General features: G+C 68.3%; 58 protein-coding genes and 1 other RNA gene (1 of these 59 only partly in view). 19 read left to right on the forward strand and 40 right to left on the reverse strand.

Annotation, left to right across the window (positions count from 1 at the left end; translation table 11 throughout):
• Positions 1–268: integrase core domain-containing protein (locus tag D571_RS0110795; RefSeq protein WP_018936703.1), on the forward strand; the 268-nt coding region annotated here is incomplete at its 5' end.
• Positions 269–427: 159 nt separating this feature from the next.
• On the opposite strand, the gene D571_RS14320 is transcribed toward D571_RS0110795, so the two are convergent.
• The 3 genes from D571_RS14320 to D571_RS0110805 all read right to left on the reverse strand — a co-directional run bounded on the left by D571_RS14320 (position 428) and on the right by D571_RS0110805 (position 4,843).
• Complete coding sequence (locus D571_RS14320; RefSeq protein ID WP_156815783.1) at positions 428–595, reverse strand: hypothetical protein; 168 nt, start codon at positions 593–595, stop codon at positions 428–430.
• Between the two features lie 45 nt (positions 596–640).
• Positions 641–1,879 (reverse strand): ribonucleotide-diphosphate reductase subunit beta, encoded by a 1,239-nt coding sequence (locus D571_RS0110800; RefSeq protein ID WP_018936704.1) that lies wholly within the window; start codon positions 1,877–1,879, stop codon positions 641–643.
• Positions 1,880–1,942: 63 nt separating this feature from the next.
• Positions 1,943–4,843, reverse strand: a complete 2,901-nt coding sequence (locus D571_RS0110805) for a ribonucleoside-diphosphate reductase subunit alpha (protein ID WP_026287795.1) — start codon at positions 4,841–4,843, stop codon at positions 1,943–1,945.
• Positions 4,844–5,202: 359 nt separating this feature from the next.
• Between D571_RS0110805 and trxB the strand changes: the two genes are divergently transcribed.
• The 6 genes from trxB (at position 5,203) to D571_RS0110835 (ending at position 12,870) form a co-directional block, all read left to right on the forward strand.
• On the forward strand, positions 5,203–6,240 hold the full coding sequence (trxB, locus tag D571_RS0110810; RefSeq protein WP_018936705.1) for a thioredoxin-disulfide reductase: 1,038 nt from the start codon (positions 5,203–5,205) through the stop codon (positions 6,238–6,240).
• 7 nt (positions 6,241–6,247) lie between these two features.
• A complete protein-coding gene (locus D571_RS0110815) occupies positions 6,248–7,495 on the forward strand; it encodes a GNAT family N-acetyltransferase (protein ID WP_018936706.1) in 1,248 nt (415 codons plus the stop codon).
• 27 nt (positions 7,496–7,522) lie between these two features.
• Positions 7,523–8,272: a leucyl/phenylalanyl-tRNA--protein transferase gene (gene aat / locus D571_RS0110820; RefSeq protein ID WP_018936707.1), complete on the forward strand. Its 750-nt coding sequence runs from the start codon at positions 7,523–7,525 to the stop codon at positions 8,270–8,272.
• 79 nt (positions 8,273–8,351) lie between these two features.
• A complete protein-coding gene (locus tag D571_RS0110825; protein ID WP_051076181.1) occupies positions 8,352–8,978 on the forward strand; it encodes a lysozyme-like domain containing protein in 627 nt (208 codons plus the stop codon).
• Between the two features lie 87 nt (positions 8,979–9,065).
• Entirely contained in the window at positions 9,066–9,566 is a 501-nt protein-coding gene (gloA, locus tag D571_RS0110830) for a lactoylglutathione lyase (RefSeq protein WP_018936709.1), read from the forward strand.
• 97 nt (positions 9,567–9,663) lie between these two features.
• Positions 9,664–12,870, forward strand: a complete 3,207-nt coding sequence (locus tag D571_RS0110835) for an error-prone DNA polymerase (protein ID WP_018936710.1) — start codon at positions 9,664–9,666, stop codon at positions 12,868–12,870.
• Here the strand turns inward: D571_RS0110835 and D571_RS0110840 are convergent.
• From D571_RS0110840 to rpoE, 16 genes are all read right to left on the reverse strand, one after another.
• Positions 12,867–13,286 carry a DUF86 domain-containing protein gene (locus D571_RS0110840; RefSeq protein ID WP_018936711.1) on the reverse strand — a complete coding sequence of 140 codons (420 nt, stop codon included), beginning with the start codon at positions 13,284–13,286 and terminating at the stop codon, positions 12,867–12,869. The genes D571_RS0110835 and D571_RS0110840 overlap by 4 nt on opposite strands.
• The gene (locus tag D571_RS0110845; protein WP_018936712.1) at positions 13,286–13,693 is read right to left on the reverse strand and encodes a nucleotidyltransferase domain-containing protein; all 408 of its coding nucleotides are present in this window, start codon (positions 13,691–13,693) and stop codon (positions 13,286–13,288) included. The genes D571_RS0110840 and D571_RS0110845 overlap by 1 nt, the downstream gene beginning before the upstream one ends.
• 47 nt (positions 13,694–13,740) lie before the next feature.
• Entirely contained in the window at positions 13,741–14,118 is a 378-nt protein-coding gene (gene acpS, locus D571_RS0110850; protein WP_018936713.1) for a holo-ACP synthase, read from the reverse strand.
• Positions 14,119–14,137: 19 nt separating this feature from the next.
• Positions 14,138–14,914: a pyridoxine 5'-phosphate synthase gene (locus D571_RS0110855; protein WP_018936714.1), complete on the reverse strand. Its 777-nt coding sequence runs from the start codon at positions 14,912–14,914 to the stop codon at positions 14,138–14,140.
• A 16-nt stretch (positions 14,915–14,930) separates the two neighbouring features.
• On the reverse strand, positions 14,931–15,590 hold the full coding sequence (locus D571_RS0110860) for a DNA repair protein RecO (RefSeq protein WP_018936715.1): 660 nt from the start codon (positions 15,588–15,590) through the stop codon (positions 14,931–14,933).
• Between the two features lie 16 nt (positions 15,591–15,606).
• Entirely contained in the window at positions 15,607–16,527 is a 921-nt protein-coding gene (gene era / locus D571_RS0110865; RefSeq protein WP_018936716.1) for a GTPase Era, read from the reverse strand.
• Positions 16,524–17,204 carry a ribonuclease III gene (gene rnc, locus D571_RS0110870; protein WP_018936717.1) on the reverse strand — a complete coding sequence of 227 codons (681 nt, stop codon included), beginning with the start codon at positions 17,202–17,204 and terminating at the stop codon, positions 16,524–16,526. The genes era and rnc overlap by 4 nt, the downstream gene beginning before the upstream one ends.
• 19 nt (positions 17,205–17,223) lie before the next feature.
• Positions 17,224–17,580 (reverse strand): DUF4845 domain-containing protein, encoded by a 357-nt coding sequence (locus D571_RS0110875; protein WP_018936718.1) that lies wholly within the window; start codon positions 17,578–17,580, stop codon positions 17,224–17,226.
• A 42-nt stretch (positions 17,581–17,622) separates the two neighbouring features.
• Positions 17,623–18,393 carry a signal peptidase I gene (gene lepB / locus D571_RS0110880; RefSeq protein ID WP_018936719.1) on the reverse strand — a complete coding sequence of 257 codons (771 nt, stop codon included), beginning with the start codon at positions 18,391–18,393 and terminating at the stop codon, positions 17,623–17,625.
• A 52-nt stretch (positions 18,394–18,445) separates the two neighbouring features.
• On the reverse strand, positions 18,446–20,248 hold the full coding sequence (lepA, locus tag D571_RS0110885; RefSeq protein WP_018936720.1) for a translation elongation factor 4: 1,803 nt from the start codon (positions 20,246–20,248) through the stop codon (positions 18,446–18,448).
• The gene (locus D571_RS0110890) at positions 20,245–20,484 is read right to left on the reverse strand and encodes a glutaredoxin family protein (RefSeq protein WP_026287797.1); all 240 of its coding nucleotides are present in this window, start codon (positions 20,482–20,484) and stop codon (positions 20,245–20,247) included. The genes lepA and D571_RS0110890 overlap by 4 nt, the downstream gene beginning before the upstream one ends.
• Positions 20,485–20,541: 57 nt before the next feature.
• A complete protein-coding gene (locus D571_RS0110895) occupies positions 20,542–21,969 on the reverse strand; it encodes a DegQ family serine endoprotease (RefSeq protein WP_018936722.1) in 1,428 nt (475 codons plus the stop codon).
• Between the two features lie 91 nt (positions 21,970–22,060).
• Positions 22,061–22,540, reverse strand: a complete 480-nt coding sequence (locus D571_RS0110900; protein WP_018936723.1) for a SoxR reducing system RseC family protein — start codon at positions 22,538–22,540, stop codon at positions 22,061–22,063.
• Positions 22,541–22,570: 30 nt separating this feature from the next.
• Positions 22,571–23,536 (reverse strand): MucB/RseB C-terminal domain-containing protein, encoded by a 966-nt coding sequence (locus D571_RS0110905; protein ID WP_018936724.1) that lies wholly within the window; start codon positions 23,534–23,536, stop codon positions 22,571–22,573.
• 3 nt (positions 23,537–23,539) lie between these two features.
• Complete coding sequence (locus tag D571_RS0110910; protein WP_018936725.1) at positions 23,540–24,145, reverse strand: sigma-E factor negative regulatory protein; 606 nt, start codon at positions 24,143–24,145, stop codon at positions 23,540–23,542.
• A gap of 14 nt (positions 24,146–24,159) precedes the next feature.
• Positions 24,160–24,738: an RNA polymerase sigma factor RpoE gene (gene rpoE, locus D571_RS0110915; protein WP_018936726.1), complete on the reverse strand. Its 579-nt coding sequence runs from the start codon at positions 24,736–24,738 to the stop codon at positions 24,160–24,162.
• 144 nt (positions 24,739–24,882) lie between these two features.
• On the opposite strand from rpoE, the gene nadB reads away from it, so the two are divergent.
• Complete coding sequence (gene nadB, locus D571_RS0110920; RefSeq protein ID WP_018936727.1) at positions 24,883–26,532, forward strand: L-aspartate oxidase; 1,650 nt, start codon at positions 24,883–24,885, stop codon at positions 26,530–26,532.
• Here nadB and orn read toward each other — a convergent pair.
• A complete protein-coding gene (gene orn, locus D571_RS0110925) occupies positions 26,499–27,068 on the reverse strand; it encodes an oligoribonuclease (protein WP_018936728.1) in 570 nt (189 codons plus the stop codon). The genes nadB and orn overlap by 34 nt on opposite strands.
• A gap of 134 nt (positions 27,069–27,202) precedes the next feature.
• On the opposite strand from orn, the gene D571_RS0110930 reads away from it, so the two are divergent.
• Genes D571_RS0110930 through rsgA form a run of 3 tightly spaced genes read left to right on the forward strand, consistent with a single transcriptional unit; the run spans position 27,203 to position 28,805 of the window.
• Positions 27,203–27,508, forward strand: a complete 306-nt coding sequence (locus D571_RS0110930) for a cytochrome c (protein WP_018936729.1) — start codon at positions 27,203–27,205, stop codon at positions 27,506–27,508.
• Between the two features lie 9 nt (positions 27,509–27,517).
• Positions 27,518–27,853, forward strand: a complete 336-nt coding sequence (locus D571_RS0110935; RefSeq protein WP_018936730.1) for a 4a-hydroxytetrahydrobiopterin dehydratase — start codon at positions 27,518–27,520, stop codon at positions 27,851–27,853.
• Positions 27,854–27,872: 19 nt separating this feature from the next.
• Complete coding sequence (gene rsgA / locus D571_RS0110940) at positions 27,873–28,805, forward strand: ribosome small subunit-dependent GTPase A (protein WP_026287799.1); 933 nt, start codon at positions 27,873–27,875, stop codon at positions 28,803–28,805.
• 39 nt (positions 28,806–28,844) lie between these two features.
• On the opposite strand, the gene D571_RS0110945 is transcribed toward rsgA, so the two are convergent.
• From D571_RS0110945 to ffs, 6 genes are all read right to left on the reverse strand, one after another.
• The gene (locus tag D571_RS0110945) at positions 28,845–29,612 is read right to left on the reverse strand and encodes a hypothetical protein (RefSeq protein WP_018936732.1); all 768 of its coding nucleotides are present in this window, start codon (positions 29,610–29,612) and stop codon (positions 28,845–28,847) included.
• A 103-nt stretch (positions 29,613–29,715) separates the two neighbouring features.
• The gene (locus D571_RS0110950) at positions 29,716–30,060 is read right to left on the reverse strand and encodes a histidine triad nucleotide-binding protein (protein WP_018936733.1); all 345 of its coding nucleotides are present in this window, start codon (positions 30,058–30,060) and stop codon (positions 29,716–29,718) included.
• Between the two features lie 35 nt (positions 30,061–30,095).
• Positions 30,096–30,686, reverse strand: a complete 591-nt coding sequence (gene recR / locus D571_RS0110955; protein WP_018936734.1) for a recombination mediator RecR — start codon at positions 30,684–30,686, stop codon at positions 30,096–30,098.
• An 11-nt stretch (positions 30,687–30,697) separates the two neighbouring features.
• Positions 30,698–31,024, reverse strand: coding sequence for a YbaB/EbfC family nucleoid-associated protein (locus tag D571_RS0110960; RefSeq protein WP_018936735.1), 327 nt, complete (start codon positions 31,022–31,024; stop codon positions 30,698–30,700).
• A complete protein-coding gene (dnaX, locus tag D571_RS0110965) occupies positions 31,021–32,889 on the reverse strand; it encodes a DNA polymerase III subunit gamma/tau (RefSeq protein ID WP_018936736.1) in 1,869 nt (622 codons plus the stop codon). The genes D571_RS0110960 and dnaX overlap by 4 nt, the downstream gene beginning before the upstream one ends.
• A gap of 65 nt (positions 32,890–32,954) precedes the next feature.
• An RNA gene (ffs, locus tag D571_RS14150) (signal recognition particle sRNA small type) lies at positions 32,955–33,051 on the reverse strand.
• 201 nt (positions 33,052–33,252) lie between these two features.
• On the opposite strand from ffs, the gene D571_RS0110970 reads away from it, so the two are divergent.
• The 4 genes from D571_RS0110970 (at position 33,253) to D571_RS0110985 (ending at position 37,932) form a co-directional block, all read left to right on the forward strand.
• A complete protein-coding gene (locus tag D571_RS0110970; protein ID WP_018936737.1) occupies positions 33,253–34,512 on the forward strand; it encodes a diguanylate cyclase in 1,260 nt (419 codons plus the stop codon).
• A 169-nt stretch (positions 34,513–34,681) separates the two neighbouring features.
• Positions 34,682–35,431, forward strand: coding sequence for a glutathione peroxidase (locus D571_RS0110975; protein ID WP_018936738.1), 750 nt, complete (start codon positions 34,682–34,684; stop codon positions 35,429–35,431).
• 169 nt (positions 35,432–35,600) lie between these two features.
• Positions 35,601–36,995: a glutathione-disulfide reductase gene (gorA, locus tag D571_RS0110980; protein WP_018936739.1), complete on the forward strand. Its 1,395-nt coding sequence runs from the start codon at positions 35,601–35,603 to the stop codon at positions 36,993–36,995.
• 85 nt (positions 36,996–37,080) lie between these two features.
• Positions 37,081–37,932: an HDOD domain-containing protein gene (locus D571_RS0110985; RefSeq protein ID WP_018936740.1), complete on the forward strand. Its 852-nt coding sequence runs from the start codon at positions 37,081–37,083 to the stop codon at positions 37,930–37,932.
• A 30-nt stretch (positions 37,933–37,962) separates the two neighbouring features.
• On the opposite strand, the gene guaA is transcribed toward D571_RS0110985, so the two are convergent.
• Together guaA and guaB are read right to left on the reverse strand one after the other, a co-directional pair.
• Positions 37,963–39,540 (reverse strand): glutamine-hydrolyzing GMP synthase, encoded by a 1,578-nt coding sequence (gene guaA / locus D571_RS0110990; protein ID WP_018936741.1) that lies wholly within the window; start codon positions 39,538–39,540, stop codon positions 37,963–37,965.
• A gap of 65 nt (positions 39,541–39,605) precedes the next feature.
• On the reverse strand, positions 39,606–41,066 hold the full coding sequence (gene guaB, locus D571_RS0110995; protein ID WP_018936742.1) for an IMP dehydrogenase: 1,461 nt from the start codon (positions 41,064–41,066) through the stop codon (positions 39,606–39,608).
• Positions 41,067–41,218: 152 nt separating this feature from the next.
• On the opposite strand from guaB, the gene D571_RS0111000 reads away from it, so the two are divergent.
• The 3 genes from D571_RS0111000 to nadC are packed head-to-tail and all read left to right on the forward strand — an operon-like array spanning position 41,219 to position 44,300.
• Entirely contained in the window at positions 41,219–41,983 is a 765-nt protein-coding gene (locus tag D571_RS0111000; protein WP_018936743.1) for a DUF4197 domain-containing protein, read from the forward strand.
• Positions 41,980–43,404 carry an exodeoxyribonuclease VII large subunit gene (gene xseA / locus D571_RS0111005; RefSeq protein ID WP_018936744.1) on the forward strand — a complete coding sequence of 475 codons (1,425 nt, stop codon included), beginning with the start codon at positions 41,980–41,982 and terminating at the stop codon, positions 43,402–43,404. The genes D571_RS0111000 and xseA overlap by 4 nt, the downstream gene beginning before the upstream one ends.
• Positions 43,401–44,300 (forward strand): carboxylating nicotinate-nucleotide diphosphorylase, encoded by a 900-nt coding sequence (gene nadC / locus D571_RS0111010; RefSeq protein WP_018936745.1) that lies wholly within the window; start codon positions 43,401–43,403, stop codon positions 44,298–44,300. Before xseA ends, nadC begins: the two co-directional genes overlap by 4 nt.
• A 4-nt stretch (positions 44,301–44,304) precedes the next feature.
• Here nadC and D571_RS0111015 read toward each other — a convergent pair whose 3' ends face one another.
• The 4 genes from D571_RS0111015 to D571_RS0111030 form a co-directional block, all read right to left on the reverse strand.
• On the reverse strand, positions 44,305–45,036 hold the full coding sequence (locus D571_RS0111015; RefSeq protein ID WP_018936746.1) for a ferredoxin--NADP reductase: 732 nt from the start codon (positions 45,034–45,036) through the stop codon (positions 44,305–44,307).
• A 36-nt stretch (positions 45,037–45,072) separates the two neighbouring features.
• Positions 45,073–45,912 (reverse strand): nucleoside triphosphate pyrophosphohydrolase, encoded by an 840-nt coding sequence (mazG, locus tag D571_RS0111020; RefSeq protein WP_018936747.1) that lies wholly within the window; start codon positions 45,910–45,912, stop codon positions 45,073–45,075.
• 85 nt (positions 45,913–45,997) lie between these two features.
• A complete protein-coding gene (locus D571_RS0111025) occupies positions 45,998–47,308 on the reverse strand; it encodes an MFS transporter (RefSeq protein ID WP_018936748.1) in 1,311 nt (436 codons plus the stop codon).
• Positions 47,309–47,360: 52 nt separating this feature from the next.
• Positions 47,361–48,029, reverse strand: coding sequence for a metalloregulator ArsR/SmtB family transcription factor (locus D571_RS0111030; protein WP_018936749.1), 669 nt, complete (start codon positions 48,027–48,029; stop codon positions 47,361–47,363).
• 217 nt (positions 48,030–48,246) lie between these two features.
• Here D571_RS0111030 and D571_RS0111035 point away from each other — a divergent pair, with 217 nt between their 5' ends.
• Positions 48,247–48,696 (forward strand): hypothetical protein, encoded by a 450-nt coding sequence (locus tag D571_RS0111035; RefSeq protein WP_018936750.1) that lies wholly within the window; start codon positions 48,247–48,249, stop codon positions 48,694–48,696.
• A 147-nt stretch (positions 48,697–48,843) separates the two neighbouring features.
• On the opposite strand, the gene mnhG is transcribed toward D571_RS0111035, so the two are convergent.
• The 8 genes from mnhG to D571_RS0111075 form a co-directional block, all read right to left on the reverse strand.
• Positions 48,844–49,245 carry a monovalent cation/H(+) antiporter subunit G gene (gene mnhG, locus D571_RS0111040; protein WP_018936751.1) on the reverse strand — a complete coding sequence of 134 codons (402 nt, stop codon included), beginning with the start codon at positions 49,243–49,245 and terminating at the stop codon, positions 48,844–48,846.
• On the reverse strand, positions 49,238–49,519 hold the full coding sequence (locus D571_RS0111045) for a monovalent cation/H+ antiporter complex subunit F (RefSeq protein ID WP_018936752.1): 282 nt from the start codon (positions 49,517–49,519) through the stop codon (positions 49,238–49,240). Before D571_RS0111045 ends, mnhG begins: the two co-directional genes overlap by 8 nt.
• Entirely contained in the window at positions 49,519–49,992 is a 474-nt protein-coding gene (locus tag D571_RS0111050) for a Na+/H+ antiporter subunit E (protein ID WP_018936753.1), read from the reverse strand. Before D571_RS0111050 ends, D571_RS0111045 begins: the two co-directional genes overlap by 1 nt.
• Positions 49,989–51,503, reverse strand: coding sequence for a Na+/H+ antiporter subunit D (locus tag D571_RS0111055; RefSeq protein WP_018936754.1), 1,515 nt, complete (start codon positions 51,501–51,503; stop codon positions 49,989–49,991). The genes D571_RS0111050 and D571_RS0111055 overlap by 4 nt, the downstream gene beginning before the upstream one ends.
• A complete protein-coding gene (locus tag D571_RS0111060) occupies positions 51,500–51,853 on the reverse strand; it encodes a Na+/H+ antiporter subunit C (RefSeq protein WP_018936755.1) in 354 nt (117 codons plus the stop codon). Before D571_RS0111060 ends, D571_RS0111055 begins: the two co-directional genes overlap by 4 nt.
• Positions 51,850–52,275: a Na+/H+ antiporter subunit B gene (locus tag D571_RS0111065; RefSeq protein WP_018936756.1), complete on the reverse strand. Its 426-nt coding sequence runs from the start codon at positions 52,273–52,275 to the stop codon at positions 51,850–51,852. Before D571_RS0111065 ends, D571_RS0111060 begins: the two co-directional genes overlap by 4 nt.
• Positions 52,272–54,575, reverse strand: a complete 2,304-nt coding sequence (locus D571_RS0111070) for a putative monovalent cation/H+ antiporter subunit A (protein WP_018936757.1) — start codon at positions 54,573–54,575, stop codon at positions 52,272–52,274. Before D571_RS0111070 ends, D571_RS0111065 begins: the two co-directional genes overlap by 4 nt.
• 116 nt (positions 54,576–54,691) lie before the next feature.
• Positions 54,692–54,999: the final stretch of a TIGR04211 family SH3 domain-containing protein gene (locus tag D571_RS0111075; RefSeq protein WP_018936758.1), read on the reverse strand. It continues 358 nt past the right edge of the window; the window shows 308 of its 666 coding nt (coding positions 359–666); its start codon lies off the right edge, out of view; the stop codon is at positions 54,692–54,694.

Below are 54,999 nucleotides of genomic sequence, written 5' to 3' on the forward strand. Positions count from 1 at the left end.
GGAGGAGAACGCGATGTTCATTCAGTACATCCAGCCCGGCAAGCCGAACCAGAACGCCTTCATCGAGCGTTTCAACCGCACCTACCGCAACGAGGTCCTGGATCTCTACCTGTTCAACGATCTCGAGGAGGTCCGCGAGATCACCCACTGGTGGGTGATCGACTACAACGAGGAGCGGGCGCATGACGCCCTCGGCGACCTGCCGCCGGTCATCTACGCCCAGCTCCACTCAACCGCCGAGGACTCTAAAAATGAATGGTCCTCTTGACGGGGAAGCTTACGGCAGAGTTGGCACGAGCTGCTGGTGCGCCTGCGGGACCACCAGGGCCTGCATGAAGTGACCCCCTCGACGGCTGCACAGGTTATTGTGGGGCCAACAGGAGGGCATGATGAGCGAAGAAGCACCGGTGACCACCAAAACCGGCGGTTACAGGACACCAAAACGGCCGTCCCGGCCCAATGTCCTTCCAACAACGCGTTCGCGGGCCACGGGGCCGGATGCAGAGCTATTAATCAGCGTTTTCCTATCGGCATATAGAAATTTTTGTTCATAAAAAAGGGCGCCGTCCTGCGGCGCCCTCTTCTGTTGCTGCATGGCCATTTCCCTGGCTCGGCTTCGTTGGGTCTAGGCCTCGCCGGGTCAGTCCCAGCTCAGCGCGCCCCCGGTCTGGTATTCCGTTACCCGGGTCTCGAAGAAGTTCTTCTCCTTCTTCAGGTCGAGCACTTCGCTCATCCAGGGGAACGGGTTCTCGGCGCCGGGGTACAGTTCGGCCAGGCCGATCTGGGCGCAGCGGCGGTTGGCGATAAAGTGCAGGTATTCCTCGAACATGGGCGCGTTCATGCCGAGCACGCCGCGGGGCATGGTGTCGCGGGCGTACTGGGCTTCCAGTTCCACCGCCTCGGCAATCATGTTGCGCATCTCGTTCTTGAAGTCTTCGGTCCACAGGTGCGGGTTCTCGACCTTGATCTGGTTGATCACGTCGATGCCGAAGTTCATGTGCATGGATTCGTCGCGCAGGATGTACTGGAACTGCTCGGCGACGCCGGTCATCTTGTTGCGCCGGCCCATGGAGAGGATCTGCACGAAGCCCACGTAGAAGAAGATGCCCTCGAAGATCACGTAGAAGGCGATCAGTTCGCGCAGCAGCTTCTGGTCCGCGTCGGGCGTGCCGGTGCGGAAGTTCGGGTCGGCCAGGTGCTTGGTGAACGGCAGGGCCCACTCCGCCTTGGTGGCCACCGAGGGGACCTCGCGGTACATGTTGAAGATCTCGCCTTCATCCAGGCCCAGGCTTTCCACGCAGTACTGGTAGGCGTGGGTGTGCAGGGCCTCCTCGAAGGCCTGGCGCAGCAGGTACTGGCGGCACTCGGGGTTGGTGATGTGACGGTACACGGCCAGCACGAGGTTGTTGGCCACCAGCGAGTCGGCGGTGGAGAAGAAGCCGAGGTTGCGCTTGACGATGGTGCGCTCGTCCTCGGTGAGCCCGTTCGGGTCCTTCCACAGGGCGATGTCCGCGTTCATGTTGATTTCCTGCGGCATCCAGTGGTTGGCGCAGCCGTCCAGGTACTTCTGCCACGCCCACTGGTACTTGAACGGCACCAGCTGGTTGAGGTCGGCGTTGCAGTTGATGATCTGCTTGTCATCCACGCGGATGCGGTCGGCACCCATCTCGATGTCTTCGAGGCCGGTGCCGGTCAGGGCTTCTTCATCGTAGTCGGGCGCGGGGCCGCCGGCGTTCTCCGGGTCGGGCGAGACGCTGGGGGCGGCGCCGGCGGTGGTCATCAGGTCTTCGTTTTCCTGAAAGCCCATGCCCGGACGGACCTTGGGTTCCTGCTGGTTTTCGCCCTTGATCGCGGCGATCGGATCGTCCCAGGACAGCATGTGCGTTCTCCTTGTCGATTCGGTGTTACGTGTTCGGTATTCGGTTGAGGTCGGAGGCCTGCCTTACTGGCAGGCCTCGCAGTCGGGGTCGAGTACGGAGCAGGCGGCCGGGACCTCGGAGCCCGCGGCGCTGTCACCGGGGCCGCCGCTCACGGCGTTGAGCTTGTTGGCGCGCGAGGAGTCGGCGACGGTGCTCTTCTCCACGTGGGTCGCGCCCATGGAGCGCAGGTAGTAGGTGGTCTTGAGACCGCGCACCCAGGCCAGCTTGTACAGGGCGTCCAGCTTGGGCCCGGAGGGCTCGGCCATGTACAGGTTGAGGCTCTGCGCCTGGTCGATCCACTTCTGCCGGCGCGAGGCGGCCTCGACCAGCCAGCGGGTGTCCAGCTCGAAGGCGGTGGCGTACAGCGCCTTGAGGTCCTCGGGCACGCGGTCCAGCGGCTGCACCGAGCCGTCGTAGTACTTGAGGTCGTTGACCATCACCTCGTCCCACAGGCCGCGGTCCTTCAGGTCGTGGACCAGGTAGGGGTTGATGACGGTGAACTCGCCCGACAGGTTCGATTTGACGAACAGGTTCTGGTATGTCGGCTCGATCGACTGGCTGACCCCGCAGATGTTGGAGATGGTCGCGGTGGGCGCGATGGCCATGGTGTTGGAGTTGCGCATCCCCGTGGTCTTCACGCGCTCGCGCAGGCTCTCCCAGTCCATGCGCTGGGTGCGGTCCATCTGCAGGTAGTCACCGCGCGACTCGGCCAGCTTGTCGATCGAGTCGATCGGCAGGATGCCCTGGCTCCACAGACTGCCGGGGAAGCTCTCATAGCGGCCGCGTTCCTCGGCCAGGTCGGTGGAGGCCTTGATGGAGTACCAGGAGATGGCCTCCATGGACGTGTCGGCGAACTCCACGGCTTCTTCCGAGGCGTACGGGATGCGCTGCTTGTACAGGGCGTCCTGGAAGCCCATCACGCCCAGGCCCACCGGGCGATGGCGCAGGTTGGAGCGCCGCGCCTGGGGCACGGAGTAGTAGTTGTAGTCGATCACGTTGTCGAGCATGCGCATGGCCGTGTTCACGGTCTTCTCGAGCTTGGCGTGATCGAACTCGCCGTTCTCGTCCACGTGCGCGGCCAGGTTGACCGAGCCCAGGTTGCACACCGCGATCTCATCGTCCGAGGTGTTGAGGGTGATCTCGGTGCACAGGTTGGAGCTGTGGACCACGCCGGCGTGCTGCTGCGGGCTGCGCAGGTTGCACGGGTCCTTGAAGGTCATCCACGGATGGCCGGTCTCGAACAGCATGCCGAGCATCTTGCGCCACAGATCGACCGCGTTGAGGGTCTTGTACACCTTGATCTCGCCGCGCGCGGCCTTCTCTTCGTACTCGCAGTAGCGCTTCTCGAACTCCTCGCCCACCAGGTCGTGCAGGTCGGGGGTCTCGTTGGGCGAGAACAGGGTCCACTGGCCCTCTTCGGCCACGCGCTTCATGAACAGGTCCGGGATCCAGTTGGCGCTGTTCATGTCGTGGGTGCGGCGGCGGTCGTCGCCGGTGTTCTTGCGCAGCTCGATGAACTCCTCGACATCGATGTGCCAGGTCTCGAGGTAGGCGCACACCGCGCCCTTGCGTTTGCCGCCCTGGTTCACGGCCACGGCGGTGTCGTTGGCCACCTTGAGGAACGGGACCACGCCCTGCGACTTGCCGTTGGTGCCCTTGATGTGGGCGCCCATGCCGCGCACGCGGGTCCAGTCGTTGCCCAGACCGCCGGCAAACTTGGACAGCAGCGCGTTGTCGCGGATGGCGCTGTAGATGCCGTCGAGGTCGTCCGGGACGCTGGTCAGGTAGCAGCTGGAGAGCTGCGGGCGCAGGGTGCCGGAGTTGAACAGCGTCGGCGTGGAGCTCATGAAGTCGAACGAGCTCAACAGGTCGTAGAACTCGATCGCACGCGCCTCGCGGTCGATCTCGTTGATCGCCAGGCCCATGGCCACGCGCATGAAGAACGCCTGCGGCAGCTCGAAGCGGGTGCCTTCCGAGTGGATGAAGTAGCGGTCGTACAGGGTCTGCAGGCCCAGGTAGGTGAACTGCAGGTCGCGCTCGGGCTTGAGCGCGGCGCCCAGCTTGTCGAGGTCGTAGCGGGTCAGCTCGTCGTCCACCAGCTCCAGCTCGGCGGCACGGCGGATGTAGGCGCCGAAGTACTCGCCGTAACGCTCGGCCAGCTGGGCCTGGGTGGCCTCTTCCGGGCGACCGTGCACGAAGCTCAGGGCCTCGCGGCGCAGGTTGTCCATCAGCAGGCGCGCGGTGACCTGGGAGTAGTTGGGCTCCTGCTCGATCATCACGCGGGCGGCCATCACCAGCGCGGTGCCCACGTCCTTCTCGGCCACGCCGTCGAACAGGTTGCGGCGCGCTTCGGTCAGGATGCGCTCGCCGTCGACCAGCTCGATGCCGTCGCAGGCCTCGTCCACCACGGCCTTCAGGCGCACCTCGTCCAGCGGGGCGCGGGTGCCGTCTTCGCGGGTCACGTGGATGACCGCGGCCTCGGCGGCCTCGGCGGGGCCCTGCTCGGCGGCCTCGGCGGCGCGCTTCTGCGCCTGCTGCTCGCGGTAGAGCACGTAGGCGCGAGCCACCTTGTGATGGCCGCCGCGCATCAGCGCCAGCTCCACCTGGTCCTGGATGTCCTCGATGTGGACGGTGGTGCCCTGGGTGCCGGCGCGGCGGAACAGGTTGTCGCTCACCTGCGCGGAGAGCTCCTTGACGATGTCGTGGATCCGCCGGCTGGCCGCGGCGTTTCCGCCTTCCACCGCGAGGAAGGCCTTGGTGATGGCGACCTCGATCTTGGCCGGGTCGAAGCTGGTGACCTTGCCGTTACGGCGTATCACCTGGTGCTGGCCGGGGGTGGTGGCCATCACTTCCGCCGAGGGCTCGGACTGCGGCGGATGGATCGTGTCCTGTGCGGATTCGGCAGTCTGGGTGTCGCTGTACATGGGGGCAGGCCTCGCGCTCAACGGTCTTCTGGAAAAGTCTCGGGTCATCGCCCTGCGATGACGTGGACTACTATAGATCGGGGATGGAGATCATGCCAGACACTACATGTTGGGTGTGACGAAATAACAAGCGGGGAACAACCTGTGGACAAAACCGACGATTCGGCGTCCTGCCGCGACTTCCGGCGGCCGCTGGTTTATCCACCGGGGTGCCCATGTAGTGACGCCCCGGGCCCGCGCCGGGGACAAAAGGGTTCACGATTTTGCGCCGACGTCACGCATGCCGCCGCGGGTGTTGGACAAGCCTGCCACGCGCCCCAATAATCCCGCCCATACAACCGAGTTCAAGGAGAGCGTGAATGAGCGACGAGAAGCAGCCCGCAGGCATCATGGCCGCCACCGGTGCGGTGCAGGTTTCCACCGATGACGCCGCCAGCAAGTCCGGCGGCGAGGAGCGCCATTGCCCGCTGCTGATCCTGGGCTCCGGCCCGGCCGGCTGGACGGCCGCGGTGTACGCCGCCCGCGCGAACCTCAATCCCGTGGTGGTGACCGGCCTGGAACAGGGTGGCCAGCTGATGACCACCACCGACGTGGACAACTGGCCGGGCGACGACCAGGGCGTGCAGGGCCCCGAGCTGATGGAGCGCATGAAGCGCCACGCCGAGCGCTTCGACACCATGGTGATCAACGACCACGTGCATACCGTGGACCTTAACCAGCGCCCGTTCCGCCTGACCGGCGACCAGGCCACCTACACCGCGGATGCGCTGATCATCTCCACCGGCGCCTCGGCGCAGTACCTGGGGCTGGAGTCGGAGTCCACCTTCGCCGGCAAGGGCGTGTCCGCCTGCGCGACCTGCGACGGCTTCTTCTACCGCAACCAGAAGGTGGCGGTGATCGGCGGCGGCAACACCGCCGTGGAAGAAGCACTGTACCTGTCCAACATCGCCTCCGAGGTGACCCTGGTCCACCGGCGCGATGCCCTGCGCGCGGAGAAGATCCTGCAGGACAAGCTGTTCGAGAAGGAAAAGAACGGCAACGTGAACATCGAGTGGAACCACCACCTCGACGAGATCCTGGGCGACGAGACCGGCGTGACCGGCGCGCGCCTGAAACACGCCCACAGCGGCGACACCAAGGAGCTCGACGTGATGGGCGTGTTCATCGCGATCGGCCACAAGCCCAACACCGACATCTTCCAGGGCCAGCTGGACATGGAGAACGGCTACATCAAGGTCCACGGCGGGCAGGACGGCAACGCCACTGCCACCAGCGTGCCGGGCGTGTTCGCCGCGGGCGACGTGATGGACCACATCTACCGCCAGGCCGTGACCTCCGCTGGCACCGGCTGCATGGCCGCGCTGGACGCGGAGAAGTACCTCGACGAACAGGCGTGAGGCGCCGGTGAGTAACGAGGCGGCGTCCAGCGAAAACGATGCCCCGCCCGCCGGGGTGGACGAGCGCATCGAGCTGCGCGACGGGCTGGGCGAGCTCGACCCCGCCGCGTGGGATGCCCTCACCGGCGGGCGCGAGCCGTTCCTGCGCCATGCCTTCCTCGAGGGGCTGGAGCGCCACGAGTGCCTGGGGCGGGCCTATGGCTGGTTCCCCCAGCACGTGCTGATCTTCCACGACGACGCGCTGGTGGCCGCCGCCCCCGCCTACGCCAAGACCAACAACTACGGCGAGTTCGTCTTCGACTTCGCCTGGGAAGGCGCCTGGCAGCGCCAGGGCCTGCAGTATTACCCCAAGCTGGTGGTCGCGGTGCCCTACACCCCGGCCACCGGTCCCCGCCTGCTGGTGCACCCCGAGGCCCCCGACGCGGACCGCCTGCGCCGTCAGCTGCTGCGCGCGCTGGTGACCCGCGGGCGCGAACTGGAGGCCTCCGGGGTCCACGTGCTGTTCCCCGAATCCGCCGACCGCGAGGCGCTGGCGCCGCTGGGGCTGCCCGAACGCATGGGCTGCCAGTACCACTGGACCAACGCCGCGGACGGCGGCTACGCGGATTTCGATGCGTTTCTCGCTGCGCTGTCGTCGAAAAAGCGCAAGAACATCAAGCGCGAACGCCGGCGCGTGGCGGAAGCCGGGATCACCTTCCGCACCCTGACCGGGGCCACCGGCTCGCCGGAGGACTGGGCGCGCTTCCATCGCTTCTACGTCGACACCTTCGAGAAGCACATGGGCATCCCCACGCTCACGGAGGCGTTCTTCGTGGAGACGGCCGCCGCACTGGGCGATCAGGTGGTGCTGTTCGAGGCCCGCCGCCCGGAGAATGGCGATGGTGAGGATGGCGACGGCGAGACCATCGCCGCCGCGCTGTGCTACCGCAGCGACGACACCCTGTACGGGCGCTTCTGGGGCGCCACCGAGGAGCTGGACGCCCTGCACTTCGAGACCTGCTACTACCAGGGCATCGAGTTCTGCATCCGCGAGGGGCTCACGCGCTTCGAGCCCGGCGCCCAGGGCGAGCACAAGATCCCGCGCGGCTTCCTGCCCACGCCCACCTGGTCGGTCCACGCGGTCCTGACCCCGGGCTTCGACGGGCCGGTGCGCGATTTCTGCGCACGCGAGGCGGACATGATGCGCAGCCACTGCGAGCGCCTGCACGAGCATTCGCCCTATCGCCAGGGAGAATCCGGCAATGCCCGCGATTGATCCCCCAATTCATCCCGCTGGTCCGGCATGAGCCCGCGCAGCCCGATCACCCTCCCCTGGCTGGACCCGGATCATCCGGAGGCACCGTTCCCACCGCCCGAGACCGCGCTGGACGAGCCCAACGGCCTGCTCGCCGCCGGCGGCGATCTCTCCGTGCCGCGCCTGATCAACGCCTACCGCAGCGGGATCTTCCCCTGGTTCGAGGCCGGCCAGCCGATCCTGTGGTGGAGCCCCGACCCCCGGGCGGTGCTGGAACCACGCGCCTTCCGCATCCGCCGCTCGCTGCGCAAGACCCTGCGCAACGCCGGCTACGAGATCACGTTCGACCGCGCCTTCGAGCGCGTGATCGCCGCCTGCGCCGCGCCACGCGCCCGTTCCGCCGGGACCTGGATCACCCAGAGCATGCAGGAGGCCTACACCGCCCTGCACCGCTCGGGGCACGCGCATTCGGTGGAAGTGTGGGACGGGCCGCGGCTGATCGGCGGGCTGTACGGCGTGGCAGCGGGCCGGCTGTTCTGCGGCGAGTCGATGTTCAGCCACGAGCGTGACGCGTCCAAGGTCGCCCTGGCCTGGCTGGCGCGCCACATGGCCGCCTGGGAATGGCCGCTGATCGACACCCAGATGGCCACCGAGCACCTGCTGAGTCTGGGCACCGTGGAGCTGGCGCGCAGCGATTTCCTGCGCCTGATCGGCCCGCTGGTGAACGATCCCGCCGTGCCGCCCCCCGGACAGTGGCAGCACGACCCGGCCCTGCACCCGCTGGACCCGCACTGGTAACCGGGCACGGCCAACTGTCCTATACTGCCGGCGTTGCGTACATGACCGGGGGAGACCGGGGGTGAAGAAACGACTGGCACTGCGGGCCCTGACGCTACTGGCCCTGATCCTGACCACCAGCGGCTGCGCCATGCTGTCGCCGTCACCGCCCGAGGACCAGAGCAACATCTGCGAGATCTTCCGCGAAGAGCCCCGCTGGTACGACTACGCGCGCGACTCCGAACAGGAATGGGGCACGCCCATCGCCACCCAGATGGCGATCATCCAGCAGGAATCCTCGTTCCGTTCCCACGTGCGCCCGCCGCGCGAGCGCCTGCTGGGGATCATCCCCTGGCGCCGGCCCTCCTCGGCCTACGGCTACGCCCAGGCCCAGGACCCGGTATGGGGCGAATACCGCGAGGACGCTGGCAGCCGCTTCGCCCGGCGGACCCACATGAAACACGCGACCGACTTCATCGGCTGGTACAACGACCGCACGCGGCGCATGACCGGGGTGTCGCTGGACAACCCGGAGCACCTGTATCTGGCCTACCACGAGGGCCAGGGCGGCTATAACCGGGGCAGCTACCGCGGCAAGCCCGGCGTGCAGCAGGCCGCGCGCCAGGTTCGCGAGCGCGCCGGGCGCTATGCCACCCAGCTGGAGGGCTGCGAATCGGAATTCCGCTGCCGCCGCTTCTGGCAGGTGGGCCCGCTCTGCCGGCAGTAGGCCGCGCCCCGCACACGGCGGGGCCGGGAACCCGGCCCCGTGCATTGCAGTCTGTCGCCCCACACCCCGTCCGCAAGGAACCCGAAGATGAGCGCTGATCCGACCGCAGGCTTCCGCTTCAACCACACCATGCTGCGCGTGAAGGACCCGGACGCGTCGCTGGATTTCTACCGGCGCGTATTCGGCATGCAGCTGGTGAAGACCCTGGACTTCCCGGAATTCGAGTTCACGCTGTATTTCCTCGCGCGTCAGGACGACGACGAACCCGCCCCGCCGCAGGACGAGGGCGAACGCACCCGCTGGATGTTCAGCCAGCGCGGCATCCTCGAGCTGACCTACAACTACGGCACCGAGAAGGATCCCGACTTCCACTACCACGACGGCAACGCCGAACCCCAGGGCTTCGGCCACATCTGCTTCTCGGTACCCGACCTGGACGCCGCGGTGCGCTGGTTCGACCAGAACGACGTGGAGTTCGTGAAGCGCCCCGACGAGGGCGGGCTGAAGGACATCGCCTTCGTGAAGGACCTCGACGGCTACTGGATCGAGATCCTGGAGCCCGCGCGCCTGACCGGCCTGGGGCGCTGATTCCCCGCCACCCCGAAGCCCCCTGACAGCCCTCGCCGTCCCCCGGAATCCTGGGGGCGGCTTGCTTCGCCCGTGATACTGTACAAATATACAGTACATGGACGAACGCGCACCCGAAGGCGACACCGCCCCGGCCTTTGCCGAGCTGACGGCGCTGAGCAATTTCTCGTTCCTGCGCGGGGCCTCGCACCCGGAGGAACTGGTGGAGCGTGCGGCGGCGCTGGGCTATCGCGCGCTGGCGCTGACCGACATCGCCTCGCTGGCGGGCCTGGTGCGCGCGCACGAGGCGGCGCAGCGCACCGGCGTGCACCTGATCGCCGGCGCCCGCCTGCGGCTGGCCGACGGCCCCGAGCTGACCGTGCTGGTGCGCGAGCGCACGGGCTACGCCGCGCTGTGCCGGGTGATCAGCACCGCCCGCCGGGCCGCGGACAAGGGCGGGCATCACCTGACCCGGGCGGATCTGGAGGCGGTCCCGGAAGCCGAGCGCGCCGGCTGGCACGTGCTGCTGCATCTGTGGCCGGACTCCGACACGGCCGATCCCGACGACGCGGCGGCCTGGCTGCGGGCATGGGCCGCACCCGGTCAGGGGCATCTGGCGGTGGCGCTGCTGCGCACGCCCGGGGATCCGGCGCAGATCGCCCGGGCACGGCAGCTCGCGCAGGCACACGACCTGCCGGTGACGGCCTGCAGCGACGTGCACATGCATGCGCGCGGGCGGCGCGCACTGCAGGACGTGCTGACCGCGCTGCGCCACCGCTGTACCGTGGCGCAGGCGGCCGACCGCCTGTTCCCCAACGGCGAACGCTGCCTGCGCCCGCGGGCGGACCTGGCCACGCTGTATCCCGCTGCCTGGCTGCATCATGCGGTCGCCATCGCCGCCGACTGCCGCTTCTCCCTGGACGAACTCGAATACCACTACCCCACCGACCCGCTGCCGCCCGGGCGCACCGCCACCGAGTACCTGCGCGAGGAGAGCCTGCGCGGGGCCCGCAAGCGCTGGCCCGACGGCATCCCCGAGGCGGTGCAGGCACAGATCGAGCGCGAGCTGGGCATCATCGCCGAGCTGGGCTACGAGCCCTACTTCCTCACCGTGTACGACATCGTGCGCTTCGCGCGCCGCCGCGGGATCCTGTGCCAGGGACGGGGTTCGGCGGCCAACTCGGCGGTGTGCTATGCGCTGGGCATCACCGCGGTGGACCCGTCTCGCTCGAGCATGCTGTTCGAGCGCTTCATCTCCGCCGAGCGCGGCGAGCCGCCGGATATCGACGTCGACTTCGAGCACGAGCGCCGCGAGGAGGTGATCCAGTACATCTACCGGCGCTACGGCCGCGACCGCGCGGCGCTGGCCTGCACCGTGATCCGCTACCGCCGCCGCAGCGCCCTGCGCGACGTGGGCCGGGCACTGGGGCTCTCGCGCGCACGGCTGGATGCCCTGACCGCCAATCTGGCCTGGTGGGACGAGGGCATCCCGGCCGAGCGCCTGCGCGAGGTCGGCCTGGAACCCGACGGCGCCCTGGCCCGTCAGTGGCAGGCCCTGACCGCCGAGCTGGTCGGCTTCCCGCGCCATCTGTCGCAGCACACCGGGGGCTTCGTGATCGCCGCCGGGCGGCTCGACGAGCTGGTGCCGATCGAGAACGCGGCGATGCCCGAACGCAGCGTGATCCAGTGGGACAAGGACGACCTCGATGCCGCCGGCCTGCTGAAGATCGACGTGCTGTCGCTGGGGATGCTCTCCTGCGTGCGCCGCGCGCTGGAGCTGATGCACCGGCACCGCGGCCGCGACTGGGGCCTGGCCGACATCCCGGCCGAGGACCCGGCGGTCTACGCGATGCTGCAGAAGGCCGACAGCCTGGGGGTGTTCCAGATCGAGTCACGCGCGCAGATGAGCATGCTGCCGCGGCTGAAGCCGAAGAACTTCTACGACCTGGTGATCGAGATCGCCATCGTGCGTCCCGGCCCCATCCAGGGCGAGATGGTGCATCCCTATCTCAAGCGCCGGGCACACCCCGAGCGGGTGCGCTTCCCCAACGCGGAGATCGAGCGGGTGCTGGGGCGCACCCTGGGCGTGCCGATCTTCCAGGAACAGGTGATCGAGCTGGCGATGGTGGCGGCCGGGTTCTCCGCCGGCGAGGCCGACGGGCTGCGCCGTTCCATCGGTGCCTGGCGCCGCCGCGGGGATCTCGGGCGCTGGCGCGAGCGGCTGCTGGAGGGGATGCGCGAGCGCGGCTATTCCGCCGAATTCGCCGAGCGGCTGTATCGCCAGATCCTCGGCTTCGGCGAGTACGGCTTCCCCGAATCGCACTCCGCCAGCTTCGCGCTGATCACCTGGGTTTCGGCCTGGCTGAAGTGCTTCGAGCCGGCGATCTTCGCCTGTGCCCTGCTCAACAGCCAGCCGATGGGCTTCTACGGCCCGGCACAGATCGTGGCCGATGCCCGCCGTCACGGCGTGGAGGTGCGCCCGGTGGACGTGAACCAAAGCCAGCCGGAATGCAGCCTCGAGGCCGCCGGCGAGTCACCGGATACGCCGGATGCCCCGCTGGCCCTGCGTCTGGGCTTCAACCGCGTCCAGGGCCTGCGTCGGGAGGTCGCCGAACGCATCCACGCGGCCCGCGCCGAGGGCCCGTTCAGCGACGTGCCCGAGCTGGTCGCACGCGCCCGGCTGAGCCGGGCCGAGGCCGGCCGGCTGGCGCGCGCCGGGGCCCTGGAGGCGCTGGCCGGCAACCGCCACCAGGCCCGCTGGGCCGCCGATGCAGTGGAGGCGCCGCTGCCCTTGTTCGACGGACTGCCGCCGGCGCCTCCCGCAGAGGCGGCCGATCCGGCGGGCTCGGCGCCCACGGCGGGCGACGCCGCCGAGGACCCCGCCACGCCCCTGCTGCCGGTACCCGACGCGGCCGACGACCTGATCCAGGACTACGCCACCACCGGGCTCACGCTGGGACCGCACCCGCTGGCCCTGCTGCGCCCGCAGCTCGAACGCCGGCGCCTGCCGGACTCCGCGACGCTTTCCGCGCGCCGACGCCCCGGCCCGGCGCGCTACGCGGGTCTGGTGATCACCCGCCAGCGCCCGGGCTCGGCCAACGGCACGGTGTTCCTGACCTTGGAGGACGAACACGGCACGCTGAACGTGATCGTCTGGCCCGACCGCGTGGAACGCTTCCGCGCCGAGGTCCTGCGCGGCCAGCTGCTGGAGATCGACGGCGAATGGCAGTGGGCCGACGGCGTCGGCCACCTGGTCGCCCGCCGCCTCACCGACCGCAGCACCTGGCTCGGCGACCTCGTCACCCGCTCCCGCGACTTCGGCTAGCGCGGGGGGTTTTCCAGGGCGACGAACACCGCGTCGACGAACTCTTCGAGGTCCGGCAGGTGGTGCTCCAGGATTTCCCGGACCCGGACGGGGTCCACGTTCTGGTAACCATGGACCAGAATATTGCGGAACCCCGCCATCGCCGCCAGAGTTTCGGCCAGTTTGGCGGAGACCATCCCTTCGCCCTGTAACCGCAGAAACAGATCGCGGTTGCTTTCGGGCTCCCCGAGCCTGCGCGCCGAAACCCAGTGGGACGCCACATCCAGGGCCGCCTGGATCGCCAGCTGCAGGGTATGCTCCACGAACCGCCGTTCGCGCACGTCGGTGTCCAGGCGCGTCGGGTCCGCCAGCTCCTCCAGCTCGCGTACACACGTGCGGATGAACGCCAGCTTCTTCTCGACCAGCGCCCGATCCATCAGGCCCGTGCTCCGCGGCGGTATTCCTGCAGATAGGGGAGGACGTCGAAATAGGCGTTGCGCGCCGCCACCTCGAACACGGCGCGGCGATCCGGGTCGCGGTCCAGCAGCAGATGGCCGTCGCGCAGGATCCGGTGCACGAGATCCGGCGGAGCGGAATGCAGGTCGACAAGATCGACCCGGCGGCCCGCCGTGTCCGACAGATCCATTTCCAGGCGCGCCAGTGGATCGAGCAGCGAGCGGGACATCGGCTCCGGCGTGAGGACCGCGAGGTCGATGTCGCTCTCGGGACCGGCCTCCCCCCGCGCATGGCTGCCAAACAGATAGGCCGCCATCACCGCGTCCTGCTCCGCAAGCCGGGCGCGCAGGAGTGTCGCCAGCGGACTGTCGCTCATCTCGGGAATCATGCCTCGAGTATCCGGCTCCACGCAGGAGCGTGCAACGCCGAACAGGCTCAGGCGCGTTCGATGATGACGAAGGCCTGGGCGTAGTCGCGTTCGTCGGAGATGCTGAGGTGGACGGGGCCGGCGCCGACGCGTTCGGCGGTGGCGCGGGCGCGGCCTTCCAGCACGAATTCCGGGCGACCGCGGGCATCGTGGGTGACGCCGGCGTCAACCAGCGCCATGCCGGCGCCGACGCCGCAGCCCAGCGCCTTGGACAGGGCCTCCTTGGCAGCGAAGCGACGCGCGAGGAAGCCCGCCGGATCCTGTGGGGGGAGATCGGCGCGTTCCACCGGATGCAGGATACGTTCGGCAAAACGTTCGCCGTGGCGCGTCCACAGCGCCTGCATGCGCGCCACCTGCACCAGGTCGGTGCCGATCCCGAGGATCACGCCGAGGCCCTCGCCCGGGTCACACCGGGTACTGGCCGACCGGCGCGCCCTCGCGCGCGGCGTCCATCAGGCCGCGCATGTGGCTGACCGCCTCCGGCAGCCCGGTGAACAGCGCGCGGGCGACGATCGAGTGGCCGATGTTGAGTTCGTTGAACACCGGGTTGGCGGCGATCGCGCGCACGTTGTCGTAGTCCAGGCCGTGGCCGGCGTTGATCACCAGCCCCATCTGCCGCCCGGCCTCGGCGGCCTCGTTGACCTGCGTCAGCAGCCGCTGGCGTTCGCCGGCGTCGGTGGCGTTGGCATAGGCCCCGGTGTGCAGTTCCACCACCGGCGCGCCGATGGCGACCGCGGCCTCCAGCTGACGCACGTCGGGCTCGACGAACAGCGACACCGCGATGCCCGCCTCGCGCAGCGGGCCGACGAAGGCGGTCAGTCGTTCGCGCTGGCCGACGGCATCCAGTCCGCCCTCGGTGGTCAGCTCCTCGCGGCGCTCGGGGACCAGGCAGCAGTATTCCGGCCGCAGGTCCAGGGCGATCGCCTGCATCCCGTCGGTGGCGGCCATCTCCAGGTTCATGGGCACGGTCAGGCGCGGCTTGATGCCGAACACGTCGTCGTCCTGGATGTGGCGGCGATCCTCGCGCAGATGCAGGGTGATGGAGTCGGCCCCGCTGGCCTCGGCCAGACGCACCGCCTGCATCAGGTCCGGGTACGGCGTGTGCCGCGCCTGGCGGATGGTGGCGATGTGGTCGAGGTTGACCCCCAGCTTGAGCGCGGGAGCGGATGCGGCGTCGGTCATGGTATCGGTTTCCTGTTCAGAGCAGACCGCGGGTTTGCAGCGGCCGGCCGTCGAGATGGGCGTCGATCAGCGCGCGCATGAAGTCGCGGCTGGCCCGGGCGAGATTATCCGGGACGTCCCGGCCGCTGGCCAGTGCCTGCAGTGCGGCGCCGGGCACGGCGCCGGCGGTGCGGGCAGGCACGTCGTGCAGGCCATGTTCCGGTTCGTAGCGATACCAGGCTTCCGGCTCGAGATCATCCGGGTCGATGAACGCCAGACCGGAATCCAGCCCCCCCAGCAGCTGCCACTCGGCCCGACGCAGGATGCGGTCCGCGGGCCGCTCGCCGGCAAGCTCGGTGTAGGCCCGGGTCAGGGTCTGCAGGGTGCCCTCCAGCGGGGCGTCGCGCGGGAACAGCCGCAGCACCAGTTCGTTCAGATACAGGCCGCAGACCAGCCGGCGCCCGGTCAGCGGGTACACCCGGCGTTCCTCGGACACATTCAGGCTGGGCAGTTCGCCGCGCCCGCGCCAGGCCAGATCCAGCAGTACGAAGGGGCGCACGCTGCCGGCGCGCCCGCGCGCCACCGCGGCAACGCGGCCCGCCCGTTCGGTGACCAGCTCCACCACCCGGCTGTTCTCGCGCAGCGGGCGCGCATGCAGGACCACGCCCGGGGTGACCTCGCTGGCGGCGCTGCTCATGTACGGATTCCGGTGGCTACCGCGGTTCCTCGATCCCGAGCTCGCGCAGCGCCCGCGGGCTGCGCGACCAGTCCGCCTCGACCCGCACGGTGAGGTTGAGCATCACCTTGCGCTCCAGCAGCGATTCGAGCTGATGGCGCGAGGCCTGACCGATCTGCTTGAGCCGGCGCCCGCCCTTGCCGATGACGATGCCCTTCTGGCTGTCGCGCTCGACCAGGATCACCGCGTCGATATGCGCGGTGCGCGGGGTGTCTTCCCAGTTCTCGACGCGCACGGCGACCGAATAGGGCACCTCCTCGCCCAGCTGCTCCAGCATCGCCTCGCGGATCATCTCCTCGGCGCGAAAACGCTCCGGGCGGTCGGACAGCTGGTCCGGGTCGTACAGGAACGGCCCCGCGGGCAGGTGGTTGCGGATCTCCTCGATCAGCCCCGCCAGGTTGGTCCCGCGCCGCGCGCCGATGGGCACCACCCCGGCATAGGGAAACGCGGCCATGCGCTCTTCGATGAACGGCAGCAGCTCTTCCTTGTTCTTCTGCCGGTCGACCTTGTTGATCACCAGCAGCGCCGGCCGCCCGGACTGACGTACCGCCTCCTCGATGCGTTGATCGCCCTCGCCGAAGCGGCCCGCTTCGGTCAGGAAACAGACCAGATCGGCATCCGACAGGGCCTGGCTGGCGGTGCGGTTGAGCACCTGGTTCACCAGTTTGGTGCGTTCCTGATCGATACCGGGAGTGTCCATCAGCACGATCTGGTCGTCACCCTCGGTGACGATGCCGAGGATGCGGTTGCGCGTGGTGTGCGGCCGGCGGGTGGTGGCCGCCAGCTTCTCGCCCACCAGGCGGTTCATCAGGGTGGTCTTGCCGACGTTCGGACGGCCGATCAGGGCGACCAGCCCGCAACGCGTGCCGTCGCCTGCCTCGTTCTCGGATGCGTTCATTGTTCCTGGGTCTGCTGGAGCCGGTGGAGGGCCGCCTCGGCCGCGGCCTGCTCGGCCCGCCGGCGGCTGGAGCCGCGCCCGCGCTGCCCCCAGCCCTGGGTGGGCAGGTGCACGGCCACGGTGAAATGGCGCTGGTGATCGGGGCCGGAGACCTCCAGTACCTCGTAGACCGGGAGCTCCGCGTTGCGGCCCTGCAGCTTTTCCTGCAGGCGGGTCTTGGGGTCCTTGAGGCTCTCGGCGGTCGGGAGGTTGTCCAGACGCTCGGCGTACAGGGCCAGGGTGAAGTCGCGCGCGGCGTCGAAGCCCGCCTCGCGATAGGTGGCCCCGATCAGGGCCTCCACCGCATCGGCGAGGATGGAGTCGCGTCGCTGGCCACCGCTCTTGCGCTCCCCCTGCCCGAGGTTGAGCGTGCCTTCCAGCCCCGTCTCGCGCGCCAGCGCGGCCAGCGATTCGCGATTGACCAGCGCGGCCCGCAGCCGCGTGAGGTCGCCCTCGGGGGAATCGGGCAGGCGCTCGTACAGGGCGTCGGCGATCACCAGGCCGAGCACCGCGTCACCAAGAAACTCCAGACGCTCGTTGTTGCGCCCGCCGGCACTGCGGTGGGTGAGCGCCTGGCGAATGCCCTCGCCCTCGCGCACCGCCTCGGGCAGCAGCTGTCGAAAATCGCGATCCCCCATCGGTTCCGCCGGCTTCGCTTCAGTCCTGCAGGGTCGCCGAGTACGAGAACTGGGCGACGATGTCGATGTTGCCGAGGAAACCGCGCCGCACCTCGTAGTCGATATTCATCTCGGGGCCATCGTCACCATCGCGCACGGAGAAGTGTTCCTCACCGATTTCGTCGGGCACGGTGTTCAGCCGGAAGCGCCGGCTGACATCGCCCCAGAGTTCGTCCTCGCTCTTGTCGGCCGACCCCGGCTGCTCTGCCACGTCCTGGAGGATCGAGCGGACCGTCAGATACTGGGTGTACTGCGTGCCCATCTGGATCAGGAAGGTGAGCACGAGCAGGGCCAGGAAGATCATCGCCATGATCGTGGTGGCCCCGGCACCCCGCATTTTCGTCTTGGATTGCATCGTTATCCCCGTCCCTGTCATGTATCAGCGTATGGTCTGCCCGATCCGGGAAAAGTCCATATGGTTGCCATTGTAATCCCAATGGAGCCAGATGAAGAGTGCGCGCCCGACCAGCAGATCCTCGGACACGAACCCCCAGGAACGGCTGTCGTTGGAGTTGTCGCGATTGTCCCCGACCATGAAGTAGTGCCCTTCCGGCACCACCACCCGGCCATCCGCGGCCGGGCGATCCTCGCGCATCAGGGTCTTGTAGGTGCGATCGTTCATGCTCTCCTCGAACAGCGTGGCGCCGGACATAACGGCACCGGAGCCCTCGCCCTCGAAGGTCCCGACCTCCTCGGCCGGCTGCGGCTCCCCGTTCACGTACAGGACGCGGTCGCGGAACTCGATCTCGTCACCGGGCACGCCCACCACCCGCTTGATGTAGTCCTCGACCGGGTTGCGCGGATACTTGAACACCGCCACCTCGCCGCGCTCCGGGGCGCCGGTGTCGAGGATCTTGGTACGGGTCACCGGCAGGCGCACCGCATAGGAGAACTTGTTCACCATGATGAAATCGCCCACCAACAGGGTCGGCATCATGGAACCCGAGGGGATACGGAACGGCTCGGCGACGAACGAACGCAACACCAGCACGATCAGCAGGATCGGGAAGAACGAGCGCGAGTAGTCGACATACCAGGGCATCTTCGCCTGACGCTCGGGGCTCAGGCGCCGGCGCAGCACCGCCCAGACCAACCAGATCAGGCCGGTCACCGCGGTCGCCACGACCAGGATCAGTTCCAGATTTGCCATGCCTTTTCCCTGTCCCGCCGGCGGCGCGCGTGTCCGCCCCGGGTGATGGTTGTCACTTCTCGTCCACGGAGAGTACCGCGAGGAAGGCTTCCTGCGGAACGTCCACCTTCCCGATGGACTTCATCCGCTTCTTGCCTTCCTTCTGTTTCTCCAGCAGCTTGCGCTTGCGGCTCACGTCCCCGCCGTAGCACTTGGCGAGCACGTTCTTGCGCATCGCCTTGACCGTGGAACGCGCGATGATCTTTGAGCCGATCGCCGCCTGGATGGCCACCTCGTACATCTGCCGCGGGATGATCTTCGCCATGCGCTCGATGATCTCGCGCCCGCGGGACTCGGCGTGGTCGCGGTGCACGATGGCCGACAACGCATCCACGCGGTCGCCATTGATCAGGATGTCGACCCGCACCAGCGGGGCCGCCTGGAACCGCAGCGGGTGATAATCGAACGAGGCGTAGCCCCGGGTCGCCGACTTCAGCCGGTCGAAGAAATCCAGCATCACCTCGGACATCGGCAGCTCGTAGGACAGCTGCACCTGGCGCCCGTGATAGGCCATGCGGGTCTGCACCCCGCGCTTCTCCACGCACAGGGTGATGACCGCGCCGACGTATTCCTGCGGCACCAGGATATTGGCCTCGATCACCGGCTCGCGGATCTCCGCGATCTCGTTGTTCGGCGGCAGCTCCGAGGGGTTGTGCACGGACACCACGCTGCCGTCGTTCTTTTCCACCTCGTAGACCACGGTGGGCGCGGTGTTGATCAGGTCGAGGCCGTACTCGCGTTCCAGACGCTCCTGCACAATCTCCATGTGCAGCATGCCGAGGAAGCCGCAGCGGAACCCGAAGCCCAGGGCCTGCGAGGTCTCGGGCTCGAACGACAGCGCGGCATCGTTCAGGCGCAGCTTGTCCAGCGCGTCGCGCAGGTCGTTGAAGTCGTCCGCCGATACCGGGAACAGGCCGGCGAACACCCGCGGCTGGATCTCCTGGAAACCGGGGATCGGCTCGTCCGCCGGGTTGTTGAAGTCGGTGACGGTATCCCCGACCTTGGCCCCGGAGATGTCCTTGATGGTCGCGATCATGTAACCCACGTCGCCGACTTCCAGGCTGTCACGGTCCAGCGGCTTGGGCGTGAACACCCCCACGCGGTTGACCTCGTGGGCGCGCTCCACCGCCATCGCCTTGATCTTCTGCCCGGCGTACATGCGCCCGGCCTTGACCCGCACCAGCGCGACTACCCCAAGGTAGTTGTCGTACCAGGAGTCGATGATCAGCGCCTTCAGCGGAGCCTCGGAGTCGCCCTGCGGCGGCGGGATGCGCCGCACCAGCTCCTCCAGCAGTTCGCTGATGCCCTCGCCCGTCTTGGCCGACACCCGCAGGGCGTCGGTGGCCTCGATCCCGATCACGTCCTCGATCTCGTCGGCCACGCGGTCGGGTTCGGCCGCCGGCAGGTCGATCTTGTTCAGGACCGGCACAACCTCCAGGCCCTGGTCGATCGCGGTGTAGCAGTTGGCCACACTCTGCGCCTCCACGCCCTGCGAGGCGTCGACCACCAGCAGCGCGCCCTCGCAGGCATACAGCGAGCGCGAGACCTCGTAGGAGAAGTCCACGTGGCCGGGGGTGTCGATGAAGTTGAGCTGGTAGCGCTGCCCGTCGTTGGCGTCGTAGAACAACGAGACGCTCTGCGCCTTGATGGTGATCCCGCGCTCGCGCTCGAGATCCATGGAGTCCAGCACCTGCTCCGACATCTCGCGTTCGGTCAGCCCGCGGCAGCCCTGGATCAGGCGGTCCGCCAGAGTCGACTTGCCGTGGTCGATGTGGGCGATGATGGAAAAATTGCGGGTCAGACGGGTATCACTCATGCGGGCCCCAGCAGGTCCAGCAGTGCCTCTCGGTCAAGAAAGTGGCAGCAGAGAATGTCGCCGTCGACCGCGAGCACCGGCACCTTGGTGTTGAAGCGTTCCCGCAGGTCCGGATCCTCATCGATGTCGACGACGTCGAGCGCGAAAGTATAACGGCTTTGCAAAGCAAAAAGCTCTGCAAGCATTTGCTCGCAGAGCCCGCAACCTTCCCTATGGTACATCGTGAGCTGCGTCATGCGCGATGGCCCGCCCCCGGACCCCGAAGATCGGAGCCCGGGCCGGTTCCCGTCCGCTCAGTCCTGCGGGATGCGCAGGGCGATGAAGGTGGGGTTGCCGCCGCGCTGGATCAGCACCGGCACGGTGCTGCCCGGCTGCGCCGCGTCGATCAGCGACGCGACGTCCTCGATGGAATCCACCGACTCGCGCGCGAACTGCACGATCACGTCGCCCGGCCGCACGCCGGCGCTGCGCGCGGGGTTGTCCTCGACCTCCAGGACCACCACGCCGTTGCTCACGCCCAGCTCCTCGCGGGTTTCCTCGTCCAGCGGCTCCAGCCGCATGCCCAGCAGGCTCTGCGGCTCGGGGCGGGCCTCCTCGCGCTCCGGCTGCGGCTGGGCACGTTCTTCGGCCACGTCATCCGGGAGCTTCTCGATGGTCACCTCGAGGGTCTTGTCCTCGGAACCGCGGCGGATATCCACCTCGACCTCGCTGCCCACCGGGGTCCGGCCGACGATCGGCGGCAGGGCGCTGGAATCCGGGATCTCGATCCCGTTGAAACGCAGGATCACGTCACCGGCCTCGAATCCGGCGGCCTCGGCCGGGCTGCCGGACTGCACGCGGGCCACCAGGGCGCCGGAGGGCTTGTCCATGTCGAACGACTCGGCCAGGTCGCGGGTGACCTCCTGGATCAGCACGCCCAGCCAGCCGCGGGTAACCTCGCCGTGATCGCGCAGCTGGGTCACCACGTCGCCCACGACCTCGATGGGCACCGCGAACGACACGCCCATGAATCCGCCGGTACGGCTGTAGATCTGCGCGTTGATTCCGACAACCTCGCCATCCAGGTTCAGCAGCGGGCCGCCGGAATTGCCCGGGTTGATGGCCACGTCGGTCTGGATGAACGGCACGTAGTTTTCCGTGGGCAGGCTGCGGCCCTTGGCGCTGACGATGCCGGCAGTCACGGAATGATCGAAACCGAACGGCGAGCCGATCGCCAGCACCCATTCGCCGACCTGGAGATCCTCGGAGGCGCCCAGCGACAGCGTCGGCAGGTCCTCGGCGTCGATCTTCAGCAGGGCCACGTCGCTCTGCGGATCGGTACCGACGATCTCGGCGTTGAACACCCGCCGGTCGGACAGGTGGACCACGATCTCGGAGGCGCCTTCCACCACGTGGTTGGCGGTCACGATGTAGCCGTCATCGCTGTAGATGAAGCCCGAGCCCAGCGAATCCCGCTCACGCTGCTGCGGACCGCCTTCCCGCGAACCCGGGGGCTCGCCGAAGAAGCGCTCGAACAGATCCTCGAACGGCGTACCCTCGAACTGGCGCATGCCGCCGTGCTCCGGCACCTCGTCGGTGCGCGTGGCGGAGATGTTCACCACCGCGGGGCTGTGTTCCTCCGCCAGCGGCACGAAATCGGGCAGATGCCGCGCTGAAGCGGGCAGGGAAAAGGCAAGAAAGACCAGGGCGACCAGCGCCCACTGCATCGGTTTCAGCATCATGGAACCCCTCTCAAGGGAATCTTCAACGGACATGCATCTGGACGTCGCGGGCGGGCGCAAGTTCCATGCGCACCGCCTGCAGCGGGGGCGGTCAGCCGGCGTCGGCCACCGGGGGGCGGACCACGCCGCGGGCCGGATGGCGCGCCAGCACGATCGGGCGGAACGCGGCATCCTGCCGCCGCATCCAGTGGCGAACGCCGAGCAGCGACAGCGCCAGGCCGGCGATCCCGACCAGCAGCAGGACGCCCTCGCCGGCCGCGGGAAACAGCACCATGGCCAGCGCCGGCACGCCGATCAGCCCGGCCAGCGGCAGCAGGTACATCATCAGGGCGCCCGAGACCAGGGCCCCGTCCCGGATACCGAGGGTCACCGTATCGCCGGCCTGCAGGTCACCGCCGTGCCCGACCTGCAGCTCGATCGGCTTGCGTCCCAGGACGTCCGACAGCACGCCGCTGCCACAGCCGCTGCGCGCGGAACAGCTGCCGCAGGTGGAGCGGCGCTGGACACGCACGCGGGCGGTATAACCATCGACCGCCACCACTTCACCCTGTTCCTCGATCCATTCGCTCATGGCTTCTTCCCGTCCCGTGCCGACCCGGGGTCAGCGGACCTCCGGCGGCGTCACTGAAGTGGCGAGGTGGCGGACGGTGTCCGCGGGCACGTCGCCCACCGCGGTGATCTGGTAGTCGCCTTCCACCCGTGCGACCGCATGCGTGGCTCCGGCGCGCGTCGCGCCTTCCAGGCGGCGATCCTCGGAGACCGGTTCGACATAGACCGAGACCGAGGCAAGACCGTCGCTGACCACGAAATAGCGCCCGGGCCGTTCCGGATCGTCGCTGCTGCGTTCGCGTGCCACCACCAGGCTGAACCCCGAAGGCATCTGACTGAACCCCCAGTCCCCGCCTTCGGGATCCGGGTCGAGATGGCCCGGCTCGGCGCGCACTTCGATCCATTCGGCATCCTCGCTGACCGGCTCGAGGTCGGATTCGGCAATCGACCCGGTCACGTCGAGCTCGGTGAAGACCAGCCGTTCAAGGAGCTTGCCCGCGCCGGAATAGAGCTCGCTGAGCAGGGGCAGACCGGTATCTTCGTGCAGACAGTAGCGATGGCTGTAGCGCAGGAGGTCGGACGCGCGGGCCAGCAGCATCCGGCATTCCATTCCGGCCACGCGATTGCGGCCCTGATCCTTGAGGGCGTAGCTGTCGTGATCGGCCAGCAGATGCACCGGCGAGCTGGCCGGCCAGTTCGGCGCGCCGCCGCCGTCGCCCGAACCGGCGGTGCCGGCACGCGCGCTGAGGCGGTCCACCGAGCGCACCACCTCGCGTTCCTTGCCGCTCAGGGTGCGCAGACGCTCGCGATAGCCGCCGTCCTCGGTGGCATGCACCACGCTCACCGTGTCCAGGCGATCCTCGCGCTGCAGGACGAAGGTTCCGCGGTAGCTCTCGGCATGGACACTGGCCGACATGCGCTCCAGCCAGTCACCGGGCGTGAGTTCGTCGGCCGATGATGGCAGTGGGAGCAGGGCGACCGAGGCCGCCAGCACCCAGGGCAGACCGCCTCGCATCATGGATTACTCGTCACCCACGGTATAGCGGACCCGTCCAAAGGCGGAGGAGCCCGGCCCGGTCAGATCGGCATGATTCTCGACATAACGGACGAAGCGCGGGTCCAGCTCGTCGGGAGCGTCGCCGCTGTCGGCGATGCCGGCGGCACTGCCGGAGGCCTCTTCGGCGGCGTCGTCCGAACGTGCGGTCTGCGTCTCGGCAGCCGGCACCTCGCCCTCGGCCATGCCCGGGCCGGCCTCGCCTCCCGGCTGGCCGCCGCCCATCATCTGCATGCCCACCAGGGTCACCACGGCCACGGCAGCCGCGACCCCGGTCCCGGCAACCGGGCGGAACCAGCGCGAGCGGGCCACCGCCGCGGCCGGTTCTTCGCGTGCCACCTGCAGCGGCTCTTCCTCGGCCAACTGTTCGCGTACCCCTTCCAGCAGGTCCGGCGGCGCGGTCATGCGCATCCCGCCGCGCAGCGAGTCACCGATCAGGTGATAGCGTTCCCATTGCTTGCGATCTTCCTCCGACTGCAGCAGCTCGTCCACCAGGCGACGGGTTTCGAAGGCTTCGGTCTCGTCGTCCACCAGGGCCGAGAGACGTTCCGTCTTGCTGACTTGTTCGCTCATACGATCATGCTCATTCAGTCGTTCAACAGTGGTCGCAAGGTCTCGTCGATGGCCTCGCGCGCCCGGAAGATGCGGGACCGGACCGTACCGATCGGGCATCCCATGGTCTGCGCGATCTCCTCGTAGCTCAGGCCCTCGATCTCGCGCAGGGTGATCGCGGTCCGCAGATCGTCCGGCAGCTCCTCGATGGTGCGCTGGACGGCTCCTTCTATCTCCTGCGACAACGCCTCCCCCTCCGGGGTTGCATTGTCCTTGAGAGCGGAATCGCCCCCCATTTGTTCGGCGTCCTGGGCATCGACCTCGGACTCGGGCCGGCGCCGCCCCTGGGAGACGAGATGATTCTTGGCGGTATTGATCGCGATCCGATAGAGCCACGTGTAGAACGCGCTTTCGCCACGAAAGTTCGCGAGACCGCGATAGGCCTTGATGAACGCTTCCTGGGCAATGTCCAGGGCCGTGGCATGGTCGTGCACATAGCGGCCGACAAGATTCACGATCTTGTGCTGGTACTTCAGGACCAGGATGTCGAAGGCCTCTTTCTCGCCATTCTGGACACGCCGGACCAGGGCCTCATCGGAAGCCTTCTCGCTCATCCGGGGACTCCCGCTCGGCGACTCGTCTCCAGTATTCTAGGGTTCATGGACCGCCTGATATGCATGAAGTTCGAAATCCGCGCGACGGGGCCGCTGCCCGTGCTTCCGGCCATTGCGCATCAAGCACGAAACGTTACCTGACGCATGGGTACGGCACAACAACCCCGCCAGGCCGACATCCTGGTGATCGGCAGCGGCGCGGCGGGACTGAGCGCGGCCCTGCATCTGGCCCCGCGCCTGCGGGTCATCGTACTCAGCAAGGGGCCGGTGGACGAGGGGGCGACGCGCTACGCGCAGGGCGGCATCTCCGCGGTGCTGGACCGCGAAGACTCCTTCGATGCCCACATCGACGACACCATCGATGCCGGCGCCGGGCTGTGCGACGCCGACGCGGTGCGCCGCAGCGTGGCCGCCGGTCCCGGGGCGATCCAGTGGCTGCTCAACCTGGGGGTGCCGTTCACCCGCGAGGCCTTCGAGGGCCGCAGCCGCCTGCACCTGACCCGCGAGGGCGGCCACAGCGCGCGGCGCGTGGCGCATGCGGCCGATGCCACCGGCCGCGCAATCGAAGATGCGCTGGTGCGCAGCACCGGCGACACCGCCAGCATCGACGTGCTCGAACGCCACGTGGCGGTGGACCTGATCACCTCGCGGGTGGACGGCGTGCGCCGGGTCATCGGGGCCTACGTGCAGGACACCGCGACCCGCGAGGTGCAGACGGTGATGGCGCCCACGGTGATCATGGCCACCGGCGGCGCCAGCCGCGTCTATCTCTACAGCTCCAACCCCGACGGCGCCACCGGTGACGGCATCGCGATGGCCTGGCGCGCCGGCTGCCGGGTCGCGAACATGGAGTTCATGCAGTTCCACCCCACCTGTCTCTATCACCCGCAGGCCAAGTCATTCCTGATCTCCGAGGCGGTGCGCGGCGAGGGAGGCCTGCTGAAGCTGCCGGACGGCGAGCGCTTCATGCCGCGTTTCGACGAACGCGCCGAGCTGGCCCCGCGCGACATCGTGGCGCGCGCGGTGGACCACGAGATGAAGCGCCTGGGCATCGACCATGTCTGCCTCGACATCAGTCACAAGCCGGCGGACTTCATCCGCAGCCATTTCCCCACCATCCACGAGCGCTGTCTGGAATACGGCTTCGACATGACCCGCGAGCCGCTGCCGGTGGTGCCCGCCGCGCACTACACCTGCGGCGGGGTGATGGTGAACGCCTTCGGCCAGACCGACCTGCCGGGGCTGTACGCCGCCGGCGAGGTGTCCTGCACCGGGCTGCACGGGGCCAACCGCATGGCCAGCAACTCGCTGCTGGAATGCCTGGTCTATGCCCGCGCGGCGGCCGAACATATCCTGTCGCAGACCGACCGGCTCACCCCCGAGGCACTGCCGGTGCCGGCCGCCTGGGACGAGTCCCGGGTGACCGAGTCGGAGGAAGAGGTGGTGGTGGCGCACGACTGGGACGAGCTGCGCCGCCTGATGTGGGACTACGTCGGGATCGTGCGTACCCGCAGCCGGCTGCAGCGCGCCCAGCGCCGGATCCGCATCCTGCAGGAGGAGATCCACGAGTATTACAGCCATTACCGCATCTCGCCCGACCTGATCGAGCTGCGCAACCTCGGCACCGTGGCCGAGATCATCGTGCAGAGCGCGCTGACGCGACGCGAGAGCCGCGGCCTGCATTACCTGCTGGACCACCCCGAACGCGATCCGGAGCTGGACGGCATCCCGACCGTGCTGGTGCCGCCCTCGCCCGCCGGTCAGCTGGCGGGACGGGCCGCCGGCGGCAACTGAATGAACTGCTCGCGATAGTGACGCAGCTCGTCGATGGAATCGCGGATGTCCTGCAGGGCCTGGTGCGAGGCATTCTTCGACAGCCCCTGCAGCACGTCCGGCGCCCAGCGCCGCGCCAGCTCCTTGAGCGTCGACACGTCCAGGTTGCGGTAATGGAACCACGCCTCCAGCTCCGGCATGCAGCGGGCGAGGAAACGGCGGTCCTGACAGATGGAATTGCCGCACATCGGCGACTGCCCCTTCGGCACCCAGCTCGACAGGAACTCCACGGTCTCGCGCTCGGCCGCCGCCTCGTCGCGGTCGCTGTGGCGCACCCGCTCCAGCAGGCCGGACTCGCCATGGGTGCGCTGGTTCCAGGCATCCAGGCCGTCCAGTACGTCCGGCGACTGAAACACCGCGATCACCGGACCCTCGGCGAGGATCTCCAGGTGCTTGTCGGTCACGATGGTCGCGACCTCGATGATCCGGTCGGTCCGGGGATCGAGGCCGGTCATTTCGAGATCGATCCAGATCAGGTTTTCCGCGTTCGCCGTCATCGTCTCTCCTCTGCCACGCCCGGTGGTACCGCATGATGGCGCGTGGCAGTCTATCATCATGGGCACGGGCCCCGGGGAACCCGTTGCCATCAAGGTTCCCGAATGCCCCGGCAACCCATTCAAAGGAGTTTCCCATGCGACAGATCACCACCGCCCTGGCCACGCTGACCCTGGCCGGAGGCATGGCCACCACCGCCCATGCCGACGAGATCAGCATGGGTCAGGACCTGCACGACAACAACTGCGTCAGCTGCCACGCCGACATGCACGGTGGCGACGGCTCCGGGATCTACACCCGCGAAGACCGCCTGGTGGGCGATCTCGACGAACTGGTGGAGATGGTCCGTCGCTGCGACGCCAACGTCGGAACTGCATGGTTCGACGACGAGGTGGAGGCCGTGGTGGCCTTCCTCAACGATGAATACTACGGCTTCGACTGACGAGCACCCATGAGCGATCTGAAGACCCGTCACTGCCAGGCCTGTGAAGGCTTTACCGAACCGATGCCGCCCGAGGACGCGACCCGCACCCTCGGCCAGCTGCACGAATCCTGGGAACTCGGGGGCGATACGAAGGACATCCGGCGCGAATTCCGCTTCCGCAACTTCCACGAGACCATGGCCTTCGTGAACGCCGTGGCGTGGATCGCCCATGTCGAGGATCACCACCCGGACATGGAAGTCGGCTTCAACCGTTGCCGGGTCCAGTTTTCCACCCATGCGGTGGGCGGTCTGACCGAGAACGATTTCATCTGCGCCGCGCGCGTGGATGCCCTGCTCGACTGATCCCGATGTCCGTCTCCGCATGAACGGGCCCGCCCGGAAGCCGGGTGCTGCGGAACCCTTGTCCGCAGCGCCCCTGCCGGACCGCGCGCGGGTCGCCGCGCGTCTGAACCAGCGCGCCGACCTCCTCGACGACCACGGTCATCTCCATCGCGTCCAGTTGCAGCGCCGCACCGGAGATCTGGTCTGCGGCGACCGGGTGGAGACCGACGGCCGGCGCATTCTGCGCCGCGAGCCGCGCCGCAACGCCCTGGTTCGGCGCGACGGCTTCGGCCGGCGCAAGACCATCGCCGCCGGGGTGGACCGGGTATGGATCGTGGTCGCCGCCCGGCCGGCCCCGTCCCGCTTCCTGATCGACCGCTTTCTGGTCGCGATCCACAACCTGCCGGCCGAACCCCGGCTGCTGTTCAACAAATGCGAGCTCGATCCCGAGGGCCCGCACCGGCTCGACCGGCAATACGGCCACCTGGGCCTGCAGGCCCTGCCGGTCAGCGTGCACGAGGGGATCGGACTGGATGCGCTGGCGGAGGCCGCCGCGGGGGGCAGCAACATCCTGGTCGGCCAGTCCGGCACCGGCAAGTCGTCACTGATCGATGCGCTGCTGCGCCGCGACGGCCATGCACCGGAGCGGGCGCTGGAGACTGCGAGCCTGGGACACAGCGGCGAGGGCCGCCATACCACGACCGCGGCCCGTTGGTACCCGCTGTCCGGAGGCGGCGCATGGATCGATTCGCCGGGGGTAAGAGATTTCACGCCGGAGCTGGACGACCCCGAAAACCTGATCCGGGGTTTCCCCGACATCGCCCGCTACGCCGATGCCTGCCGCTTTCGCGACTGCCATCATGCGGCGGAACCGGGCTGCGCGGTGCGCGAAGCGGTGGCTGCGGGAGAGCTCCCGCAGGAACGGCTGCTGGCCTGGGAAGAACTCGGGCGCGAGATCGAGTCCGCCCGCTGACGCGCGGCCGCCGCGACCCGGCGCCCGGGCCACGGGCGATCAGAACGTCAGGCCCATCTCCACGCCAAAGACCGACGAGGATCCGGAACCACCGGACTCGGGGCGCATGCCCTCGAACTCCAGACGGTCTTCCATCCAGCCGTCGGTGGAATCCAGCGAGTAGTCATCGTAGAACAGGCTCATCGACAGCTCGCTGTCGTTACCCAGGCGCAGGCTGCCGTCCAGGCTCAGGTAACTGGCCCCGCGGGTACGATCGCGCGGCTGCGGACTGACACCGGCCGCGTCATCCCGCGACGTTCCCGCCAGCGGCTGGCGCATGCCGACGCGCAGCTGGCTGTCGAAGCCGCCGGACTCGAAGGTCGGCCCGAAGCTGAAGTCGGTGAAATAGGACGTGGAGGCGGCGTCCTCACGCATGCGCCCCGGCTCGTGGCGTGACTCCATGCCGAAACCGAGATCCACGCCGTAGCCCAGACCACCGGAACCGAGCCGGTGACGGAACCCGCCGGCCGCCTCGAACCGATCGCCCAGACCGGTCACGTCATCGGCCGGCCGCGATACCGCGTCGGCGTCAAGGGTCAAACTGTAGCGCGGATCCCGTGTGCTGCCGGACAGATCATCGACTCCGTCCAGCCGGGTTACGTCACCCGGCGAAGCGGACGGGCCGCCACCCAGCTCGAGGGTCTGGGTCAGGGAGTAGCGCGTGGTCTCGTCCCCTGCCGCGGCCGTCACGGGCAAGCCACAGACGGCCAGCACCAGCGCCGGAACCAGCCGCCGACTAACCCGCGCGCACGCGCCCCCGGAAGCCATCCCGCCTCCCTGTGCCTGCGTCGCCCATTGCTGGTGTCCGCGATGTTTCACGCCCGTTCTCCCGTGGCCGTCGAGCCTGATGGCGGGCCCGATGGCGGGCCCGTTAGCCCGGAGGCCAGGCGAGGGCCCGACCTCCAAGCAGGTGCATATGTATATGGTAGACCGTTTGACCGCCCTGCTGGTTGCAGTTCATCACGGTTCGATATCCCGCCTCGGCGAAACCGCGCTCGGCCGCGATCTCCGCCGCCACCCGCGCCATGTTCCCCACCGTTTCCGCATCTTCGGCGGTCAGATCGTTCAGGGTCGCGATATGCCGCCGCGGGATGATCAGCACATGGTGCGGTGCCTGCGGATGCAGATCCTCGAAGGCGATCACGTCGTCGGTCTCGCGGACGATCGTGGCCGGGATCTCGCCGGCCACGATCTTGCAGAAGATACAGTCTTCCATGGAGCCTCCACCGCGCCCGGGCGGCGCGATTTATATCAGTAATCGCGGCGCCCTGACAAGGCGTGAGCCAGGGTTCCCGCGTCGGTGTATTCCAGTTCGCCCCCGCTGGGGATGCCCTGGGCGATGCGCGTGGCGCGGATCCCCAGCCGTCCGGCCATCTCGGCGAGGTAATGGGCGGTCACCTCCCCCTCCACCGAGGTGTTGGTCGCGAGGATCAGCTCGCCGGTGCCCTGCTCGCGCAGGCGCTCCTCCAGCCGGTCGAGCCCCAGCTCTTCCGGGCCGATCCCGTCCAGCGGCGACAGCCGGCCCAGCAATACGTGAAAGCGGCCGTTGAAGTCGGTCGCCGCCTCGATCGCCATCACGTCGCCGGGACTCTCGACCACGCACAGCACCTGATCGTCGCGATCGGGGTCCAGGCAGCGCTCGCAGGTCTCGGCCGAGGTCAACGTGCGGCAGACCGAACAGTGGCCGATGTTCTCGACCGCGGCATCCACCGCCCGCGCCAGGCGCCGCGCGCCCTCGCGGTCGCGTTCCAGCAGGTGCAACGCCATGCGTCGCGCCGACTTGCCGCCCACCCCGGGCAGACAACGCAGCGCCTGCACCAGATCGTCGAGTTCGGTATCCACCGCGGTGCGGCTCAGAACGGCAGCTTCATGCCCGCCGGCAGGCCCATGCCGCTGGTCAGCTCGCTCATGCGTTCCTGGCTGGTGGACTCGACCTTGTGCACGGCGTCGTTGATGGCCGCGGCCACCAGATCCTCGATCATGTCGGGATCATCCTGGAAAAGGCTCGGGTCGATGCGCACCTTGCGCGCCTCGTGCTTGCCGGTCAGGGTCACGCTGACCAGCCCGCCACCGGCCTGGCCCTCGACCTCCATCTCGGCCAGTTCGGCCTGCACGCGCTGCATCTCCTCCTGCATCTTCTGGGCCTGCTTCATCATGTTGCCCATGCCGCCTTTCATCATTTTCGGTTCTCCTGGCCCGCTGCTCCGGGCTCCTGATTGGGTGTCGAATCATCATCGCGCAGGCGCACCGGGCCGAGTTCGGCCCCGAATCGTTCGTTCAGCGCCTGCACCACCGGATCCTGCCGCATGGCGGATTCGGCCTCAGCCTGACGCGCCTCGGCATCCGCCGCAAGACGTGCCGCCGGGGTGTCGCCACCGGCTTCCGTCCGATCCACGATCTCCAGGCGCACGCCGCGTCCGAGGTGTTCCTCCAGCGCGCGGGACAGCCGTTCCCGGGCCCGGTCGGTACACATCATGCGGTAATCCGCCGGCACCGCGATGGTCAGCCGTTCGGCATCCAGCGCGCGGAACTCGGCCTGCAGCGCCAGCTCGCGCGCGGTACCGGCAGGCAGGCTCGCGGCAAAGGCGTGCCAGTCGAATTCGCCCTCGGACACCGGACCGGCTTTCGCCTCCCGCCGCGGTTGCGCGGCAGGCGCCGGATCGGGGGCCGGGCGGGCCGCGTCCGCCGCATCGGGTCCGCCGGGCTTCTCCGGGGGCACGGAGTTCGAGCCCGGACGCGGCTCGCGTACCGCGCCGGTCTCTCCGGCATCCGCCCCGTGCGTGGAAGGCGGACTCGCCCGATCCGGCTCCGGGGCATCGGCAACGGGCGCGGCACGGGACGCGGGCGCGGCCTGCGCCGCCGGGCCCCGGCTCGCGATATTCGCGGCGTTCGCGGGTCGCCCGGCCGCCCCGTCCCCGGCGGTTCCGGTAGATGCAGTACCCGACACGGGTTCCGGCGCCCCGTCCGGACGGAAGGCCAGCAGCCGCAGCAGGGTCATCTCCACGCCCATGCGCGGCTCCGGTGCATACGGCAGGTCCCGCACCCCGTGCACCAGGATCTGGTAAGCCAGCTGGATCGTTTCCGGGTCCTCGCGACCGGCGGCCTCGCGCGCCCAGTCGAGCCCGGCCTCGCCGTGATCGGCTATCTCGCCGGCCACCTGCAATACCGCAACGCGATGGAGCAGCGCGGCCAGCTCGTCCAGCAGGCGCGACCAGTCCGGCCCCAGGGTGTCCAGTTCGGCCAGTCCGTGGACCAGCGCCGCGCCGTCCCCGGCGAACACCGCATCCAGCAGACCGGTCAGCCGGGTGCGCGGCAGCAGCCCGAGCATGTCGCAGGTGGCCGCCTCGCTCAGACCGTCGCCGCCGAACGCGATCGCCTGGTCGGTCAGGCTGAGGGCATCGCGCATCGAACCCTCTGCGGCCTCGGCCAGACGCAACAGCGCGCCCGGCTCGGCCTGCACGTTTTCGGCCTCCAGCACGCCGGTCAGGTATTCGGCGATCAGCGGCGCCGGCATCGGCTTGAGGTTGAACTGGAGACAGCGCGACAGCACCGTAACCGGCAGCTTCTGCGGGTCGGTGGTGGCCAGCAGGAACTTCACATGTTCCGGCGGCTCTTCCAGGGTCTTCAGCAGGGCGTTGAAGCTCTTTTCCGACAGCATGTGCACCTCGTCGATGAGGTACACCTTGAAGCGGCCGGTGGTGGGGGCGTAGGACACGTTGTCCAGCAGCTCGCGGGTATCGTCCACCCGGGTGCGCGACGCGGCGTCCACCTCGATCAGATCCAGGTGCCGCCCCTCGGCGATCTCCACGCAGGAGCGGCATTCCCCGCAGGGTTCGGCGGTGATGCCGGTCTCGCAGTTGAAGCAGCGCGCGAGGATGCGCGCGACGGTGGTCTTGCCCACCCCGCGGGTGCCGGCGAACAGATAGGCATGATGCAGGCGCTCGCCGGACAGCGCGTTGGTCAGCGCGCGTACCACGTGCGGCTGACCGACGAGATCCTCGAAACGTGCGGGCCGCCACTTGCGGGCCAGAACCTGGTGACTCATGCCTCTCCCATGTACGGAGCAGTCGCCGCGGCCCCACCGGAAAGCAAAACGGGAAGGGAGGTGGCCCGCACCCGCCACACCCCGGCGCCCGACGCAGTTGCTACCGTTGCTCCCTTCCGGGCCTGGCGGGGTTCACAACCTGTCGTCGCGAGGGGACTGATACGGACCACCATAACGCTGTGAGCCGCACGAACCATCGACGCGCGACCGAACCCGAAAGGATCGGGGTTTCGGGCACGCGCGTCAACCACGCCCCGGAACCGGTCTTGTGCCACGCGCCGGCGGCGCACACCACCGCGGAGCCTCGCCACGCCGCGTCCGCAGCGGTAGAATCGGGCGACTCAGCAGCGTCCCGGGACGCCCATGTCCGCAACCTTCGCGCAGTTCTTCCACGCCCTTCCCGATGCCGTGTACATCATCGACCCGGCGACCTCCCGTATCGTCGACGGCAACGAGAAGGCCCACGCCAGTCTCGGGCTGTCCCGCGAACAGCTGCTGGCGCAGTCGGTGATGTCCCTGCAGACCGGGGTGCAGGGCATGCCGGCATGGAGCGAGATCGCCGAGGTGATTCGCAGCCAGGCGCCCTATCGTTTCATCGGGGAGCACCGCCATGCGGACGGGTCGGCGGTCCCGGTTGAGATTCTGACCTCGGTGCAATACATCGACGGACAGGAGTATTTCGTTTCGGTCGCACGGGAGATCCGCGAACGCGGCTGTTCAGCGGACGAGGACGCCGGACGCGAACGCTGGCAGGTCCTGCACGACATCGCCGAGGGGGTCTGGGACTGGTACCCACAGGAGGGCCGACTGGTGTTCAGCCCCAACCTGAAATCCCTGCTGGGCTACGGACCGGACGAGATGCGCGAGGTACTAGACACCTGGAAGGACAACGTGCACCCGGACGACCGGCCGCTGGTCCTGACCAAGCTGGAGGACCATCTGGCCGGGCGCCGCCATATGTTTCAGGCCGAATACCGGCTGCGCAACCGCAACGGTCATTATGTGTGGGTGTCGGATCGCGGCCGCATCGTCCTGCGCGATGAGGGCGGCGAACCACTGCGGGTCTGCGGGATGATTCACGACGTGACCGATGCCAAGGCTCAGGAACTTTTCCTGCAGCAGAAGGCCGACCATTGCCCCCTGACCGGCCTGCTCAACCGCCGGCGCGGCCAGGAACGCTTCGACGAGGCGTTGCGCGGCTGCAAGCGCGAAGGGCGCCCGCTGACCGCGCTGGTGGCGGACCTCGATCACTTCAAGACGATCAATGACCGCTTCGGCCATCAGGCGGGGGATCTGGTGCTGGAACGCTTCGGCGACTGCATCCGGGACGTGCTGCCGCGCAATGCGATCACCATGCGCTGGGGTGGCGAGGAATTCGTGGTGGTCCTGCCGGACTGCGACCGTATGGGCGGGGAGACGCGAGCGGAGCGCCTGCGCGCCGCGGTAGCACGGGCCCACTGGCCGGCACCTCTGGAGGGATACCGGATCACCACCAGCATTGGTGTGGCGTCCTTCCCCGAGGATGCGGACAGCTCCGCACAGCTGACCTCCATCGCCGACCAGGCCCTGTACCGCGCCAAGCGGGCCGGCCGCAACCGCGTAACTCTGGCGCTGCCGGCCTGAACGCGTAGCGACCCGAAGACCGATAGATTAAAGCTAACCATATATTAGAAAACAAAGACTGGATTTATCTATCGCCCGCCCATAGTCTGGCAAGCGTCGCCGGTGATCACACCGGCCGGACATTTCCATCACCGTACGAATACACGGATCAGAACAGGAGAGAGAACCCATGGAACTCGAGAATCGCGAAGGTCAGCGCGTCCCGGAAGTCACCTTCCGCTGCCGCAAGGACAACGACTGGAACGACGTCCGCAGCGCGGACATCTTCAATGGCCGCAACGTGGTGGTGTTCGCCCTGCCGGGCGCCTTCACCCCGACCTGCTCCTCGGCCCATGTGCCGCGCTACAACGAGCTGGCGCCGGTGCTGAAGAAGCACGGCATCGACGAGGTCGTGTGCATCTCGGTCAATGACGGCTTCGTGATGGAAGCCTGGCAGGCCGATCAGGAGGCCGACCGCATCACCTTCCTGGCGGACGGCAACGGCGAGTTCACCGAACAGATGGGCATGCTGGTGGACAAGAGCGACCTGGGCTTCGGCGAGCGCTCCTGGCGCTACTCGATGCTGGTGCGCGACGGCGTGATCGTGAAGCAGTTCATCGAGCCGGATGAGCCGGGCGACCCCTTTGTGGTCTCCGACGCCGACACCATGCTGTCGTACGTGGCGCCGGATGCGGCCTGCCCCGAGGACGTGGTGGTGTTCACCAAGCCGGGCTGCCCCTACTGCGCGAGCGCCAAGCAGATGCTGGAGGACGCCGACCTGGATTACGAGGAGATCGTGCTGGGCCGAGACGCCAGCCTGCGCAGCCTGCGCGCCGCCACCGGTGCGATGACCGTGCCCCAGGTGTTCGTCGGCGGCCACCGCATCGGCGGCTCCGAAGAACTGGAGCAGTGGATCCACCGCGAGCGTCAGGCGGCGTGATCCGGGATCCGGGGCGGGCATAGCCCGCCCCGGCCACCACGGGTGGCCATCCGTGTCCGCAGGGCGCCCCCCGCGGACCTGCGGACACGGATGGCGAACCCCGGCGTCCGCTTGCGAGTGCTCGCCGGGCCAGACTTCAAATCCGACTTGCAAAGAACAGGAAAAGAACATGGAACACTACGACATCATCGTGATCGGCGGCGGCAGCGGCGGCCTGGCGGTAGCCGAACGCGCCGCGCCCCATGGCGCCCGCGTCGCCGTGTTCGACCCGAAGCCGCTGGGCGGGACCTGCGTGAACGAGGGCTGCGTGCCGAAAAAGCTCACCTGGTACGCCGCGGAACACATGAGCCAGGCCCGCCAGGCCGGCGAATTTGCCGTGGACGTGGACATCCGGGGCATTCGCTATGGCGAGCTGGCCGAGCGCCGGCAAAAGCTGCTCGGCAACCTGAACGACTTCTGGGCCGGGCACCTGGAAAAGCTGGGCGTGACCCACATCGCCGAGCGCGCCCGACTGAACGGAAGAGATCGGGTGATCAGTGAAAGCGGCACCGAATACCGGGCCGACCGCATCGTGCTGGCCATGGGCGGCGCGCCGGTGGTGCCGCCGCTGGAGGGCGCCGAACTGGGCGCGACCTCGGACGACTTCTTCCAGTGGACCGAACTGCCGGAGTCCATCGCGGTGATCGGGGCCGGCTACATCGGCCTGGAGATGGCCGGGATGCTGCGCTCCATGGGCGTCAGGACCGACGTGGTCGCGATGGAGGATCGCGTGCTGGAGATGTTCGACCCCGCCATCAGCCAGGCCCTGGACCAGCACATGGAGCACCAGGGCATCAACCGCCATCTCGGGGTGAAGGTGGCCGGGCTGGGCGGCGAGCCGGGCGCGGTCACCGTGAAGCTGGAAGGCGGCGAAGAACTCGGCCCCTACGAGCAGGTGCTGTGGGCCGTTGGCCGCAAGCCGGCCACCGCGGACATGGGGCTGGAAGAGGCCGGTGTGGAGATTGGTCCCGGCGGCACCATCCCGGTGGATGAATGGCAGGCGACCGGCGTCGAGGGGATCTACGCGCTGGGCGACATCATCGGCAAGGCACCGCTGACCCCGGTGGCGATCGCCGCCGGGCGCCGTCTGGCCGAGCACTGGTACGCCCCCGAAAACGACCCGGTGCCGGTGGACTACGAACAGATCCCCACGGTGACCTTCACCCACCCGACCGCCGGCATGGTCGGTCTGACCGAACCGCAGGCGATGGAACGCCACGGCGACTCGGTGCGGGTCTACGAGACCAGCTTCGGTGGCCTCGACCGGGCCTTTGCGGAAGGCGAAGTGCCGCCGGTGGTGATGAAGCTGGTGTGCGCCGGCGACGACGAAAAGGTGGTCGGCATCCACATGATCGGCCCCCATGTGGACGAGATGCTGCAGGGCTTTGCGGTCGCGGTGCACATGGGTGCGACCAAGCGCGACCTCGACCTGACCATCCCGCTGCATCCGACCAGCGCCGAGGAGCTGGTGACCCTCAAGCAGGGCCGCCCCGGCCGTGCGGAGGGGCTCGCCGAAGCCGCCTGAATCGCCGCGCGGCCCCGCGCGAGCCCCCAGACGGTGCGGCTGTGGCATACTCCACGCCACAGCCACGCCGCTCGGAGTGCGTCTCTTGGCTACCCGCACGGACGTCGAACAATTCCTCGAGAAGCTGCGCAGCGACCTGGACCGCCAGCTGATGGACATCCCCACCCTGCCGGATGTGTCCGTACAGGCGCTGTTCATCGTCCACGACGACAACAGCACGATCGCGGATCTGGTCAACCTGATCTCACGTGACACCGCACTGGCCTCGCGCCTGGTGCGCCAGGCCAACAGCCCTGCCTACCGCGGACTGCACCGCTGCTCCACCATCCATGCCGCGGTCACCCGTCTGGGCATGGAGCGGGTACGCCAGGTCGTGGTGACCCATTCTATGAAGGATGTCTTCCAGACCGGCAACGAGGCGATCCGCGAGCGCATGGAGCAGCTATGGGACCACAGCCTCGAGGTCGCGATCCTCTGCTACCTTCTGGCGCGCCGGCAGCGCCACCTGGATCCCGACGTCGCGCTGCTCGCCGGTCTGGTCCACGACATCGGCGCGGTACCCATCCTGCGCCGCGCGGAAAAGATCCCGGTCATCTACGAAGACCCGCGCGCGGTCCAGGCGGCGATCGATGCGGCCCACGTGGCAATGGGCCGGGCGATGCTCAAGAGCTGGAACTTTGACCCGGAGATCGTGCGCGCGGTGGGCGAACACGAGAAGGTCCGCCAGGACCCCGGCGACCATGAGCCGGTCTCCTACACCGACATCCTGCAGGCCGCGAACATTGAATCCTACGGCGGCACCGGCCATCGCCTGGCCGCGATCGACCGCAGGGAGGTCCCGGCCTTTCGCCGTCTCACCGGCGACCCCGAGCGGCTGACCCTGGACTGGGACACCGACGAGGCCGGCCTGAAGCACGTGAATCAGATCTTCGAGTAGGCCCGCTTCGCGCGCACGGCGCGTTGCGTATCACTCCCACTCGATGGTGGCGGGGGGCTTGCCGGAGATGTCGTAGGTGACGCGCGAAATGCCGGGGATCTCGTTGATGATGCGGCGCGAGACGTGGTCGAGGAACTCGTACGGCAGGTGCGCCCAGCGCGCGGTCATGAAGTCGATGGTCTCCACGGCGCGCAGCGCGACCACATAGTCGTAGCGCCGGCCGTCGCCCATCACCCCCACCGACTTCACCGGCAGGAACACCGCGAACGCCTGCGAGGTCCGGTCATAAAGATCGGCCTTGCGCAGTTCTTCGATGAAGATCGCATCCGCCCGGCGCAGCAGATCGGCGTATTCCTTCTTCACCTCGCCGAGGATGCGCACGCCCAGGCCCGGCCCGGGGAACGGGTGACGGTAGACCATTTCGGTGGGCAGACCCAGTTCCACGCCGATCTTGCGCACCTCGTCCTTGAACAGTTCGCGCAGCGGCTCGACCAGGCCGAGTTTCATGTTCTCCGGCAGGCCGCCCACGTTGTGGTGCGACTTGATCACATGGGCCTTGCCGGTCTTGGAGTCGGCCGACTCGATCACGTCGGGGTAGATCGTGCCCTGGGCCAGCCACTGCACGTTTTGCAGCTTGCCGGCCTCCTCGTCGAACACGTCGATGAACAGCCCGCCGATGATCTTGCGCTTGGCCTCCGGATCCTCGACCCCGGCCAGCGCGCGCATGAAGCGGTCCTCGGCATCGACGCGGATCACATTCACGCCCATGTGGCGGGCGAAGGTCGCCATCACCTGGTCGCCCTCGCCCTCGCGCAGCAGTCCGGTGTCCACGAACACGCAGGTCAGCTGGTCGCCAATCGCCTTGTGCAGCAGCGCGCCCACCACCGAGGAGTCCACCCCGCCGGAAAGGCCCAGCACCACGTGGTCGTCGCCGACCTGCTCGCGCACCCGCGCGGCCATGTCCTCGATGATGTTGTCCGCGGTCCACAGCGCCTCGCAGCCGCAGATCTCGTAGATGAAGCGTTCGAGGATCCGCTGCCCCTGGGTGGTGTGAGTGACCTCGGGGTGAAACTGCACGCCGTAGAAGCCGCGGTCCGGATCGGCCATGCCGGCGATCGGCGCGGAGTCGGTGGAGGCCATCAGGCGAAAGCCCTCCGGCAGCTCGGTCACGTGGTCGCCGTGCGACATCCAGACGTCCAGCAGACCCCAGCCCTCGGGCGTGGTGTGATCCTCGATGTCCCGCAGCAGCGGGGTGTGGCCGCGCGCGCGCACCTGGGCATAGCCGAACTCGCGGCGTTCGGACGGCTCGACCCGGCCGCCCAGCTGTGCGGCCATGGTCTGCATGCCGTAGCAGATGCCCAGCACCGGCGCGCCCAGCTCGAACACCACGTCCTCGGCACGCGGTGGTGCCTCGACGTTCACCGACTCCGGCCCGCCGGACAGGATGATGCCGGTGGGGTTGAACGCGCGGATGTCCTCCGCCGGCATGTCCCAGGCATGCACCTCGGAATAGACTCCGGCCTCGCGCACCCGGCGGGCGATCAGCTGGGTGTACTGGGAACCGAAGTCCAGTACCAGAATACGGTGAGCGTGCAGATCCTGGGTCATGAGATCATCCGCTGCCCCGGCCGGGCGGCCGGGGTCTGTGTCGGGGATCCGGCCGGCGGGCCGGATCAGTCCATGCGATAGTTCGGGGCTTCCTTGGTGATCGCCACGTCGTGCACGTGACTCTCGCGCATGCCGGCGGCGGTCACCCGCACGAACTGCGGCTTGCTGCGCATCTCGGCGATGTCCTGGGCGCCGACATAGCCCATCGAGGAGCGAAGGCCGCCCATCAGCTGATAGATGATGGCGACGATCGAACCCTTGTACGGCACGCGGCCCTCGATGCCCTCGGGCACGAACTTGTCGGCCGGGGCGTTCGGGTCCTGGAAGTAGCGGTCGGAGGAGCCCTGCTGCATCGCGCCCAGCGAGCCCATGCCGCGGTAGATCTTGTAGGAGCGCCCCTGGTAGAGCTCGACCTCGCCCGGCGCCTCCTCGGTGCCCGCGAACATCGAGCCCAGCATCACGCAATGGGCGCCAGCGGCGATCGCCTTGGCGAGATCCCCGGAGAAGCGCACGCCGCCATCGGCGATCAGCGGGACATCGGTCCCCTCCAGCGCCCCGGCCACCTCGGAGATCGCGGTGATCTGCGGTACGCCAACCCCGGCCACCACGCGGGTGGTGCAGATCGAGCCCGGGCCGATACCGACCTTCACTCCGTCGGCGCCGGCGGCCACCAGGTCCTTCGCCGCATCGGCGGTGGCGATGTTGCCGCCCACCACCTGCACGTCCGGATAGTGCTTCTTCACCCAGGCGACGCGGTCGAGCACGCCCTGCGAGTGGCCATGCGCGGTATCCACCACGACCAGGTCCACCCCGGCCTCCACCAGCGCGGCCACGCGCTCGTCGGTGCCCTCGCCCACGCCCACGGCCGCGCCCACACGCAGGCGTCCGCGCTCGTCCTTGCTGGCATACGGGTGTTCGGTGGACTTCTGGATGTCCTTCACGGTGATCATGCCACGCAGCTCGAAGGCGTCGTTGACCACCAGCACCTTCTCGATGCGGTGCTTGTGCAGCAGGCTCAGTACCTCTTCGCGGCTGGCGCCCTCGCGCACGGTGACCAGGCGGTCGCGCGGGGTCATGATCTCGGAGACCGGGGCCTCCATGCGGGTCTCGAAGCGCAGGTCGCGCGAGGTCACGATGCCGCGCAGGTCGTTGCCGTCCACCACCGGCACGCCGGAGATGTGGCTGTCCCGGGTCAGCCGTACCACGTCGCCGATGGAAGCGTCGGGGCCGACGGTGATCGGCTCGCTGATCACCCCGCTTTCGTATTTCTTGACCTGCCACACCTCGCGGGCCTGGGCCGCGACCGACATGTTCTTGTGCACGATGCCGATACCGCCCTCCTGCGCCATCGCGATGGCCAGACTGGCCTCGGTGACGGTGTCCATGGCCGCGGAGACCAGCGGCGCGCTGAGGGTGATGCCGCGACTGATCCGGGTGGAGATATCGACGTCGCGCGGGATGACGTTCGAGTGCCCGGGAATCAGCAGCACGTCATCGAAGGTCAGGGCTTCACCGAGTATCCGCATGCACCACTCCAGACAGGGCCCGGGGACCGGGAGGAAATAGCCGGACAGTATAGGATCCGGGGCTTGACGGGTAAAGGCGGATCGGGCAGGCGCGTCGCATCCGGCGCGCTGCGAAGTTACCCTTGTATCTCTGCATTCCAAAGGGCCCAGACATGTCATCCACGTCCCGTCTTGCCGGCCGCCGCCGGTTCCTGCTCCGCATCCTGCCAGCGAGCGCCCTGCTGGCGACCGCCCCCGCCGGCGCCGACTGGTGGGGCCGCGCGCGCGATGCTTTCGGCGGCCTGACCGGCAACGGTGAAAGTGACGACCTCAGCCAGGGCGAGCGTATCGACGCCCTGCGCGAGGCGCTGTCCATCGCCACCCGCAACGCCACCGCCGAACTGGGCCGGTACAACGGCTTCTGGGGCAACCCCGAAGTGCGCATTCCTTTGCCCGGGCTGGTGCAGACCACGCGCGACACCCTCGACCGCTTCGGTGCAGCGGGCCCGGTCGACGACCTGCACGAACGCATGAACCGGGCCGCCGAGGACGCCGCCCCGCAGGCCCGCGAGCTGTTTCTGGATGCGATCGACGACCTGACCCTGGACGAGGCCCGCGAGATCATCCAGGGCCCCGACGATGCCGCGACCCGCCACTTCGAGACCCGCATGAGCGACCCGCTGGCCGCGCGCATGGAACCGGTCATCGACGAGGCCCTGCGCGAATCGGGGGCCATCAGCGCCTACAACGACCTGCTGGCCGAGGCCGAGGATATCCCGTTTGTCGCCGACATCGCCTTCGACCCGGTGGACCATGTACTGGGCTACGCCATGACCGGTCTGTTCGACACCCTGGCCGAGGAAGAGGCGCAGCTGCGCGCCGACCCGGTCGGGCGCGGCACCGAACTGCTGGAACGTGTGTTCGGAGGCGGCGAATGAATGATTCCGCCGCGGTCCTGACCGTGGCCCAGCTGAACCAGTGCGCGGACGGACTGCTGCGCGACGGCCTGGGCTCGGTGCGGGTCGAGGGCGAGGTGTCCAACCTGCGCCGCTACCCGTCGGGCCACCAGTACTTCTCGCTGAAGGACGAGAACGCCAGCGTCAACTGCGTGCTGTTTCGCGGCAACGCCCGACGCGCGGCGCCCTTCGCGGACGGCGACGCGGTGCAGGTGGGCGGGCGCGCGGGCATCTACCCTGCCCGCGGCCAGTTCCAGATCGTGGTCGAGCGGCTCGAACCCGCCGGCGAGGGCCGGCTGCTGGCCGCCTTCCAGCGGCTGAAGAAGCAGCTTGAGGCCGAGGGCCTGTTCGACCCCGCGCGCAAGCAGTCGCTGCCGGCCCGGACCCATCGCCTGGGCGTGATCACCTCGGCCCAGGGCGATGTCCGCCACGACATCGAACGCACGCTGGCGCGCCGGTTTCCGCTGCTGCTCCCGATCACGCTGTATCCCGTTGCGGTCCAGGGCGCCGCGGCGGCCGAGCAGATCGTCGCCGCCCTGCAGCGTGCGGGCGAGGAACGCGCGGTGGACGTGCTCCTGCTGGCCCGCGGCGGCGGTTCTCTGGAAGACCTGCAGGCCTTCAACGAGGAGGATGTGGCGCGCGCGATCGCCGCCTGTCCGATCCCCGTGGTGACCGGCGTGGGCCACGAAAGCGACGTGACCATCGCCGATTTCGTCGCCGACCTGCGCGCATCCACCCCCACCGCGGCGGCCGAGGCGGTCAGCCCCGACGGCCCTGCCCTGCGCCAGCAGCTCAACGAGCTGCGCGCACGCCTGGAGCAGCGCCTGGCGCGCCGCATCCACGAGGATCGCGCGCGCCTGGAAGGTCTCGCCGGCCGCCTGCAGCGGCGCCATCCGCGGCAGATCCTGGAACGCAACCTCCAGCGCCTCGACGAGCAGCGCGAACGCCTGCAACGCGCCGGGCGGCTGCGTCTGGAACGCGCGGAACAGCGCCTGCAGCGCGCCCGCCTGCGCCTCGCCGGGGCCTCTCCCGGGGCGCGGCTGAACCACGCCCGCCTGCGCCTGGAACACCTGCGCCAGCGGCTGCAGCAGGTACGCCCCGACCGCGATCTGGCGACCCGGCGCGAACGCCTGCACCGCCTGGATCAGCGCCTGCGCAGCGCGACGCAGCGCCAGCTGGATGCACGCCGGCGCCAGTTCGAGGCGAGCCGGCGCCAGCTGCACGCGCTGGATCCCACCGCGGTACTGCGCCGCGGCTACGCCATCCTGTCCACCGAGGACGGCGGACTGCTGCGGGATGCCGCCGACGTGACCCGCGGAGACGCGGTTTCCGCCCGCCTGGCAAGTGGCCACGTCGACCTGACAGTGGTCCGCAGCCACCCCACAACGGAAGCCCCGGAATGAGCCCGCACCCCGAAAAGCCCCGCGACCCGTTCGTCCGCGGGCCCGCCGAACCCGACCCCGCCAAGCTGGAGCACGAGGTAAGCGCCGCGCTGGAGGAGGACCTCGGACCCGGCGGGCTGGCCGCCGACGTGACCGCGGCGCTGGTCCCGGCCGGGCGGCATGCGCGCGCCTCGCTGTGGCTGCGCGAGGACGCCGTCATCTGCGGCCAGCCCTGGGCGGAACGCGTGTTTGCCCGCCTGGACCCCGACCTGCGCATCGAATGGGCCGTCGCCGAGGGCGAGACCTGCGCGGCCGATACGCGGATCGCCCGCATCGAGGGGCCGGCCCGCGCGCTGCTGGCCGGCGAGCGCGCCGCCCTCAACCTGCTGCAGACCCTGTCCGGCACCGCCACCGAGACCGCGCGCTGGGTGGCGCGCCTGCAGGACCACCATGCACGCATCCTCGATACCCGCAAGACCCTGCCCGGCCTGCGCCACGCGCAGAAGTACGCGGTGCGCATCGGCGGCGGCCACAACCACCGCCTGGGCCTGTGGGACGCGGTGCTGATCAAGGAAAACCACATCGCCGCCTGCGGCTCCATCGCCGCCGCGGTGCAGCAGGCGCGCACGCTGGGCGCCGGGCGCTGGGTGGAGGTGGAGACCGAAAATCTGGAGGAGGTCGACCGGGCGCTGGCCGCCGGGGCCGACGTGATCATGCTGGACGAGCTGGAATCCGCAGATCGCGCCGAGGCAGTGCGGCGCATCCGCGGGCGTGCGATCTCCGAGGCCTCCGGCGGGGTGTCTGCCGCAACCCTGCTGGAAGTCGCCGACTCGGGGGTGGACTACATCTCGGTGGGGGCGCTGACCAAGCACCTGCGGGCGGTGGACCTGTCGCTGCGTCTCGACAGCGACGCCTGACGCCCTACCACCACTTCTCGTATTTGAGCTGCGCCTCGGGGATGCCCCACTCGCCAAGGAGCGTGGCCATGTCCTCGATGAACTCGCGCGAGCCGCAGAAATAGAACAGCGCGTCGCGCGGCAGCTCCAGCGACTCCAGCAACGAATGCGAGATCCGCCCGGTATGCCCCAGCCAGTCCTCCGCCTCGCGGGTTACGGTCAGGGTCACGTCGATGTTGTCGGCCTGCGCCAGGCGCTCCAGCTCCTCGGGGAAGAGCACCTCGTCCTGACGCGCCACGCTGTAGACCAGGTGCGCATTCACCTCGGGCGCCGACTGGTGCACATAGCGCAGGATGCTGAACAGCGGGGTCACCCCGATGCCAGCCCCCAGCAGCACCACGTTGTCGGCCATGCCACGCTCGAAGAAGAAATCCCCCTGCCCCGGCGTGATGTAGACGGTGTCGCCCTCGCGCGCCGCGGTGTGCAGATGGTGGGTGGCCGCATGGTGATCGGCGTACTTGATGGCCAGCTCCAGGCGGCCGTCATCGCGCGGCGCGGAGACCACCGAATAGCCGCCGACGAAGGGCTTGGCATCGCCCTGCGGGATCACCAGGTCCAGCCACTGGCCGGCCCGCGACACGAAGCGCTGCGGGTCCGCCGCCAGCGTGAAGCTGCGGATCAGCGGGGTCACCTGCTCGATGCGCTCGATGCGCGCGGGCATGAAGTGATCGGGCAACGAATCCAGGCCGTGTTCCATGCGGGTTCCTTTATCTCGGGACGGATGCCCGGCTTTTCAGGGATTATTCGGGGGGGTTGATTCGGGATCGCCGCGCAGCTGGCGACGGGCCTGCTGATACAGGGTCTCCTGCTGGGCGAAATCGAGCGCGGACAACGACTGCCCCCGGCCTTCGGCCAGGGCCTCCATGCGCCGGTAGCGGGCCTCGAACTTGCGGGTACTGCCGCGCAGCGCGCCCTCCGGATCCACGCCCAGATGGCGCGCCCAGTTGGACACCGCGAACAGCACGTCGCCGACCTCTTCGGCCACCGCGTCCGGATCGGCACCGGCGGCGACCGCTTCGTTCACCTCGGCCATCTCCTCGTGGATCTTGTCGACCACCGGGCCGGCATCGTCCCAGTCGAAGCCGTCACGCGCGGCCCGCCGCTGGGTCTTGACCGCGCGGGCCAGCGACGGCAGAGCCAGCGGGATGTCGTCCATTGCGCTGGCATGGCCCCGCTGCTCGCGGGAGGCGGCCTTGTCGGCCTCCCAGGCCGCCTCGCGTTCGGCATCGTCACCGAAGGCGTGGCCGGCAAACACGTGCGGATGGCGCCGCACCAGCTTGTCGGCGATCCCGCGGGCGACGTCATCCAGATCGAAGCGCCCGGCTTCCTCGGCGATGCGCGCCTGGAAGACCACCTGAAACAGCAGGTCCCCGAGTTCTTCCCGCAGCTCGGCGGTGGCGGCCGCGTCGCCGGCATCCCGCGCCACGGCGTCGGCCAGCTCATAGGCCTCTTCGAGGGTGTGCGGGACAATGCTCGCGGCGGTCTGTGCGCGGTCCCAGGCGCAGCCGTGCTCGGGGTCGCGCAGCTGCGCCATGATCGCACGCAGCCGGGCCATCGGATCGGATTCGCTCATGCCAAGGCAGTGTACGGGTGGCCTGCCCCCGGCGCCAACGACTCCGTACGAGCGACCGGGAGAATCGTCGCGAACATCCCTGCGCTCAGGCCGGGTTCAGGCGCGGATGGGTCTCCTCGCCCCACCACCAGACCAGGGCCCCGGACAGGAACATCGCGATCACCACGAACCAGAAGCCCCATTCCACCGAGCCGCCCAGGTGCGCGACGATGCCCAGCCCCAGCGCCCCGATGCCGTAGCCCAGATCGCGCCAGAAGCGGTAGGTGCCGATCGCCGATCCGCGCCAGTTGGGATGCGCGATGTCCGCGACCGCCGCGCTCAGGTTGGGATACAGAAGGGCCATGCCGAAGCCGGTGACCACCGCGGCGAACGACCACCAGATGACCCCGGAACCGAGCAGGGTCAGCCCCACCCCGGCGCCGCAGATCCACATGCCCCAGACGATGGGCTTCATGCGGCCGATGTGGTCGGACAGACGGCCGGTGAAGAACTGCGAGCCACCCCAGACGAAGCCATAGATGCCGACGATCCAGCCGATCGCGGCCAGACCGAGGCCCTGCTGGTACAGGAACACCGGATAGAAGACCCACACCAGCGCGTCCACGAACTTCTCCACCAGCCCGGCCTGACTGAACGCCGCCATGCGCCGGTCGCGCCAGGACATCAGGGTAAACACCTGCCAGGTCGTGGGCGCATCGGGGATGTTCTGCGGATAGCGCGCCACCGGGCCGTCGTTGCGACCGGCCGCATGGCGGGCCCCCTCGGCCTTCGCCCAGTCAATGGTCTCGCGCACCAGCAGGAAGGTCATCGCGATCGCCAGCGCGATCACCACCAGGCCAAAGACCAGCAGGCCGACGCGCGGACCGAGGGCGGACGCCATGTACCCGGTCACGATGCCGGCCACGGCCACGCCGACGTAGCCGGAGAACTCGTTCATGCCCATGGTGAAGCCGCGCTCGTCGGCCCGGGTGATGTCCATCTTGGCGGTCTGCGTCATCGACCAGGCCAGACCCTGGTTCACGCCCAGCAGCACCGTGGCCGCGACGATCCAGCCCCAGGTCGGGGCGTACAGGATCATGAACGGGATCGGGATGGCGGACAGCCAGCCCAGCAGCAGGACATTCTTGCGCCCCATGCGCTCGGACAGCCGGCCGGCGACGAAATTGAGCGCGCCCTTCACGATACCGAAGGCCACCACGAAGGCCGTCAGCAGCATGAACGAGCCCTCGGCCACGCCGAACTCGTCCTCGGCCAGCGCCGGGATGACCGTGCGCATCATGCCGATGGTCAGGCCGACGAAGAACACCTGGATCAGCTGCTGGCTGAACTGCCCGAGGTTCTCGCGGATCCCGTGCGTGATGTGATCGTAGGCCTCGGCGGCCCTGTGCTTGTCCATGTTCCGGTTTCCTCTGGGAATGCGTTGTCTCGCGGCCGGAGCGCCGGCCGCGTCAGTCCTGCTCGTCGGCCAGCGGCAGGCCGGCGTGGCGCCATTCGGCCACGCCCTCCTCCACGCGTTGCGCGGCGATCCCGTGCTTGCGTAGAAGGGCGACGGCCTCCTTCGCCATCAGGCAGTAGGGGCCGCGGCAGTAAGCGACCACCGGGCGGTCGGCCGGCAGTTCCTGCAGGCGCTGATTCAGCTCTTGCAGCGGGATGGAACGCGCGCAGGGGAGATGCCCGGCGGCGTACTCGACCCCGGGGCGCACGTCCAGCACCACCACTTCGCCGCGCCGGGCCTGTTCCAGCAGTTCCGGACCGGCGACCGGGGCCAGCTCGTCGGCACGCTCGGTCAGCTCGCGGGTGGCCGCCTGCAGCTCCAGAAGGCGCTCCTCCGCGAGCGTGCGCAGCATGACCCAGAAGTCCGCGACGTGGCGGTCGGCGAGCCGATAGTGGACATGACGCCCGTCGCGACGGGCCTCCACCAGGCGGGCCTCGCGCAGGGCCTTGAGGTGGGCACTGACCAGTTTGACGCTGACGTCGGTGTCCGCTGCCAGCTGCTCGACGGTCTTCTCCCCCTGCACCAGCACCTCGATCAGCTCCAGGCGCTTGGGGCTGGCCGCGGCGCGCGTGATCCGCGCCACCTGCTCGTACAGCACGTCCTTCAGATCGCGCTCGTTCATCCGGGTGCGACTCTCATTCTAATATTCGTTGGAATGAAAGATACTGAGACCGGGACGGCGACACAACCCCGGTTTCTACAGGCCCTTCGGCTTTTGTGCCTTTGTTGCGCGTCCGCTATTTCTGAGTAGATTGGTCAACAATTCATTCAGCACATGCTGATTCGCTGAATGAAGCGACAATGCCCGAGGGCATCTTCCGCAAACTAAGGAGGTCGTTATGAGCAATCTGATCCAGAACTTTCCGCCGGATGGTGTGGTGACCCTCAACCGGGTCATTCTGAAACCGGAATACACCATCGACGACCTGCAGGAACGCGTGGCCGTGCTGTGCGAGAACGTGAAGACCTATCACTCGGACACGGGCTTCGTCGGCGGCTTCGTGGCCATGAACTCGGGTGAAGTCTCCAACGAGGGTTCCACCATCGGCCAGGCCGTGGAGAGCCCGTTGAAGGACAAGGAAGCGCTGATCATCACCTTCTGGCGCTCGATGGAAGAGCATGAGGCCTCCCATCGCAGCGAGACCTTCCAGCCACTTTTCCAGAACGTGCTGGAGCTGTGCGAAAACGGCAACGAGGAAATCGCCTACGAGATGCTGTGGTCCGGCGCGGCCTACGATCCGGAAGAGGCGAAGGCTGCGCGCGAGGCCAAGGAGATGCACGCCGCTTGATCGTGGGCGTCTCTCCGGACACCCCTTCGTACGTGAAGCGTGGAATTGCCGGGGCCTGCGGGCCCCGGCTTTTTTGTGTAAGCGAAATTAATTCGCAAACCGCGCCGGCCGCAACCGGCACCCCGAGCGAGGGGCTCCGGAGAGGGGTCAGTCGCGGTCGTGCTTGCGCTCTTCGGTGGGGGTGGAGGGTTTTACCTCCTCCGAGGCGAGGGTGTGGGTCTCGGGATCGTAGCGATCCTTGAGTTCGTCCTTGAGGGTCCCTTCCCACAGCGGGATGCCGACGAAATAACCAGCGCGGCCAATCAGGTGCGCGGCCACCGGGGCGGTCAGGATGATGAACACCACGATCGCCAGCGCGCGGGCGGTAACCGCACCGTCATCGAAGAACACCGCGGCCGCCACCACCATGGTGCCACCACCCAGCGCACCGGCCTTGGTGGTCGCATGCATGCGGGTCAGCAGGTCGGGCATGCGCAGGGCGCCCAGCGCCGCCAGCAGCATCAGCAGCGAGCCCGTCAGCAGGAGTAAGGCGGTGATCCATTCAATCATCACTGCGGTACCCTCCCTTTTCCAGGTACCGCGCGAAGCCCACCGCCGCGAGGAACGCGGTCAGCGCCAGCACCACGGCCACGTCGAGGAAGTTGGCCATGCCGGTTGCCACCGCATGCGTGGCAATGAACCCCACGGTCAGCGAAGCGATCAGCTCCAGCGCCACCACCCGGTCGGGCAGGCTGGGACCCTTGATCAGACGTATGAAGATGATCACCAGCGCCAGGCTGAGGATCACGAAGGTCGCGGTCACGGCCCAGTCGAGAATCGCCATCAGTCGATCAGCTCCATCACGCGGCTTTCCAGATCCTGCAGTTCGCGCCGCAGCTTGTCTTCGTCCTGCAGATACATCGCATGGATATACAGCACCTTGCGATCGGTGGAAACGTCCAGGCTGAGGGTGCCCGGGGTCACCGAGATCAGGTTCGCCAGCACGGTGATCTGCGCGTCGGTATGGGCGCGCAGCGGGAACGCGATCACCCCGGGCTTCATCAGGTGCGTGGGCGTCAGCACGTCCCAGGCAACCACCAGGTTGGCCTTGATCAGATCATAGATGAAGAACGCGATGAAGGAGATCACCTTCGGCACCTTCCAGAAGAAGCTGCTGTGATCCGCCTTGCGGTTGAACGCAATCCACAGGGCCATGTAACTGAACACGAGGCCGGATAGCAGGCTGGTCGCGGTGAAACTGCCGGTCAGCATCATCCAGGCCAGCGCCAGCAGGAGGTTGAGTGCGAGCAGGTTCATCGCGCGTCGTCCCCCAGAATCGCCTCGACATAGGCGTCCACGTCCAGCATCTGCTCACCGGCCGCCAGCGACAGCTGCAGGAACGGTTCGGCCGCCACACCCATCAGTACCGCCAGCGCGGCCAGCACCGCCACCGGCGCATACAGCAGCCACATCCCTCGCCGATCCGGCCAGCTTGGTCCGACGGCCGGGGCCTGTTCGCCACGCGGATCGGCCTTCCAGAATGCCTCGGCCCAGATCTTCACCATGGAGTAGAAGGTGAGCAGGCCGGTGATCAGCGCGACGGCCACGATCCAGTAGGCCTCGACCTCCAGCCCCGCGCGTACCAGCATCAGCTTGACCAGGAACCCGGACAGCGGCGGCAATCCGGCCAGCGACAGCGCAGCGATGAGGAACAGCACCGACAGCCCCGGATGGGTGCGGTACAACCCGCCGAGATCCTTCAGCTCGTGCGTGCCACGGGCGAAGTACGAGATCCCGCTGATCAGGAACAGGTTGGTCTTGACGATGCTGTGATGAAGGATGAACAGCAGCGAGCCGGCGAGCGCCAGCGGGGTATGCAGGGCCAGCCCCATGAGCATGTAGCCGATCTGGCTGACGCTGTGGAAGGCCAGGATGCGGCGGAACTCGAACTGCGCGGCCGCGCCCAGCACGCCCACCAGCATGGTGAAGCCGGAACCCCACAGCAGGATGTTCTGGGTGACTTCCGGGGCCTCGGTGAACATCAGGGTGAAGAAGCGGATCAGCGCGTACACCCCGACCTTGGTCAGCAGCGCGGCGAAGATCGCCGAGATCGCCACCGGCGGCGTGTGGTAGGAGGCCGGCAGCCAGAAGAACAGCGGGAAGGCCGCCGCCTTGATCGCGAAGGCCACCATGAACAGCACGCCCACCACGGTCACCAGTCCGGTGTTTTCGGCCTCGCCCATGTAGGCCGCCAGCTCCGCCATGTTCAGGGTACCGAACAGGCCATAGGTCAGCCCCACCGCGGCCAGCAGGATCAGCGAAGACACCAGGTTGAGGGTGACGTACTTGATCGCCCCCTCCATCTGCGCGCGCTCGCCGCCGAGGATCAGCAGCGCGAACGAGGCGACCAGCAGGACCTCGATCCACACGTACAGGTTGAAGATGTCCCCGGTGAGGAAGGCCCCGGCCACGCCGGCGAGCAGCAGCTGCAGCAGCGGGTGGTAGCCGAAGCGCTCGTGATCCGGGGTCATCGACACCAGCGAGTACACGGCCACGATCAGCCCCATCACGCCGGTCAGCAGGACCATGGTGGCGCTCAGCAGGTCGGCCGCCAGCACGATGCCGAACGGCGCCTGCCAGCTCCCCATGTGCATGGCCAGCACGCCGTCGTTCCAGACCGAAACCAGCAGCCAGATCCCGGCGGCGGTCAGCGAGAGGCCGCCCACCACGCCGACCACGCGCTGCACCCCGCGCCACTGCCAGAAGGCCAGCGCGAGGCTCCCGAAAAACAGGGGGATGATGACCGGAAGGGCGACCTCGATCCTCACGTGTCCGTATCCTTCATTTCGTCCAGGTCATCCGCGCCCACCACCTCGTAGGCGCGATGGATCAGCACCACCGCAAAGGCGAGCACGCCGAAGCTGATGACGATCGCGGTGAGGATCAGGGCCTGCGGCAGCGGGTCGGCCACCGCACCCTCGGGCGTGAGCATGCCCTCGGGGATCAGGGGGGGCGCGCCACGGGTCAGGCCCGAGGTGGCGAAGATCAGCAGGTTGGCGGCATTGGACAGCAGGATCAGGCCGATCACCAGCTTGACCAGGCTGCGCCGCAGCATCAGGTAGGTGGCCGTGGCGAACAGCACGCCCACCAGGATCGCGAGCAGGGGTTCCGCAGTCATTCTTCCGCCTCCGCCAGGGCCAGGACGATGGTCAGCACGGTGCCGATCACCACGAGGTACACGCCGATGTCGAACACCAGCGGGGTGGAGAGCTTGAGCTCGCCGAACAGTGGGACCTCCACGTCCCACCACAGCGAGGTCAGAAAGGCACGCCCCTGCAGCAGCGCGGGCACCCCGGACAGAGTCGCCAGCAGCAGACCGATGCCCAGCATGTTGCGCGGGTCGATGCGCAGGATGGCGCGCGCCTTGTAGACATCGAAGGCGAACATGTACAGCGCGAAGGCCATCGCCGCCACCAGACCGGCGATGAATCCGCCGCCCGGCTCGTCATGGCCGCGCAGCAGCAGGAACACCGAGAACAGCAGCAGCAGTGGCAGCAGCAGCCGCGTCCCCGTCTGCAGGATGAGCGAGCCGGCCATCATGACTTGCGGTCCTCCGCGCGGAACTTGATCATCGCGTACACGCCTACCGCGGCCAGCGCGAGCACGAACAGCTCGCCAAGGGTATCCAGGGCGCGGAAGTCGACCAGGATCACGTTGACGATGTTGCGCCCGTAGGCCGACGGCTCGGACTCGGCAATGTGGTATTCGGAGATCGCCGGGAAGTACTGCACGCCCAGGGTGGCCATCAGCACCGCGGTCATCGTCACGCCCACCGCCAGCGAGGCGATCACGTCACGCACCCGCGTGAGCGGATTGGAGAATTTCAGGAAGCCCGGCAGGCGGAACAGCACCAGAACCAGCAGGATCACGGTCAGGGTCTCGACCAGGACCTGGGTGATCCCCAGATCCGGCGCGCTGAAGAACACGTAGATCAGCGCCACGCCGAAGCCCACGATGCCCAGCGAGGCCACCGCGGCCAACCGCGAATTCGTGGTGGCCACGAACATCGCCGCCAGCGCCACCAGGGCGACGATCACCCACTCGTGGATCAGGATGTCGTCGAAGCGTACCGAGACCTCGAAACCGCCCAGGGCCGCGAAGGTCCCGACCACCAGGGCGACGGTGGTGAGCATGGTCACCATGACGTAGGTGCGCAGATGGCCGTTCTGCAGGACGCGGGTCTGGAAATCCGAGAACCAGACCAGTCCGTCCATGAAACGCTCGTAGCCGCGCTCCGGCGCGATGCGCATGGCCGGCGCCATGCCCCGTCCTATGCCGGCACGCACCGAATCCCAGAAGCGATAGATCACCAGACCCGCGGCCAGGCTCAGCAGCGACATGCCCAGCGGCAGATTGATGCCGTGCCACAGCTTGAGCTCCATGCCGGGATCGGCCCCGTGGATGGACATCGCGGTGGCTGCCACCAGCGGCTGCGCCAGGGCCGGGAACAGACCGAGGACCAGACCCAGCACCGACAACACCGCCGGGCCAGCCAGCATCGCACCGGGCGATTCATGCGGCGTGCGCTTGAATTCCCGACGCGCACCGAAGAACGGCCGCAGGCCCACGATCGCGGCCACCGCCACCACCAGGATCGCCGAGCCCAGCGCCAGCAGCGGCAGGACCACGGCCAGCGCGTCCGGCGCACCCAGGGCCGCCTCCAGCATCAGTTCCTTGCCGACGAAGCCGAACAGCGGCGGCAGCCCGGCCAGCGACAGCGCGGCGATCACCGAGAACGCCGCGGTCAGCGGCATCGCGTGGCGCAGCCCGCCCATGTTCGGAACTTCCTTCTCGCCGGTGCCGTGGTCGATGGACCCGGCGAGCATGAACAGCGCACCCTTGTACAGCGAATGCGCCAACAGGAACGCGGCCCCGGCCATCGCGGCATACGGTGTGCCGATGCCGATCAGCATGGTCAGCGTGCCCAGCGCCATCACCGTGGAATAGGCCAGCAGCTTCTTGATCTCGGTGCTCTGGATGGCCATCCAGGCCCCGGTGAACATGGTCACCGCCCCGAACAGGCCCAGCGTCCAGGTCCACAGCTCGGTGCCTCCCAGTTCCGGGTTCAGGCGCGCCATCAGATAGACCCCCGCCTTCACCATGGTGGCCGAGTGCAGGTAGGCCGAGACCGGCGTGGGCGCGGCCATCGCGTTGGGCAGCCAGAAATGGAACGGGAACTGGGCCGACTTGGTGAAGGTGCCCAGCAGGATCAGGATCACCAGCGGCAGATACAGCGCATGCTCGTGCAGAGAGTCCTCGCCGGCCAGGATCTCCGAGAGTTCCCAGGAACCGGCCGCCATCGCCAGCAACACCAGTCCGGCGAGCAGGGCCAGACCGCCGCCCACCGTTACGATCAGGCCCTGCAGCGCGGCCTTGCGCGCCTTGAGATCCTCATGGTTGTAGCCGATCAGCAGGTAGGAGGTGATGCTGGTCAGCTCCCAGAAGATGAACATCAGGATGATGTTGTCGGCCAGCACCAGCCCCAGCATGGAGCCCATGAACGACAGGATCAGCACGTAGAAGCGCCCGAGGTCGCGGTGCGCCTCGAGGTAGCGCCCGGCGTAGCTGACCACGAACACGCCGATGCCCGCGATCAGCAGCGCGAACATCAGCGACAGGCCGTCGATCAGGAACGAGAACTGGACATCCAGCCCGGGCATCCACTGCCAGGCCAGGCGCACGCTCTCGCCCCCCACGACGGCGGGCAGGAAACTCGCGAAATAGACGAACAGGGCCGCCGGCAGCAGGGCCAGTACCCAGCCGCTGTGGCGCCCGGTGGCCCGATGCACCACGGGCGCCAGCGCCGCCACCACGAAGATTGAAAGAATCGCGAACAGCATCCAGATGGACGTCCTGACAGGGGTCGGGAAGACGCCCGGCGGGCGCCCGTCACAGAATGGCGAAGGCTACCGGGTCAGCCGGGGGCGCGCAACAGCACACCCCCGGTAGCGGGTACTCAGTTCAGCCAGTCGCTGCGCCGACGACGGCTCGGCAGCCGCGTCAGAATGACCCCGAGGATCGCGCTGCCCACTGCCACCGCAGCCCCGGTCATGAACCAGCGGCGGTCGCTGTCGGCGCGCATCACGTCGACCTGTCGGCGATATTCCTCGGCCGTCTCGCGGGTCTCCAGGAGTTCCTCTTCCAGCTGCTCGTTGCGGCGCTGGATCTCCGCCGGACGCTCGGCAATGTCGCGCAGCTCCTCGAGTTCCTCCTGCATGCCGTTGATCCGGTCGGCCTTCTCGTCGCGTTCCTGGCGCAGCGCGT

Source organism: Thioalkalivibrio sp. ALJ24, assembly GCF_000377785.1.
GTDB lineage: Bacteria > Pseudomonadota > Gammaproteobacteria > Ectothiorhodospirales > Ectothiorhodospiraceae > Thioalkalivibrio.

Bases quoted from the DNA above. Each gene is read 5' to 3' on its own strand.
- D571_RS0110900 (WP_018936723.1), bottom strand. From the start codon at position 22,540: ATGAGCGAATGGATCGAGGAACAGGGTGAAGTGGTGGCGGTCGATGGT.
- D571_RS0111015 (WP_018936746.1), bottom strand. From the start codon at position 45,036: ATGGAACACGGCCTGGATTCGTTGCCCGATCACTTCATGCCCGCGCGC.
- xseA (WP_018936744.1), top strand. From the start codon at position 41,980: ATGAATGATTCCGCCGCGGTCCTGACCGTGGCCCAGCTGAACCAGTGC.
- D571_RS0111025 (WP_018936748.1), bottom strand. From the start codon at position 47,308: ATGGACAAGCACAGGGCCGCCGAGGCCTACGATCACATCACGCACGGG.
- D571_RS0110875 (WP_018936718.1), bottom strand. From the start codon at position 17,580: ATGCGGGGTGCCGGGGCCACCACGATCATGGCGATGATCTTCCTGGCC.
- D571_RS0110960 (WP_018936735.1), bottom strand. From the start codon at position 31,024: ATGATGAAAGGCGGCATGGGCAACATGATGAAGCAGGCCCAGAAGATG.
- D571_RS0110890 (WP_026287797.1), bottom strand. From the start codon at position 20,484: ATGACGCAGCTCACGATGTACCATAGGGAAGGTTGCGGGCTCTGCGAG.
- D571_RS0110800 (WP_018936704.1), bottom strand. From the start codon at position 1,879: ATGCTGTCCTGGGACGATCCGATCGCCGCGATCAAGGGCGAAAACCAG.
- mnhG (WP_018936751.1), bottom strand. From the start codon at position 49,245: ATGATTGAATGGATCACCGCCTTACTCCTGCTGACGGGCTCGCTGCTG.
- lepB (WP_018936719.1), bottom strand. From the start codon at position 18,393: ATGGCAAATCTGGAACTGATCCTGGTCGTGGCGACCGCGGTGACCGGC.
- D571_RS0110835 (WP_018936710.1), top strand. From the start codon at position 9,664: ATGGACGAACGCGCACCCGAAGGCGACACCGCCCCGGCCTTTGCCGAG.
- D571_RS0111050 (WP_018936753.1), bottom strand. From the start codon at position 49,992: ATGAACCTGCTCGCACTCAACCTCCTGCTGGCGCTGGCCTGGATGATG.
- D571_RS0111045 (WP_018936752.1), bottom strand. From the start codon at position 49,519: ATGGCGATTCTCGACTGGGCCGTGACCGCGACCTTCGTGATCCTCAGC.
- D571_RS0111035 (WP_018936750.1), top strand. From the start codon at position 48,247: ATGAGCAATCTGATCCAGAACTTTCCGCCGGATGGTGTGGTGACCCTC.
- nadC (WP_018936745.1), top strand. From the start codon at position 43,401: ATGAGCCCGCACCCCGAAAAGCCCCGCGACCCGTTCGTCCGCGGGCCC.
- D571_RS0110950 (WP_018936733.1), bottom strand. From the start codon at position 30,060: ATGGAAGACTGTATCTTCTGCAAGATCGTGGCCGGCGAGATCCCGGCC.
- gorA (WP_018936739.1), top strand. From the start codon at position 35,601: ATGGAACACTACGACATCATCGTGATCGGCGGCGGCAGCGGCGGCCTG.
- D571_RS0111060 (WP_018936755.1), bottom strand. From the start codon at position 51,853: ATGACTGCGGAACCCCTGCTCGCGATCCTGGTGGGCGTGCTGTTCGCC.
- D571_RS0110910 (WP_018936725.1), bottom strand. From the start codon at position 24,145: ATGAGCGAACAAGTCAGCAAGACGGAACGTCTCTCGGCCCTGGTGGAC.
- D571_RS0110855 (WP_018936714.1), bottom strand. From the start codon at position 14,914: ATGACCGACGCCGCATCCGCTCCCGCGCTCAAGCTGGGGGTCAACCTC.
- aat (WP_018936707.1), top strand. From the start codon at position 7,523: ATGAGCCCGCGCAGCCCGATCACCCTCCCCTGGCTGGACCCGGATCAT.
- trxB (WP_018936705.1), top strand. From the start codon at position 5,203: ATGAGCGACGAGAAGCAGCCCGCAGGCATCATGGCCGCCACCGGTGCG.
- D571_RS0110945 (WP_018936732.1), bottom strand. From the start codon at position 29,612: ATGGCTTCCGGGGGCGCGTGCGCGCGGGTTAGTCGGCGGCTGGTTCCG.
- D571_RS0110905 (WP_018936724.1), bottom strand. From the start codon at position 23,536: ATGATGCGAGGCGGTCTGCCCTGGGTGCTGGCGGCCTCGGTCGCCCTG.
- D571_RS14320 (WP_156815783.1), bottom strand. From the start codon at position 595: ATGCAGCAACAGAAGAGGGCGCCGCAGGACGGCGCCCTTTTTTATGAA.
- rpoE (WP_018936726.1), bottom strand. From the start codon at position 24,738: ATGAGCGAGAAGGCTTCCGATGAGGCCCTGGTCCGGCGTGTCCAGAAT.
- mazG (WP_018936747.1), bottom strand. From the start codon at position 45,912: ATGAGCGAATCCGATCCGATGGCCCGGCTGCGTGCGATCATGGCGCAG.
- orn (WP_018936728.1), bottom strand. From the start codon at position 27,068: ATGACGGCGAACGCGGAAAACCTGATCTGGATCGATCTCGAAATGACC.
- rnc (WP_018936717.1), bottom strand. From the start codon at position 17,204: ATGGGGGATCGCGATTTTCGACAGCTGCTGCCCGAGGCGGTGCGCGAG.
- D571_RS0110930 (WP_018936729.1), top strand. From the start codon at position 27,203: ATGCGACAGATCACCACCGCCCTGGCCACGCTGACCCTGGCCGGAGGC.
- guaB (WP_018936742.1), bottom strand. From the start codon at position 41,066: ATGCGGATACTCGGTGAAGCCCTGACCTTCGATGACGTGCTGCTGATT.
- D571_RS0111070 (WP_018936757.1), bottom strand. From the start codon at position 54,575: ATGCTGTTCGCGATTCTTTCAATCTTCGTGGTGGCGGCGCTGGCGCCC.
- D571_RS0111000 (WP_018936743.1), top strand. From the start codon at position 41,219: ATGTCATCCACGTCCCGTCTTGCCGGCCGCCGCCGGTTCCTGCTCCGC.
- rsgA (WP_026287799.1), top strand. From the start codon at position 27,873: ATGAACGGGCCCGCCCGGAAGCCGGGTGCTGCGGAACCCTTGTCCGCA.
- dnaX (WP_018936736.1), bottom strand. From the start codon at position 32,889: ATGAGTCACCAGGTTCTGGCCCGCAAGTGGCGGCCCGCACGTTTCGAG.
- D571_RS0110805 (WP_026287795.1), bottom strand. From the start codon at position 4,843: ATGTACAGCGACACCCAGACTGCCGAATCCGCACAGGACACGATCCAT.
- nadB (WP_018936727.1), top strand. From the start codon at position 24,883: ATGGGTACGGCACAACAACCCCGCCAGGCCGACATCCTGGTGATCGGC.
- era (WP_018936716.1), bottom strand. From the start codon at position 16,527: ATGAACGCATCCGAGAACGAGGCAGGCGACGGCACGCGTTGCGGGCTG.
- D571_RS0110935 (WP_018936730.1), top strand. From the start codon at position 27,518: ATGAGCGATCTGAAGACCCGTCACTGCCAGGCCTGTGAAGGCTTTACC.
- D571_RS0110895 (WP_018936722.1), bottom strand. From the start codon at position 21,969: ATGATGCTGAAACCGATGCAGTGGGCGCTGGTCGCCCTGGTCTTTCTT.
- D571_RS0110840 (WP_018936711.1), bottom strand. From the start codon at position 13,286: ATGGATCGGGCGCTGGTCGAGAAGAAGCTGGCGTTCATCCGCACGTGT.
- D571_RS0110845 (WP_018936712.1), bottom strand. From the start codon at position 13,693: ATGATTCCCGAGATGAGCGACAGTCCGCTGGCGACACTCCTGCGCGCC.
- gloA (WP_018936709.1), top strand. From the start codon at position 9,066: ATGAGCGCTGATCCGACCGCAGGCTTCCGCTTCAACCACACCATGCTG.
- D571_RS0110970 (WP_018936737.1), top strand. From the start codon at position 33,253: ATGTCCGCAACCTTCGCGCAGTTCTTCCACGCCCTTCCCGATGCCGTG.
- D571_RS0110860 (WP_018936715.1), bottom strand. From the start codon at position 15,590: ATGAGCAGCGCCGCCAGCGAGGTCACCCCGGGCGTGGTCCTGCATGCG.
- lepA (WP_018936720.1), bottom strand. From the start codon at position 20,248: ATGAGTGATACCCGTCTGACCCGCAATTTTTCCATCATCGCCCACATC.
- D571_RS0111065 (WP_018936756.1), bottom strand. From the start codon at position 52,275: ATGATGGCCGGCTCGCTCATCCTGCAGACGGGGACGCGGCTGCTGCTG.
- guaA (WP_018936741.1), bottom strand. From the start codon at position 39,540: ATGACCCAGGATCTGCACGCTCACCGTATTCTGGTACTGGACTTCGGT.
- D571_RS0111030 (WP_018936749.1), bottom strand. From the start codon at position 48,029: ATGAACGAGCGCGATCTGAAGGACGTGCTGTACGAGCAGGTGGCGCGG.
- D571_RS0110975 (WP_018936738.1), top strand. From the start codon at position 34,682: ATGGAACTCGAGAATCGCGAAGGTCAGCGCGTCCCGGAAGTCACCTTC.